Raw genomic sequence first — 57,671 nt, 5'->3', positions numbered from 1 at the left:
GGAACGCCGTGGGGTCGGAGTTGCCGCCGACCTGGGCGAGGTAGTCGCTGTACGTGACCGTGAACGCGGTGTTGTCCTCGGAGACGGCGACCGCCGCCGTGCCTGCCGGACAGCCGGAGCCGTTCACCGTGGCGACCTTGATGACGATCTTGTCCGGGGGCGGGTCGACGAACCCGGTGGACGGGTTGTGCGCGGGTACCGCGGCGGTGACGAGAGCGGCGACCGCGCCGCCCAGGAGCAGCCCACTTGCCATGGTCTCTCCCCTTCGTTCGGATCGGTGGGGGGTGGATGCGCCCGCGCGACCCCACAGCAACTCTGTGAAGAATGAATGAAGTTGCTGTGAAGGAGCGAGGCGATCGAATCGTAGGGAGACCCCCGTGAACCGGCCAGGTCGAACTCCGGCCATTCACCCCGGCCCGTTCACACACCCACCCGCGCCGTACGGTTCCGCCCTACGGGTTCTCCCAGGCCGCCGGCTCCTCCGCCAGCCGCTGGACCGGCTCCGGCAGGGCGTCCGCCGCGATGTCGGCGATCGTGACGCCCTCCAGGATGCGCCGCACATTGGCCCTCAGCGCGATCCACAGGGGGAGGAGGGGCTCGGCCGTGCCCGTGTAGGTCAGGCCGGTCGGGCGTTCACCGCGTACGGAGACGATCGGGCCGTCGACCGTCCTGATCACGTCCGCGACGGTGATCGTCGCGGGGTCGCGGGCGAGCCGGTAGCCGCCGCCCCCGCCGCGCCTGCTCTCGACGAGCCCGCCGCGCCGCAGGTCCCCGAGGATCCCCTCCAGGAACTTGTGCGGGATGTCCTGCGTCTCGGCGATCGACTCCGCCTTCACGGGGTCGCCGCCCTGCCGCACGGCGAGCTCCAGAACCGCCCGTACCGCGTAATCCGCACGTGCCGAGATCCTCATGTCCCCATTGTGGGGTGTCCCGCTGTGCACAATGGCCCCGCACAACGGACCCCGGGCTCGGGAGGCCCCCGTGGAGCTCAGCAGACGTACCTTCAGCGCCCTCGCGGGCACCGCCGCCCTCGGCCTGGCGCTGGGCGGCAGCGGCGGTGCCACCGACGCCCACGCCGCGCACCCCGTGCCCACCGGACCGGCGCCCGCGCCCCCCGACGCCGACGGGAAGCGGCACACGGTCGCCTTCGACCGCTACTCCCTGCTCGTCGACGGCCGCCGGCTGGTCGTGTGGTCCGGCGAGATGCACCCCTTCCGGCTGCCCAGCCCCTCCCTGTGGCGGGACGTGCTCCAGAAGATGCGGGCGCACGGCTACAACGCGGTCAGCGTCTACGTCTCCTGGAACTACCACTCCCCCGCCCCCGGCCGGTACGACTTCACCGGCGTCCGCGATCTCGACCTGTTCCTGCGGACGGCCGCCGAGACCGGGCTCTACGTCATTCTTCGGCCGGGGCCCTACATCAACGCCGAGATCGACGGCGGCGGCTTCCCCGGCTGGCTGACGGTCACCAAGGGCACGGCCCGGACCGCCGACCCCACCTACCTCTCCCACGTCGACCAGTGGCTGACCGCGGTGAACCGGATCGCCTCCCGGCGCCTGTACAGCGACGGCGGCGGCACGATCCTGCTCTACCAGATCGAGAACGAGTACGACTCCCACGTCACCGAGCCGGCCGGGCGCGACTACATGGCCCATCTGTACCAAAAGGTGCGCGCCGACGGCATCGACGTGCCCCTCTTCCACAACGACAAGGGCCGCAATGGCCATTGGGTGCCGGGGTCGTTCGACACCGGTGGGGAGCGGGGGCGTTGGCTGTACGGGTTCGACGGGTATCCGTCGCCGTCCCAGGCGCCGCCGGACTGGGGGCACTTCGGGAGCGGTGGGCTGACGGGCGGGGCCACCGCCAGTCCCGAGACGCCCGGGTTCGTACCCGAGTTCGGGGGCGGGTGGTTCGATCCGTGGGGCGGGGTGTGGTTCAAGGGGAAGGGGTACGCGGAGTCCCGGCGGACCCGGGACGCGGCGTACGAGCGGCGCTTCTACCTGACCAACCTCGCCAACGGGATCACGCTCCACAACGTCTACATGACCTTCGGCGGGACGTCGTGGGGCTGGCTGCCCGCGCCGGTCGTCTACACGTCGTACGACTACGGGGCGGCGTTCGACGAGGGGCGCAACCCGACGGCCAAGCTGGTGCCGATGCACCAGTTCGGGCATCTGCTCCAGCACGTGCCGGACTTCGCCAAGCTGGACCGGGCGGCGGACGTCCAGGCGGACGGGCTGCGCGTGTACCACCTCACCAACGCCGACACCGGCGCGCACGTCTACGTCCTGCGCAACGACGGGACCGACTCCGTCACCTCGGCGCTGAAGGCCGCCGGGACCGACCTCAGGGTCACCGTCCCCGGCCGTGACGCCCGCCTCCTCGCCACCGGGCTCACCCTCGGGCACCGCACCCTGCGCTACTCCACCGCCCAGCCCATGCTGGCCCTCACCGTCGGACAGCAGGACATCGCCGTGTTCACCGGGCGGGCGGGTGAGACGACGCGGACCGTGCTGGAGTGCGCGAGCGAGCCGGCGGTGACCGTGCTGGAAGGCAAGGCCACGTACACGTACACCTCGGGCGCCCTGCGCGTCGACGCCGAACTCGGCGGTCTGACACGGGTGTCGGTGGTGGGCGGCGAGGTCGGCACGCCCCTTCTGCTGCTGTTCGCCGACGACGACACCTCCGTACGACTGTGGCCCCGGGACACACCGGCCGGGCCGGTCCTGGTGTACGGCCCGGCCCTGCTGCGCACCGCCGGATCGAGCGGCACCACCCTGCGCCTCACCGGGGACACGGCCGGGGCCGTCGACCTGGAGGTCTGGGCGCCGGGCGGGCTGAGGCAGGTCTCGTGGAACGGCGCCGACCTGGCGATGCGGGCCACGCCGACGGGCAGCCTGCTCGGCGAGCGGCGGCTGGCCGGTGTGGGGGCGGTGACGCTGCCCGTGCTCGGCGGGTGGCGGTTCCGGGCCGAGAACCCCGAGTCCGCGCCCGGCTTCGACGACTCCCGCTGGCAGGTCGCCGACCGGACGGCCTCGTACAGCACGACCCCCGTACCCGACGGGCAGCCCGTCCTCTTCGCGGACGACTACGGCTTCCACTACGGCGACGTCTGGTACCGGGGGCACTTCACGGGCGCCACCGGCGTCGAGGAGGTGTCGCTCGCGTACAGCACCGGCACCCAGGGGATGCTGCTGGCCTGGATGGACGGGGAGCCGCTGGGCGGGCACCGGATGCCGGTCCCGGACAACGACACGGTTCGGCAGGGAAGTTGGTCGGACACGGTGGTGTTGCCCGTACCGGAGAAGCCGCGTACGGGCGGGGCGCATGTGCTGTCCGTGCTCGTGCGGCGGATGCAGCACGACCAGGACGGAAAGGCGCTGGACACGCACAAGGTGGCGCGTGGACTGACGGAGGTCACCTTCAAGGGCGGCTCCCCGCAGGTCACTTGGCGGATGCAGGGTGAGGCGGGGGTCGACCCCGTGCGGGGGCCGCAGAACAACGGCGGGCTGTACGGGGAGCGCGCGGGATGGCATCTGCCGGGGTACGCGGACCGGGAGTGGCGGCAGACCGCGCTGCCGCGGGCGGAACGGCGGCAGGGGGTGACCTGGTACCGGACGGAGTTCCGGCTCGCCGTCGACCCCGGTATCGACGCCTCGGTCGGGCTGGTCCTCGACGACGACCCGAGCCGCTCGTACCGCGTCCAGATCTTCCTCAACGGCTGGAACATGGGCCAGTACATCAACGACGTGGGCCCGCAGCACACCTTCGTCCTGCCGAACGGCGTCCTGCGCACCCGGGACACCAACACCCTGGCCCTCGCGGTGCTGTCCGACGGGACCACCCCGGCGGGGCCGGGCCGGGTACGGCTCACCCTGCTGGGCTCGGCGGCGGGCGGGGTGCCGGTGACGCCGGTGGGGTAGTCAGGCCGCCTGGTCGTAGTCGGCCGGTACGTCCTCGTCGGTGGGCCTGCCGTGGCCGCGGCCCCGCTTCTCCCAGGCGCGGAGCGCGGCCCAGAGCAGCGTCCACGCGGGGACGAGGTACCAGGGCACCGGCCAGGCGGCCCGCCACCAGCCGGCGGCCGGGGAGAGGACCTCCTCGGTCGCCGCCGCGAGCATGGCGACGCCGAGGGTCCAGCACAGGAGGCGTCCCGCGCATCTGACGGCCGGACCCGGACGGATCATAGGGGGATCTCCCGCATTAAAGGGTGATAGTCATACAAGCGTGCCTCCCGTGGCGGGAGGCACACAACCCTTCGTCTGCGGCCAACAGGGACCGCTTACTTCGCCGTCACGCCAGCCGGATCACGTTCCACGACAGCGGCTCCAGCACCGCGCTCAGCCGGCTGTCCTGGAGCGTCGTGCCCTCCGCCGCGTGCGGGGCGACCCGCTCGGGCTCGGCGAGCGTGTTGCGGGCGTCCGGGTCGGCGTCGGCGAGGACGCTGTGCTCGACGACGCTCGTCAAGTCGAGTCCGCTCAGGGCGACTTCGAGCGGCAGCGTCTCGGTACGGCTGCGGTTGACCGCGAACACGGTGACCGAACCGTCCTCCGCGCGGACCGCCGTGGCGTGCAGGAGGTCCGCCTCGCCGTACTTCTTCGTCTCGTACGTCGGCGAGTCCACGCGGACGTCCAGGACCTCGCCCCGGCCGTACTTCGACGCCTGGGCGAACGGGAAGAACGTCGTCTGGCGCCAGGCCGGGCCGCCCGGCTCGGTCATGATCGGGGCGATGACGTTGACGAGCTGGGCGAGGCAGGCGACGGTGACCCGGTCCGCGTGCCGCAGCAGGGCGATGAGCAGCGAGCCGAAGACGACCGCGTCCATGACGCTGTAGTTGTCCTCCAGGAGACGCGGGGCCTCCGCCCAGTCCCGCGCGCCGGAGTTCTCGATCTCGTGCCACTCCGAGATGTACCAGACGTTCCACTCGTCGAAGGAGAGGTTGATCTTCTTCTTCGACTTCAGCTTCGCGCCGATGTGGTCGGCGGTGGCGACCACGTTCTCGATGAAGGACTCCATGTCGACGGCGGAGGCCAGGAAGGAGTCGAGGTCACCGTCCTCGGGCTGGTAGTAGGCGTGCAGGGAGATGTGGTCGACGAGGTCGTACGTCTCCTCCAGGACCGTCGCCTCCCAGGCGGCGAAGGTCGGCATGGACTGGCTGGAGGAGCCGCAGGCGACGAGTTCGACGCCCGGGTCGATCTGGCGCATCGCGCGGGCGGTCTCGGCGGCTATCCGGCCGTACTCCTGGGCGGTCTTGTGCCCGGTCTGCCAGGGGCCGTCCATCTCGTTGCCGAGACACCAGAGTTTGATGCCGAAGGGGTCCTTGTCGCCGTGCGCGGCACGGAGGTCGGACAGGGCCGTGCCGGCGGGGTGGTTGGCGTACTCCTGGAGTTCGAGGGCTTCGGCGACGCCCCGGGTCCCGAGGTTGAGGGCCATCATGGGCTCGGCCTGGGGGCCGACCTTCTTCAGGAAGGCGATGTACTCGGAGAGGCCGAAGCGGTTGGTCTCGGTGGAGCGCCAGGCGAGGTCGAGGCGGCGGGGGCGGTCCTCGACGGGGCCGACGGAGTCCTCCCACTTGTATCCGGAGACGAAGTTGCCGCCTGGGTAGCGGACGGCGGTGACGCCGAGTTCCCGGACGAGGTCCAGGACGTCGGTGCGGATGCCGTCCTCGTCGGCGGTGGGATGGTCCGGTTCGAAGATGCCGGTGTAGACGCAGCGGCCGAGGTGTTCCACGAAGGAGCCGAAGACGCGGGGGTTGACCTGACCGATGCTGAAGGCGGGGTCCAACGTGAAGCGGGCGGCGGTGCTCATGGGTGCCTTTCGGTTCAATTTCGTCTACAGGTGATTCGTGGCTTGTCGCGCGGTTCCCCGCGCCCCTAAAGGACGATCGGCCAGCCGTTTCTTGTCCAGCCGAGGTGGTTGATCCCAAGCTTTGGCGTGCCTGAGTCCTGTGCGTCGTAGTAGTGGTAGGCCAGCCAGTCCTGGCCCCCGGCGCGGAAGACCGACTCGCCCCCCGTGCCGACGTACCTCCCGTGACCCGCCAGCAGCAGGTCGCCGCCGCCCTCCAGGAGCGGTGTGCCCTTGCTGTCGGTGTACGGGCCGGTGATCGCCGTTGATCTGCCCACCCTGATCTTGTACGTGGAGTTCACTCCCGCACAACAGGCGTCGTACGACGCGAAGAGGTAGTAGTAGCGGCCGTGCCGCACGATGGACGGGCCCTCGACCGCGTACGGGGCATCCGGACGGGTGGCCAGGTGGTGGACGGTGGCGTCGGGCCGGGCCTTGCCGGTCCTCGAGTCCAGTTCGACCATGCGGATGCCCGTCCAGTACGAGCCGAACGACATCCACAGCCTGCCGTCCGCCCGGACGATCGCCGGGTCGATGGCGTTCCAGGAATCGCTGGTCTCGGAGCTGAGCACCTTGCCGTGGTCGGTCCAGGTGCCGGGGAGGCCGGAGGGGGACGTGGCCACGCCGATCGCGGAGTGGTTGGTGCCCCAGGAGGAGACCGCGTAGTAGAGCCAGTACCGGCCCGCGCGGTACGACACGTCCGGCGCCCAGGGATCACCGGTGCCGTTGTACTCGTACCACCAACTCGGCGGCTCGGCGAAGGCGTTGCCCGCGTCGGTCCAGTTCCGCAGGTCCTTCGAGAGCCGGGCGCCGATCACACCGCCGGTCGAGTACGCCACGTACTGGCCGGACTTCAGCCTCAGCACGGTCGGATCGTGAATGATCTGCTGGCCGGTGATCGGGAGCGGGTCGGGGTAACTCGCCTTTGCCTGGGCGGGAGTGGGGAGTAAGGCGAACAGGACCGCCGCCGCCACGGCCGTCATCGCTCTGCGCGCTCTCACTGTCCCGCCAGTCCCGTGTGGGCCACGCCCGCCACGATCTGGCGCTGGAAGAAGACGAAGACGACGATCAGGGGCAGGCCCGCCATGAGGCCGCCGGCCATGAGCTGGGCCCACTGGATGCCGTAGGAGTTCATGACGGTCGCGATGCCGTTCGGCATGGTCATCAGGTCGGGGTTGTTGGTCACCATGTAGGGCCACAGGAAGTTGTTCCAGGAGGCGATGAAGGTGAAGATGCCGACCGCCGCCAGGGAGGGGCGGGCCAACGGGACGACGATGGTGAAGAAGATCCGCCAGCGGCCGGCGCCGTCGATGAAGGCGGCCTCCTCCAGTTCGCGTGGGATGCCCTGGAAGAACTTGTAGAGGATGTAGACCATCGCGGCGGGCGCGCACTGCGGCAGGATCATGCCCCAGTAGGTGTCGACCATCCCCATCTGCTGGACCGTGGTGAACAGGGGGACGCCGAGGACCGCCGGGGAGATCATCAGGCCCGACATGACGATGCCCATGAGCACGCTCTTGCCGCGGAACTCGGTGCGGGCGAAGCCGTATCCGGCGAGGGCGCTGACCGTCAGCACGACGGTGGTGACGCAGACCGACACCACCAGGGAGTTGATGAACCAGTTGGTGATGTTGCCGGTCTCCCACAGCGCCTTCCACGCCTGGGCCGTCCAGACCTCGGGCAGCCAGTGCGGCGGGATCTCGGCCGCCTCCGCCTCGGACTTGAGCGAGGTGAGCAGGGCCGCGGCGATCGGTGCCACGAAGACGGCGGAGACTGCGACGCCGATCAGCGTGAGGACGATCTGGCTGGGCGTCCACGGCTTGCGGGACTTGGTGCGTGCGGTGCGTGCGGTCGTCTCGGCGGTGGTCATCGGCCGCCCTCCTCACGGGTGCGCAGCAGCCACATCCGCGACAGGGCGACGACTGCGATGATCACGAAGAAGATGATGGACATCGCGGAGGCGTAGCCCACGCGGTAGCTGGTGAAGCCCTGTTCGAGGGTGTACTGGACGAAGGAGCGGGTGCTGAGCTCCGGTCCGGGCGAGAAGTCCATCATCACGACGGCCTGGTCGAAGAGCTGGAGCGAGGCGAGGATCTGGAGTGCGATCACCAGGCCGGTGATGTTGCGCAGCATCGGCAGCGTGATGTGGACCATGCGGTGCCAGGCGTTCGCGCCGTCCAGTTTCGCGGCCTCGTACAGGTGGTCGGGGATGCCCTGGAGCGCGGCGAGGTAGAGCAGGAAGCTGAAGCCGACCGTCCACCACAGGGTCTCGATGACGATGGCGAGCATCGCGTACGACTTGTCGGTCAGCCAGGGTGTGTCGAATCCGAAGACGTGGTTGATCAGGCCGATGCCCTGGGTGAACAGCCACTGGAACAGGTTGCCCGCGACCGTCGAGGGCAGCAGGAACGGCACGAAGAAGCACAGCCGCCACAGCCATTTGCCGCGCTCGATGTGGTGGGCGAGCATCGCGAGCAGGAAGGCGAGGACCGTGATGCAGGGGACGACCAGCAGCGTGAAGTACGCGCTGTGGCCGAGCGCGTCCCACATCGCCGAGTCGCGCAGGGCCTCGCGGTAGTTGTCCAGGCCGACGAAGCTCGCGCCTTCGCCGGAGATGTTGGCGTCCGTGAAGCTGAGGTAGACGCCGCGCAGCAGCGGCCAGATGACGAACAGCACGAAGAGTGCCAGGAACGGGGCGACGAACCAGCCCCCGTGCTGGAAGCCCTGCCTGCGGCGGACGGTCGCCGTCGCGGTCGCGGTCCTGGCGCGTGCCGGTGCGACGACGGTCTGAGCGCTGGTCGTCATGCGACCGCACCTCCCTGCGCGGCGGTCCTGCCGTCCATCGGGTTCTTCGAGGCGAGAAGCTTGGTGAGGTGTTTCTTCATCGTCTGGGCCACCGACGCCGGCTTGGCGGAGCCCATCGTCGAGGAGACGACGACCGGGCCGAGGTCCTGGGCGAGCACGCCCGTGGAGCCCGCGAACCACACCTTCGGTTCGGTGGCCTGGTGGTCCATGGCGCTCGCGTACTCGTTCTGCGGGGTGAGCTTCTTGTACGCGGCCGTGGAGAGCGTCGGCGTGTACGCGGGGATGTGACCGCCGGCCGCCCACTGGAGGGCGTGCTTGACGACGTAGGCGGCGAGTTGGTGCGCGCCCTCGTTGGCGGCGCCGCCGCGTCCGGACTGGTGGGGCAGGACGAAGGCGTGCGACTCGGCGTGGGTGGCCTGCTTGCCGAAGACGGGCGGCAGCGGGGTCGCGCCGTAGTCCAGCTTCGCGCCGGAGAAGACCGGCACGGACCAGTTGCCCTCCCAGGTGAAGGGTGCGCCGTTGATGAACTGTTCGCCGGTGGGGGCGCCGGGGATGACGTACCCGTCGGTGACGTGCTTGCGGAGGAACTCCAGGACCTGGGTGGCCTTGTCGGTGTCGAAGAGGACCTCGGTGTTGGCGTCGTCGAACCACCGGCCGCCGAGCTGGGTGTAGAAGGCGACGAAGAACCACCACTGGAAGTTCTGGTCGTTGGTCCACAGACCGATCGTCTGGAGCCCCTTCTTCTGGACCGCCTTGGCCTTCTTCAGGACGTCGAACCACTCGTCGGTGGAGGTGACCGGGATCATCCTGCCGTCGTCGCCGAGCAGGCCCGCCTTCCTCAGTACGTCCTTGCGGTAGAAGCAGAGTTGGACGTGGATGTCGAGCGGGAGGGCGTAGAGCTTGCCGTCGATGACGGCGCGCTTCCACAGCGCGGGGTTGAAGTCCTCTTCGCGTACGCCGTACTTGGCGAGCAGGTCGGCGTCCCAGGGGTCCAGGAGGCGGCCGGGTGAGAAGCCGGTGACCCGGCCGAGGTGCATGACGCCGAGGTCGGGGGCGCGGTTGCCGGCGGCTGCCATGGCGAGCTTGGTGTAGAAGGGGTTGCCCCACTGGAGGGTGGAGTCCTTGACGTCGATGGCGGGGTTCGCCTTTCGGAAGGCGTCCAGCATCGCGATCATGTTGGCGCCGTCGCCACCGCTGAAGAGGTTCCAGTAGCGAACGCGGGTGTCCGCGCTGGAGGCGAGTGCGTCGGCGCCGGTGCCGAGAGCGGCGAAACCGAAGCTGCCCGCGACCGCCAAGCCGCCGGTGGCGGCGAGTAGTTGCCTGCGAGTGAGGCCGGGTCGTTCCATTCCCTGCCCTTACTGTTCGACATTTCGGAAAGTGCTCGTAACTTCGAACGGACCGTAAAATCGAAGGGCGTTCGAGTCAATGGTTTTGACAGGACTTATGAGAGCGCTTTCTATAGGCAGCTGTCGTGAACTTCGTTCACCGAGCGATGGTTTCCGGCTGAACTATGGCCATCGGATCGCATGACGCGGACAGTTCAGGACGCGTAACCTCGGATCGGCTGCCGCGCGGCCGAAGGACGGCGAGGAGGGGGGAGCGACGCCCGTGACCCTGGCGCTGGAGATCAGCGAGTCCTCCGTCTCCTTCTGGATCCCGACCGGGGTCCTCGCCGTCGCGCTGGCGATCAAACTGCCCACGATCATCCGGCTGTGGAAGGAACCCCTGCTGCGCGCGGTCGGCGGACTGCTGCTCCTCGCCTGCTGTGTCTTCGTCTTCGTGACGCCCTCGACGATCGCCTGGACCAACCGGGTCACCGGCGTGCCCAACATCTCGGCGCCCTGGGTCTATTCGCTGCTCACCGCCTTCTGCGGCTCCTGCCTGCTGCTGATCATCGCCTGGCGCAACGGCCTGTCCGACCGCTCCGGCGCCACCCGCCGGGCCATGCGGTGGGTGATCTCCGTGTACTCGGGCGTGATCGTCGCCCTGTGGGTACTGTTCGCGCTCGCCGACACCCCCGTGGAGCGGCTGCGGGACCTGGACACCTACTACGCCGACACCCCGTTCATGCGCGAGGAGATCCTGCTCTATCTGCTCGCGCACACCCTGGCCACGGTGATCACCTCGAGGCTGCTGTGGAACTGGGTGCGCACCGACGGCCTCGACGCCTGGCTGCGCTGGGGGCTGAAGTTCCTGGGCCTGGGCTACGCGACCCAGTTGGTCTTCGACGCCGCCAAACTCACCGCGGTGGTGGCCCGTTGGACCGGTCACGACCTGGACCGGCTGAGCACCGACGTGGCCCCGCCCGTGGCCTGTCTGTCGGCCGTCCTGATCGCGGTCGGCTTCATCCTGCCGCACGCCGGCCAGTACCTGCACGACCGCCGGCGGGTGCGGCTCGCCCACCGTGAACTGCGGCCGCTCTACCAGCTGATGCGGACCGTCGACGGCCACAACGCGCCCCTTCCGCTGCGCGCCGCGCCCGAACTGCGCCTGATCCGCAGGGAGACGTTCATCCGCGACGTACTGCTCCCACTGGCCCGGCACCTCGACGAGGAGCTGCGCGCACGCTCGTACGCCGCCGCGCTGGACCTCGGACACGGCCCGGCGCGGGCGAAGGCGCTGGCCGCGGCGGTGGCCATCCTGGAAGCCGTCGAAGCGGTCGGCGGCGGAAAGTCACGGGAGCGCGCGGCGGGCGGGGACGAGCCGGGGGGCCCGGACACCACGGAGCTGCTGCGGGAGATCGGGGCGGTCTCCCGGGCCCTGCGCCGGCCCGAGGTCATCGACGCGGTACGCACCCGGGCGGCCGCCGCGGCGGAGGCGGCCGGTTCGCCGCTGCCGCACCGGAGGTGAGGCAACTGAGGCAACGCATGGGCTGGAACATGGAAGCGGTGCGCAGGAAAAAGGAGATGCGCCGGCTCGCCGGCGTGCTCATCGGACCCATGCGGGTGCCGGTGCCGGCGGATCCCGAGGCCCTGTTCGACGCGCTCGTCGACTCCGTCAGCCGGTGGCGGGGCCGTGAGGTCGTCGTGCGCCGGGAAGTGTTCCCGCCGCACACCGCGAGTGGGCTCTGGCTGGAGGGCGAGGCGCACGACATCGTCGTCGTCGACCGGCGGGCCGCCGCGTGGCACCAGATCGTGATCTTCTGCCACGAGGTGTGGCACATGCACCAGCAGGGTGCGGACTCCCCGACGGCGGCGACCCACGACGGCAGCCCCGTACCCGTCGCCGCGCGCACGGACTTCAGCCTCGCCGACGAGCAGGAGGCCGACCGGTTCGGCATGCTCATGAGCGGACGGCTACGGCCCTGGCTGGAGGCGGACGCCACTGCGGGCGACGGCGCCCAGGACATCGCCGGGCGCATCGGAGCCGCCCTCAACTACCGCGGGACACGAAGATGAACGGCTTGATCAACTACGTCAGCTGTGGCGTGCTGTGGCTCGGCCTGGTGGTCAAGGCCCCCGACCTCGTACGGCACCGGCGCGACCCCTACCTCCGGGCCATCTGCGCGGTCCTGGGGCTCGCCGGCGTCTGCTTCTTCCTCGGCGCGGAGCCGACGGTCGCCGCCGTCAACGACCTCAGCGGCATCCCCAACCTGGCCGCGCCGCTGACGTACGCGTCGATCACCGCGTACAGCGCCGCCTCCCAGATCCTCATCGTCTACTGGCGCGGCGGACCGCACGTGCACCGCACCACCCGGCGCTGGGTCGTGGCGTACGCGTTCGTGCTGCTCGGCATCGCCACGATGTTCGCCCTGGGCGACGCGCCCGTGGAGCGCCGTACCGACCTCGACACCTACTACGCGACGACGCCGTACCTCGCCGAGATGATCGTGCTGTACCTGGTCGGCCACCTCGCCGCCGTCAGCGTCACCACGGTGGCGGCGCTGCGCTGGGCCCGCGAGGTGGACGGCTGGCTGCGCGCGGGCCTGGTCACCCTGGGCGTCGGGACGCTGTGCAACTCCGGGTACAGCGTGACCAAGCTGGCCGCCGTGGCCGCCCGCTGGGGCGGCCGGGACTGGTCGGGGCTCGGTACGACCGTCTCGCCGGCCGCCGCCGGACTCGGCGCCCTGATGACGGTCGCGGGCATCCTGATCCCGCTGGCCGGGCCCCGGCTGACGGACCGGCAGCGGACGCGGCGGGACTACGTGCGTCTGGAACCGCTGGAGCGGGAGCTGAACGAGGTCCTCACCCGCCGGGCCCTGCGGCTGCCCCGGCCGCGCCTGGCCTCCCCCACGACCCGCCTCGTATGGCGGCAGACCACCATCCACAACGCGCTGAGCAGCCTGGACACGTTCTTCGACCCAGCCCTGTACGAGCGGACCCTGGAGGCCGAGGCGCAGGCGACCGGGGACACCGAGCGGGCCGAGGCCACCGCGTGGGCCGCGGTCATCGCCGCGGCCGTCGTGGAGGAACGCCACCGGGAAAGACCCCTCGCCCCGCTCGAGGAGGCAGACCGCTTCCGGGACGGGGCCCCCTGCCCGGCCATTCTCGTACACATCGCCGACGCGTTGACCACGTCCCCCCTCGTCGCGGCCGCCCGCGCCCACACCGGCACCACCACGACGGGCACGGCGTGAGCCCCGCACGCGCCACACCCCCGCCCCCACACCCACACCCACACCCCACCCCCACGCCGGCACCACCACGACGGGCACGGCACGGCCCGTCCGCGGCACCTCCCTCCTTCCCCCCACTGCCGCACGATCGTCTGAACGGAGTTCCCGGGCATGAGCCTCGTCGTGTATCTGGCGGCCGGCGTCTCCGCGCTGGCCTGCGCCGTGCTGTTGCGCAACAGGCCGCACACCGCCGCCCCGAGTCCGCTGACCGTGTCCACCTGCGCGGCGATCACCCTCGGCGCCGTGGTGTTCGTCTGCTCCGCGCCGCTGACGCTGTCCGCCGTCAACGACCTGACCGGCATTCCCAACTTCGGTGCGCCGCTGACCTACGGGATGCTCTCCGCGTACAGCTGCTCGCTGCTCATCCTGCTGATCCACTGGCGGGGCGGCTCCCCGGAGCGGATCCGGAGCCTGGTGCTGCGGGCCGTCGCCGCGTACGGCGCGCTGATCCTCGCCATCGTCGTGCTGTTCACGCTGGCCGACGCGCATGTGGAGCGGCTGCGCGACCTCGACACGTACTACGCGAACACGCCGTACATGCGCGAGATGATCGTGCTCTATCTGCTCGGGCACAGCGCGGCCATGCTGGCGATGTGCGTGGTGTGCGTGAAGTGGGGCCGTGAGGTCACCGGCCTGCTGCGGACGGGACTGTGGCTGATCCTGGCCGGCGCGCTGCTCGACGTGGGCGGCTTCCAGCTCACCAAGTACACGGCCGTCGTGGCCCGTTGGTCCGGTCACGACCTCGACGCCCTGTCCACCACCGTCGCCCCGCCGATGGCGTCGCTCGGCGCGCTGGTGTTCTCCGCCGGGTTCGTCCTGCCCCGGCTGCTGCCCGCCGCCCAGGTCCACTGGCACAGCCTCGACGACCACCGCAGACTGGCCCCGCTGTGGGCCGGGGTGCGGTTCGCCTCCACCGCGCCGAAGCCGCCGAGCACCTGGTGGCAGCTTCCGCAGGCGCGTCTGCGCTGGCGTGAAGTGTCCATTCACGACGCCCTGTTGGCGCTCGCCCCGTACTTCGACGACCGGGTCCGCGAACAGGCCCTGGACGCCGCCCTGCGTGCGGGGCACGCCCCGCACGGGGCCCGGGTCGCCGCCGAGGCGGCCATGGTGGCCGACGCCGCGCGCCGCGCCGCAGGCCGGGAGCAACCGCAGGCCACGCCCAGTACGTACCGCCTGTACGCCACCGAAGTCTCCGGTACCGGCGGCCTGGTCGAGCTGGCACAGGCGCTCACGCGGTCGACCCACGCGGGCGCCGTTCGTGAAGGTACGGTGAATGTCACCCCTGGCTGAACACGAGGAGCCCCATGACGCGGAGAGCTGTAGTCATCGGTGCCGGCCTGGCCGGCATGCTGGCCGCGGCCGCGCTGTCCGGCGCCACGGACGAGGTGATCGTCCTGGACCGCGACGACCTGCCCGACAAACCCGAACACCGCAAGGGTCTTCCGCAGGGGCGCCACGCCCACCTGCTGATGGCCGGGGGCCTGGCCGCCATGGAGGGCCTGGTGCCCGGCGTGGACATGCGCCGGCATCTGCTCGACGCGGGCGCGCACGAGCTGTCCCTCGGCTCGGGCATGCTGGCGCTGACGCCCGAGGGCTGGTTCCGGCGGTGGCGGCACGAGAGTCCCCGCATGTTCGCGTGCAGCAGGGCGTTGCTGGACTGGGCCGTGCGGGACGCGGTGCTGACGCACACCAAGGTCGAGGTGCGCAGGGCGACGGTTGTCGAACTCACCGGTGACGCCGGTCGGGTTGACGGTGTACGCGTCTCAAGTGCTGACGGGGATACGTCACTTGAGGCGGACTTCGTCGTCGACGCCAGTGGACGCGGCTCCCGTGTGACGCACTGGCTGGGCGGCCTGGGGGTGACCGGCGTGAAGGAGCGGACCGTCGACTCCGGGCTCGTCAACGCCACTCGCGTGTACCGGACGCCCGAGGGCGCCGAGCGCTTTCCCCTGACGGTACTTCAGGCCGACCCGTACGCGGGGCGTCCGGGACGCAGCGGGATGATCCTGCCGATCGAGGGCGGCCGGTGGATGGTGAGCCTCGCCGGAACCCGGGGCGGGGAGCCGCCCGCCGACCCGGACGGCTTCCTCCGCTACGCCCTCGATCTGCCCGACCCCATCGTGGGACGGCTCGTCTCCGGCGCGCAGCCGTTGACCGACGTGCACATCAGCCGCAGTACCAGCAACTCCCGGCGGTATCTGGAGAAGGCGCGGGAGTGGCCGGAGGGGTTCGTGGCGCTCGGGGACGCGGTGGCCACCTTCAATCCGGCGTACGGGCAGGGGATGGCGGTGGCCGCGCTGGGGGCGCGGGTGCTGGACGACGAGATACGGCGAGGCGGGCTGGGGGCCGACGGGCTGGCGCGGCGGGTGCAGCGGGGGGTGGCGCGGTCCGTCGAGGCGGCCTGGGCGATGGCCGTGGGGCAGGACGTCTGGTACCCGCGGACGCGGGGCGGGCGGCCGAGCGTCGCGGACCGGCTGGTCACCCGGTACTCGCGTCGCCTGACGCGGGCGGCGACCGGGTCCTACGAAGCGGCCGCCGCCCTCTGGGACATCACCAGCCTGACAGCGGGACCGGAGCGGCTGTTCCGCCCGGGGACGCTGCTGGCGGTACTGAACGGACCATTGCTGCCGGCGCTGGAGGGGCCTCCGTTGACGGAAGGGGAGCGAGACGTCTTGCGGGCACTGGACCGCACGCCGTAGGTGTCCGCTTCGACTTGCTGGGGTTCACCCCGGGTGCTGTGCTTGAAAACAGGGGACTGTACTGGCGCAGCGCGCCAGAAAGCGGGGACATCGTGAAGACCAAGCCCAAAGAAGACACCGCCTTCCTCGACGAGGTCGCGAAGGTATTCGCGAAATACCCGGGCCTGAAGCACAAGTACGTGATCGCCAGTCTCGCCCTTCCCATCGAGATGGGGATCGACTTCGAACGGCAGATCGGCGTCTGTCGAAGCGAGGGAGACAAGGTCGTCATCGAATTCCAGGACCGGGAAAAGGACGACGACCTGCGCATGCGGCATTGCGACATTCAGGACATCCACGGCGAATGCCAGGCGTGGAGCGACGAGTTGCCCAAGTAGGTCCGCAACCACGGACGCGCTCTACGTGAATTCGGGCAGAGCCAAGCCCTTCCCCGCGCCCGGCACCACCAGCAGGGAACCCGACAGCGGTGAAGGGGTGGCCAGGCCTACCCGAGCGGTCGTGATGTAGAGGTCGGACAGGTCCGCGCCGCCGAACGCGCAGGCCGTCACCCGGGGGGCCGGGAGTTCGATCACGCGGTCCAGCGTGCCCGCCGGGGTGTAGCGGCGCACCGCGGCGCCCTCCCACAGGGCCACCCATACGCAGCCGTCGGCGTCGACGGTCAGGCCGTCGGGGAAACCGGCGCCCTCCTCGATCTCAACGAGGGGCCGTCGGTTCACGGCACGTCCGTCGGTGAAGTCGAAGACGTCGACGCGCCGGGTCGGGGAGTCGATGTAGTACATGAGGCGGCCGTCGGGGCTCCAGCCCGTGCCGTTGCTGACCGCCACGTCGTCGAGGACCACCTCGACCGTGCCGTCGCCCGTGACACGGGAGAGGGTGCCGCCGCCCGGGGCCTCGTCGTAGCGCATGGTGCCGGCCCAGAGGGAGCCGTCGGGGGCGACGGCGGCGTCGTTGGCGCGGCGGCCGGGAACGGGCTCGTGGTGGAGCCAGCGGAACGTGTCGTCGGGGTCCAGGAGGCCGATGCCGTCCCGCAGGTTGAGGACGAGTCCCCCGCCGGCCCTGGGCTTGACGGCGCCGATGTGCTGCTCGGTCGTGCGGACCGTGCGCCGGCCGGTGGCGGGGTCGAAGGTGTGGATGCGGGAGCCGAGTATGTCGATCCATATCAGGCGGCCGACCGCGGCGTCCCAGGTCGGGCCCTCGCCGAGCGTCGCCTCCGCGCGGACGGCCACCTCGTATGCGTCACTCATGCCACGCTCCGGTAGCCCAGGCGCTCGGACAGGTCGGCGGCGCCCTTGACGGCGAGCTGCTCCAGCTCGCCCCGGCGGTCGTCGCTCCAGCGGATCATCGGGATGGAGATGGAGAGCGCGGCGACGACCTGCCCGGTGCGGTCCCGGACCGGGGCGGCCACGCACGAGATGTCCGGGTTGGATTCGCGGTTCTCCACCGCGATGCCCCGCTGCCGGATCGCCGCCAGGGCCTCCCGCAGAGCGTCCGGCTCGGTGATGCTGTTGGGGGTCATGGCGACCAGGTCGGCGTTGTCCGGGTAGCGCGAGGCGAGTTCCGGCTCGGAGAGGGAGGCCAGCAGCATCTTGCCGACGGAGGTGCAGTGGGCGGGCAGGCGCCGGCCCGCGGCCGACACCATGCGCACCGCGTGCGTGGAGTCGACCTTGGCGATGTAGATGACGTCCGTGCCCTCCAGGATCGCCACGTGTACCGTCTCGTCGCAGGTCTCGGCGACGGTGCGGGCGACCTGCTGGCCCTCGGCCGCGAGGTCGAGCTGCTCGGCGTAACGGCTGCCGAGCTGGTACGGGCGCACGCCGAGCCGGTAGCGTCCGGGCTGGCCCTGCACGGGCACGATGTACTGCCGGGCGGCGAGCGTGGTGACCAGCTCGTGCACGGTGGTGCGCGGCAGCTGGAGCCTGCGCACGATGTCGGGGGCGGAGAGCGTCCCGTCCCCGTCGAGGAAAAGCTCGAGAATATCGAGAGCCCGGGTCACGGCTGGTACGAGGCGTCCCACGACCGTCCCCCTCCCTTGTTGGCCACGTTCGAGATTTCAACTGGCGATCGGCATGACGAACACAGGCTAGTCATAGAGGGTGGAACGGGCAATGGCCGTGAAGGGTTGGGCCACGATGGGTGTCATGCCGCTCACCCCCCTCGACTTCCAGCTGGTCCTGCTGCGCCGCATGGCCGACCACAACCCCGGCCTGGTGGAGGACGCCCGTCATGAGCTGAGCGTCTCGATCGCCGAGATGCGTGAGGCGAACAAGCGCTGGCAGGCGATGGTCCGCTCGCCCCGCACCCGCGGCGCCGCGTCCCGGTACCGTTCGGTTCTCGGTGCCCCCGAGTCCACGGCCTCCCGCCGCATCGGCGACCTGGACTGCGAGGCCTGGTTCTGGCCCCTCCCGCTCTGGCCCGATCTCCGCTTCGAGGTCCTGCTCGCCCCGAACGGCGTGGTCTGGAACGAGTGGCTGGTCCGCGCCCCCGGAGCCGAACCGCCGGCCTTGCGGACTCTCGACGACCTCACCCCCTGGTCCTGCACGGTCGACGAGGCGGCCCGCGCCTTCGCCCCCGCCCGCCCGCTCCAGGGCACCGCCCCCACCCGCTGGGGCCTCGCCTTCACCGCGCCGGACGCCCGGGGAACCCCCCACGAGGTGGCCGCGGAGTTCACGTACGGGCTGCTCCAGCGGACCGCGGTCAGCGGCTAGTCAGTACGCGTCGTTTGCAGCGGCTGATGCGGGCTCGGTGCCGGCGTCGTCGTCGATGCCCTGGCCGGCGGCTCCGGGCGACGCCACCCGCCCGCCCGGGGACCGCGCTCCCGCTTGCTGAGGGCGGTCACTCGGCGGCCCCGCCACGCGTGACGGCGGGGCTCGCCTCGCGCCTCAGATCCGCCCGCCGGCCAGACGGGTGAGCGGCCCGAGCGTGCGGCGCCCCGCACGGCGACCCGCCAGGTACGACGTGGCACCCAGAGCGGACAGGCCCGCACCCACACCCGCGGCGAGGAGCTTTCGGTGGGCGATCACCGTCCATGCCGTCCTGGCGGACGCCACGGCCTGTCCCGAGGCGGCGACGACGGCCTTGCGGCCGGCCTGGACACCCTCGGCCGCCCTGTGCGCGACGGCGCTGCCCGCCCCCGCCGCACGCTCCGCCTTGTCCCGCGTTGCCGACGCCACGCCGGCGGACTTCTCAGCTGCCTTGTCCGCGGCCTTCGACGCGGGAGCAGCCGCCTTCGCCGTGGCCTGCCGGGCCTTGGCAGGCGCACTTCGCTTCGTCGCGGAATCCTGATTCGTGCCGCTGTTCGATTGAGTCATGGACTTCGCGTTACCGCTCGCGTCAACGCCAAACACGTCCACCAGGACGGCGCCCGCCGCCCCCGCCCCGTCAGGACCAGGCCGCTCCGAACCAGAACCCACGATCCTGCCCATCTGCGGTTACCAGGAGCGGTACCAGATGACCATGGAGTACTACGGCTCGCTCTACGGCCCGGTACCCGCGCGTTACAGTCCCATCCGGCGCGCGTCCCGCACCAATTCGCACTGTCCTTCCACTTCCACTAGGCCGGGAAGTTCGACCTGTCAGGGGCCGCTCGCGGTGCTGCCGTCACGGCAGCGCCCCGGGTGGCCCCACCCCCCCAACCCCACCATCCAGACCATCGACGGGTGCACATTGAGAACCAGACAGTTCGGATTCATCCTCGCGTTTGCTGTCACACTTCTCGCCGCGTTCATCGGCTACCGGCTCAACGGCGGTCACCCCAGCGTTCCCTGGGCGCTGTCAGGAGCCGTCGTGGGAACGGCGACAGCCGTCGCGATTCGCTTGATACGAGGCAAATGACATCGGCTTGCCCATGGCAACGCTGATGCGCTCGGGGTGCTGCCATCGCGGCGGCACCCCGAGCAGCGTTTTCAGGGGGCGGCTGCGGCCAGGACCGCTTCGACCACCCGCGCCACCGACTCCGTGTGCAGGGACAGGAACAGGTTCGGCTCGACCAGTTCCAGCTCCATCACGCGGGGTTCGCCGTCCTCGCCGTCGACGAGGTCGACGCGGGCGTAGAGGAGGTCAGGGGCGCCGGGCATGGCGGAGAGGGCGTGTTCGGCGACGGCAAGTTCGGCGGGGGTGGGCTGCCACGGTTCGAGGCCGGGGTGGGCGACCTTGCGCTCGTCGTAGGGGGTGCCGGGCGACAGGACCGCGCCCTTGCGGCTGGCGTGCAGGAGGCGGCCACCGAAGAACTGCAGGGCTCGCTCGCCGCTGACGTCGATGTTCCGCACGTACGGCTGGATCATCGCGGTAAAGCCCTCGGCGTGCATGCGCGCGAGCTGCCGTACGGCCGTGTCGTGCTCGTCGGGGGTGTAGCGGGCGGCGAAGCGGGCGCCGGCGCCGGAGGTCGGCTTGATGACGTACTCGTGGTCGTCGGGGAGGCCGGCCGTCTCACCGGGGGCGAGGTAGCGGGTCGAGACGGTGGGCACGCCGGCCGCAGCGAGGTCGCCGAGGTAGCGCTTGTCGGTGTTCCAGCGGATCACGTCGACCGGGTTCGCGAGGCGGGTCGACTCACCGCACTTCGCCGCCCAGGCGGTGAACTCGTCGGCACGCCAGCTGTAGTCCCAGGTCGAGCGGATCACGGCGAGGTCGAAGGAGGACCAGTCGGCGTCCGGGTCGTCCCAGAACACCGCGCTCGCCTCGGCTCCGGCCTCCCGCAGCGCCCCCACCAGCACCGGCAGGTCCCGGTCGACGCTGACCTCGGGGCCGGGACGGCAGGTGACGAGTGCGATGCGGGGCACGGCGGGCTCCCTCTCCGTAAGGCATGAGGCAGGCATACGAGCGGTTGATCGGCTCGCAGGCTAGCAACCGGCTCCGCAACCGGAACAGCCCGCTTGACCTTCCCCTTCGGTGAAGCCACAGCATCGGTGGCGGAACGGGAGAGGGGCGGGGACATGCTGACCATCGGAGCCTTCGCCAAGGCGTGCCGACTGTCGCCCAAGGCGCTGCGGCTCTACGACGAGCTGGGGCTGCTGCCGCCCGCACGGGTCGATCCGGACACCGGCTACCGCTACTACGCGCTCGCTCAACTGGAGCGCGCCCGACTGGTGGCCTGGCTGCGACGGCTCGGCATGCCGCTGGCCCGGATCCGCGAGGTGTGCGAGCTGCACGCCCACGACCCGGCGGCCGCCGGCCGCGAGATCCGCGCCCACTGGGCGCGGGTCGAGGCGGACACGGCGGCACGGCGGGACCTCGCCGCGTTCCTCGTCGACCATCTGACGGCCACACCGAGGAAGGACACCACCATGCTGGAACTCCGTTACTCCGCCCACTCCGACCGGGGCCGGGTACGGCCCGCCAACCAGGACACGGCGTACGCGGGCGCCCGGCTGCTCGCCGTCGCGGACGGCTTCGGCACGGCGGGCGGGCCCGCGAGCAGCGCCGCCGTGGAGGCGCTGAAGTTCCTGGAGACCGAGGAGGTGGCGGCGGGCAGTGTGCTGAACCTGCTGGAGGACGCCGTGCGCGGCGCGACCGAGGCGGTCCACGACATCGCGGAGGGCACCGAGGAGGTCGGCACCACGCTGACCGCGCTGCTGTGGACGGGCTCCCGGCTGGCTCTCGTCCACATCGGCGACTCACGCGCGTACCTGGTGCGCGGTGGTGAGCTGTTCCGGATCACGCACGACCACACGGTGGTGCAGTCGCTGCTCGACGAGGGCCGACTGACGCCGGAGGAGGCCACCAGCCACCCCCAGCCCGCCCTGCTGCTGAAGGCGCTGACGGGCGGCGCCGCCGCCGGCCCCGACCTGCGCCTGCACGACGCCCATCCCGGTGACCGGTACCTGCTGTGCTCCGACGGCCTGTCCGCCGTCGTCCCCGACGACCGCATCCGCGACCTCCTCACGGCGTCCCCGGACCCGGACCAGGCGGTACGGTCCCTGATCGGCGCCGCGAACGACGCCGGCGGGCCGGACAACGTCAGCTGTGTGGTGGCGGACCTGGTGGAGGCGGCGGGCGCCTGACGTTTCTCTTCCGGCAGCCGTTGGTGTACGGAGGGATCGTGGTGGTGGTGCCCTCGGGGGCGTGGCTGGTGATGGTCGTCCCCGGCTTCGGGTAGTACCCCGCAGGCGGTCGCCCCTCGACAACAGGCGGCGGCGGACAACGACAGGCAGTGACAGTTGGGAGCAAGACGCGTGTCCTCTCTTTTCCCGGCCCTCACGGGCGGTTCGACGGGGCGGGTCGCCCTGCGGTTCGGTGCCCGGTCCCTGACGTACACGGAACTCGCCGCCGCGGCCGGCGCACTGGCCGGCCGGATCGCGGGCGGCGGCCGGGTCGCCGTGTGGGCGACGCCGACCCTGGAGACCGCCGTCGCGGTGGTGGCCGCGCTGGAGGCGGGTGTGGCCGCCGTGCCGCTCAACCCGAAGTCCGGGGAGAAGGAGCTCGGGCACATCCTGTCCGACAGCGCGCCGAGCGTGGTGCTGGCCGAGCCGGGTGTGGAACTTCCGACGCCGGTACGGGACTTGGCCCGCGTCGACATCGACGTGCACGGCACCGGGGCACCCCTGCCGGAGCCGTCGGCCGGGGACGAGGACCCCGCCCTCATCGTGTACACCTCCGGGACCACCGGCCCGCCCAAGGGTGCCGTGATCCCGCGCCGTGCCGTCGCCACGACCCTGGACGCGCTCGCCGACGCCTGGCAGTGGACCGGTGAGGACGTGCTGGTGCACGGGCTGCCGCTGTTCCACGTGCACGGGCTGGTGCTCGGCATCCTGGGCCCGCTGCGGCGTGGCGGATCCGTGCGGCACCTGGGCCGGTTCACCACGGAGGGCGTGGCCCGGGAGCTGAACGAGGGCGCGACCATGCTGTTCGGGGTGCCGACGATGTACCACCGCGTCGCGGAGTCCCTGACCGCCGAGCCCGAGCTGGTCAAGGCGCTCTCCGGGGCCCGGCTGCTGGTCTCCGGCTCCGCCGCGCTGCCCGTGCACGACCACGAGCGGATCGCGGCCGCGACCGGGCGACGGGTGATCGAGCGGTACGGCATGACGGAGACGCTGATGAACACCAGCGTGCGCGCCGACGGGGAGGCACGTGCGGGCACGGTCGGCGTTCCGTTGCCGGGCGTGGAGCTGCGGCTGGTGGAGGAGGACGGATCGGCGGTGGCGTCGTACGACGGTGAGACGGTCGGCGAGATCCAGGTGCGCGGGCCCAACCTGTTCACCGAGTACCTCAACCGGCCGGACGCCACCGCAGGTGCCTTCACCGCGGACGGCTGGTTCCGCACCGGTGACATGGCGGTGCGCGATCCGGACGGCTATGTGCGGATCGTCGGCCGCAAGGCCACCGATCTGATCAAGAGCGGCGGTTACAAGATCGGGGCCGGGGAGATCGAGAACGCGCTCCTCGAACACGCGGGGGTGCGGGAGGCCGCCGTCACCGGGGAGCCGGACGCGGATCTGGGTGAGCGGATCGTCGCCTGGATCGTCCCGGCGGATCCGCAGTCGCCGCCGGACGCCGAGGAGTTGGCCGCGCATGTGGCGGGCCGGCTGGCACCGCACAAGCGGCCGCGCGTGGTCCGGTACCTGGACGCGCTCCCGCGCAACGACATGGGGAAGATCATGAAGCGGGCGCTGGGGTCATGAGCGTCCGCCTGACGGCGCGCGAGGCGATCGCCCTGGTCGCCGACCGCTTCGAGGAACTCCCGTACCCCGAGCGGCTGTCCGGGCCCGACGGCCCGCTCGGCTGGCAGGGATACGACGCCGCCCGCGCCCGGGCCGCCGAGCGCACCGGCGAGGAGGAGTCCGTCGTCTGCGGCACCGCGAGCGTCGAGGGCGTGCGGGCGGTGCTGATCGCGTTCGAGTTCGGCTTCCTGGGCGGCTCGTTGGGCGAGCGCACCGGCGACCGGCTGGAGGCGGCTTACACCCACGCCCGCACCCACCGGCTCCCGGTCGTCCCGCTGGTGGCCACGGGCGGCAGCCGGATGCAGGAGGGCATGCTCGCCCTCACCCAACTCCAGCGCGTGGCCCGGCAGTCGGCGCTCACCCGGGAGGCCGGGCTGCCCCAGGTCGCGGTCCTGCGGGACCCGACGACGGGCGGCGGCTGGGCCACCCTGGGTGCGGGCGCCGACGTCATCCTCGCCCTCCCCGCCGCCCAGGTCGGCTTCGCCGGCTCCCGCGTCCGCCCTCCGGCCGCCGATCCGACCGCGTACACGGCGGAGTCCCAGGTGGCAGCGGGCTCGGCGGACACGGTCGTCCGCCCGAAGGAGCTGCGGGGGGTGCTGGGGCGGTGGCTGCGCCTGCTGACGACGAGGCCGACGACAGGAACCGGACCACCGCACGAGCCCCCGCCGGTGTCCGGCGCGACCGCGACTCCGCCGGCGTCCGGACCGACCGAGACCCCACCGACGCCCGACCCCAGCGAGACCCCACCGACGCCCGGCCGGACCATGAACCCGCCGACGCCCGGACCGACCGAGACCCCACCGATGTCCGGCGCGACCGCGAACCCACTGACGCCCGGACCCAGCGAGACCCCGCCGACGCCCGGACCCAGCGAGACCCCACCGACGCCCGGACCGACCGAGACCCCACCGACGCCCGGACCGACCATGAACCCGCCGGCGTCCGGACCGACCGAGACCCCGCCGATGTCCGGCGCGACCGCGAACCCACTGACGCCCGGCCCGACCGTGAACCCGCCGACGCCCGGACCCAGCGAGACCCCACCGACGCCCGGACCCAGCGAGACCCCACCGACGCCCGGCCCGACCGAGACCCCACCGATGTCCGGCGCGACCGCGAACCCACTGACGCCCGGACCCAGCGAGACCCCACCGACGCCCGGACCGACCGAGACCCCGCCGACGCCCGGACCGACCGAGACCCCACCGACGCCCGGACCGACCGTCACCCCGCCCGGCCCCGAGCCCGCTCCGCTCCCCCAGGCTCTGGGTGCCAGGGATTTGCCCCGCTCCGGCTGGGACGCCGTCCAGCGTGCCCGGGATGCGGAACGGCCCCGTGCCGAGCGGTACTTGGACGCCTACTTCTCCCATCGTGTGGCCCTCTCAGGTGACCGCTGCGGGGGCTGTGACCCCGAGGGCATGCTGTGCGGTTTCGGTGAGCACTCTGGGCGGACCGTGGCGTACGCGGCGCAGACCGGGGCGGCGACGCGCCCGGCGGGCTACCGCACGGCCGCCCGGCTGATCCGGCTCGCCGACCGGCTCGGGATTCCGGTGCTCACGCTGGTGGACACACCGGGCGCGGCCAACGACGCGGAGGCGGAGCGGCAGGGGGCCGGTGCGGCGATCGCGGACCTGTTCGGCGCGGTGGCCGCCGCGCGGACGCCGGTCACCACGCTGGTGATCGGCGAGGGCGGCTCCGGCGGCGCCCTCGCACTGGCCGCCCCCGGCAACACCTGGGCCACGCCCGACAGTTACTTCTCGGTGATCGCACCGGAGCTCGCGGCCGCGATCCTGAAGCGCGGCCCGGAGGAGGTGGAGCCGACAGCCGGTCAACTTCGGCTCACACCACAGGACTTGGTCGAGCTGGGCATGGTCAGGGGAATCGTGATGCCGACCGGAGCGGTTATCGGTCGGGGAAACGGGGACAACCTCGAGTACCTTCCGTAACAATGAAGGTGCACACTGCAGCCGCACGACGGGGGACCCATGGAAGGTGTGGTGGAGTTCAAGACGGGCGACGGTGCCGTGATCGCCGTCGAGGCCGTCGAGGAGCAGTACGGCTCCCGTCTGGTCGCCCGAGGTGACGGTACGGTCCAGGCGGCACGCACCTTCGAGGGCGCCCTGGACGGCGTGCGCGCGGCGGCCGAGTCGGCACTGCGGGTCTTCCGGGACGGCTCGCTGCGACCCGACGGCGTCGAGATCGAGTTCGGGGTGAAGCTGGCCGCCGAGACGGGCGCGATCATTGCCAAAGGCACCGCGGAGGGCCACCTCGTCGTCCGGCTGACCTGGTCCCCGTCCGGGCAGCAGCCGCCGGCCGCGCCCCCGTCCACCCCGGAGGCCGGCCCGTCCGCATGAACAGCGCCGAGTGGCACGCCCGGATCGAGTGCGGGGGCAAGGTGGCCGGGGCGGGTTTCCTGGTGACCCCGGGCAAGGTGCTGACGTGCGCCCATGTCGTGCGGGACGGCGCCCGGGACGGGCTGACGGTGACGTTCACCGAGCGCCCGGACCTGCCTTCCGTACCGGCCAAGGTGGTCGCCGACGGCGGCTGGGCCGGAGGTCCTGTCGACCTCGGCGACCTGGCCGTCCTGGAGCTGGAGCGGGAGGTCGCGATCGCCCCGGCCGCGCTGGCCCCCGCGGACGCGGCCCACGGCGCGGCGCCCCGCAAGCTCGTCGTGTACGGCTTCCCGACCGGCTTCGACGAGGGCACCCTCGCCGAGTACCGCGTCACCGCACCGCAGTTGATCAGCCGGGAGTGGCTCCAGCTGGAGGCCTGGCAGCCGGACGGGCAGCCGCTCGCCCCCGGGTTCAGCGGCGCGGCGGTCACCCTGGTCGACACCGGTGAGGTCGTCGGCATGGTCACGGCGGCGGCCGGTGCCCGGGGTGTGCGCAACGGGCGGATGATGCCGACGCAGGTGATGGCCCAGTACTGGCCCGACCTCAAGGGCCTGGTTCCCACCTCCGACCATCGCACCGCCGACCGGACCCGGCTGCGCGCGCTGGTCGAGCGGGCGGTGCGCGCGGGCGTGGACTGCGATCCGGTGCGGCTCTACACGGCCGCGGCCGGCCCGTTCGATCCCGATCCTCCCGAGGAGGGGTTCGACTCGCTGTGGTCGGCGGCGCTGTTCGTGCTGTGCGAACTCGACGGACCGGACGCCGCGGAGACGCTGGCCCGGCTCACCGACCGGTTGGAGTCACTGCTGGTGACCCGGGAGCCGGAGACGCCCGCGCCGGACTGGGCGCCGATCCTCGTCGAGCTCAAGCACAGCGGTGCCGGTGACGGTCTGGTGCGCGTCGAGGTGTCGGCGTACAGCCAGGGACGCAGACACCCGGTCGACTCGGACACCGTTCCGCAGGGGCGGCTGCGTGCGTACGTCCAGGACCGTATCGAGGCCGCGTTCCGGTATCTGACGCCCGGCGCGGACGAGTTGATCGCGTTCGCGCTGCCCCGCGACTGGCTGGACTGGCCGGTCGACCGCTGGGAGAGCGCACCCGACGACGACACCCCGCTGGGCTGTGTGTACCCGCTCGTCGTCACCGACCACGCCCGGCGCAAGGCCAGCACCCGGCACGTCCTGACCCGGGCCTGGAACCGGCTGGACTCCTTCCCCGGTGCCCGGCTGCATCGCGTCGACTGCGGCAGCGCCGAGCAGCCGGGCAGGCTGCGGGTGCGGCTGCGCAAGCCGGACGCCTGTCTCGCGGGCTTCGCCACCGCCCCGGCGGCGGCCCGGACGCGCCCCCACTTCGACACCTCGCTCACCGCGCCGGCGCCGGTGATCGTGTGGTCGCGCACCGGCTGTCTCTCCGGCGAGGAGGGCTGCGGGGGCGCCGACGACTGCACCGGCAAGGCGTTCCTGGACGAACTGGACGCCTGCCTCTCCGAGGTGCCGCCCGCCGAGCTGCCCCGGCACATCCTCGCGTTGCGGGAGGAGGCCGACGCGGAGGACGGCCACTGGGCCCGGGACATCCAGCTGCTGTGGGACGACCCGCGCGTCTTCACCGACCCGCACGCCACCGCGTCCGCCCACGCCCAGTCGCCCGTGGCCTGACCACGCGCGCCGCCGAGACGGCGCCACCAGCCGCCAAGACGCCCTTGGCCCCGCCGAGATGCGAGAAAGTACGGAGACCGGAGACCACCCATGCCCCACTGGTCCGTCTACACCGGGAAGAACGAGCCGCACGACGGCATCGAACGGCTGCCCGCCCCGCCCCCGTGGCGCGCCTTCGACGGCGAGCCCGTCGTGCCCCCGCCCCGCGACACCGACGACGAGGCGGCGATCTCCCCGGACCGGACGCACCGCGCCAGGACGTACGTCGCCACCCCGGAGAGCGTCCAGCTGGTCAACGCCGCGCTCTGCCTGCGCCGCCCCCTCCTCGTCACCGGCCCGCCCGGCACCGGCAAGTCGTCCCTGGCGTACGCGGTGGCACGAGAGCTGCGCCTCGGCCCGGTCCTGCGCTGGAACATCACCAGCCGCAGCACCCTCGCCGACGGCCTCTACCAGTACGACCCGCTGTCCCGCCTCTACGCGGCCCGGCAGGCGGCGGCCCGGTACGACGGACGGCCCACGGCCGGCGAAGGCGTCGAGGACCATCTGCGTCTCGGCCCCCTCGGCACCGCCCTGCTCCCCTACGACCGGCCCCGCGCCCTCCTCGTCGACGAGATCGACAAGAGCGACCTCGACCTGCCCAACGACCTGCTGAACGTGCTGGAGGAGGGCCAGTACGAGATCCCTGAGCTGGTCCGCGCGGCCCGCCACACCACCGGTGGCGGTGGCGGCACGGCGGAGGTCCTGGCCGACGGCACCGACATGCCCGTGCCGATCAGCCGCGGCCGGGTGCGCTGCCGTGCCTTCCCCTTCGTCGTCCTCACCAGCAACGGCGAACGCGAGTTCCCGCCCGCGTTCCTGCGCCGCTGCGTCCGGCTCCGGCTGCGCCGCCCCGACCGCGACCAGCTCACCGAGATCGTCCGCGCCCACCTCGGCACGCCGGAGGGCCACGCCGATCACCTCATCACCCGCTTCCTGGAACGCGCCGGCACGGGCGAACTCGCCACCGACCAGCTCCTCAACGCCATCTACCTGACCGGCGTCGCCGGCCTCGACACCACCTCCCTCGACGAACTCGCCGAACAGCTCATGCCGTACCTGAACACCACGGCGGACGGCGATGGCTTCTGAGGGTCGTGACGGGGCGTCCGTCGCGTGGCTGGCGTCCGTGCTGCGCGCTGCCGCTTCGGGAGGTGACGCGGGCCCGGCAGGGGGCCCGACGCCGCTGGAGATCGCGGAAGTGCTGTGGCTCGCACAGCAGGTGGGGCCGGAGGAGGTCTCCGGTGAGGACGGGTCCGCCGCATCATCGGGCGACGACGACTCCACGGGCGACGGCACCGCGGAGGTCGCGAGCTTGGACGACGGCGTCTCCGGCAGCGACGACGCCCCCGTCGACGTCGAGACACCCCGCCCCGAACCCCCCGACACGGCCCCGCACCCCGACGGTCGTGTCCCGCTCCACCTGCCCGTGCCCGGGCAGCGGTCGGAGGGGAACGGCGGCGGGCCCTCGCTGCTCGCGCCGGCGCCGCCGATGCTGCCGCATCCACTGGCGTTGCAGCGGGCGCTGCGGCCGCTGAAGCGGAAGGTGCCCGCGCCGCGCGCGCGGGTGCTGGACGAGAAGGCGACGGCCGACCGCATCGCCCGCCTCGGCGCCCACCCCGATGTCTGGCTGCCCGTGCTGCGCCCGGCGCCCGACCGCTGGCTGCGCCTCAACCTCGTGCACGACACGGGCCCCACCATGCCGGTGTGGCGCCCCCTGGTCCGCGAACTGCACACCGTCCTCGCCCAGTCGGGCATCTTCCGTACGGTCACCCTGCACCCCGCGGGCCCCGACGGCCGGGCCCGGCACGTCCCCGCCTCCGACGACGGCCGTACCGTCACCCTCCTCGTCAGCGACTGCATGGGCCCGCAGTGGCGCCCCGGCCCGGCGGGCGAGCTCTGGTACGCCACCCTGCGCCACTGGGCGGACCGCATGCCCGTGGCCGTGCTCCAGCCGCTGCCGGAGCACCTGTGGCCGACGACGGCCCTGCCCGCCGAGCCCGGCCTGCTCACGCCCGCGGCCGCGGCGGCGCCCTCCGCCGCCCTCGCCTTCACGCCGTACGACCCGGACACCCCGCCCCCGCCCCCGTACGCCGTGCCCCTGCCCGTCCTGGAGGTGGGCGCCCGCTGGCTGGCCAACTGGGCCGCGCTGTTGGCGGATCCGGGCGGCCGGCGGATGCCGGGCGCGGTGGCGTGGCTGCCGGTGGCCCCCGCCGTGCCAGCCGAACCGGCCCCCGCCGTCACCACCGCCGGCCCGGAGGACCTGGTCCTGCGCTTCCGCGCGACCGCGTCCCCCGAGGCGTTCCGGCTCGCCGGCCACCTCGCGCTGGCCGTGCCCTCCGTGCCGGTGATGCGTCTGGTGCAGCGCACGGTGGACCGCGAACCGCGCCCGCAGCACCTCGCCGAGGTGATCCTCAGCGGCATGCTGACGACCGCCCCCGGACCGCCGGGCTCGTACGACTTCCGCCCCGGCGTGCGCGACCTGCTCCTGCGCACCCTCCCCCGCTCGGCCCGCGGCCGCACCCGCGAGTTCCTGGCGGAGGTGGGCGCGCTGATCGACGACCGGGCGGGGCTCGCGGCGGGTGAGTTCCGGGCGGAGAGGGGCAAGGAGGGCGCTCAGGGCGGCGCCGCGTTCGCGACGGTCAGCGAGGAGACGGTACGGCGGCTGGGCGGGGAGGGGTCCGACGAACCGGGCAGCCCCGACGACGACGGGCGTCCCACGATCCTCTTCGAGGCCGACGACCTGACCGGCCGGCCCGAGGCCCGCATCACGCTCGAGTACGCGGTGCACGAGATGCTCTCGCGCGGGGCGCTGGCCTCCCAGCAGTACGAGGTCCGGGTGAGCCCCGACGGCTATGCCGTCCGCACCGAACCCGCCGCCTACCTGCTGCCGGTTCTCGTAGCCGCCCTGCGCCACCTCCCCGGGGCCATGACCGGGCTCACGGACCCGCCCCGTCTCAAGGTGACGTTCTGGAACGGCTCCGCCACGCCGACGGAGGCGCGGGAGCTCCACGAGCGCGTCCCGGCCGACCTCCTGGTCGTCATCCCACCGGGCCTCTACGAGGAGTTCGGCGGCAGCTCCGCCGCCCAGGGCGCCCAGCGCTTCATGCCCTTGTACCGGGGCAGTGACCCCGACACCCCACCCCTCGCGTGGTACTGCGCGCTCTCCCCGACCCAGCCGCCGCCCGGCACCGAGAGCCGGGACCTCGTGAAGGGGCCTTTCATCACCCCCGACCTCCGTCAGCTCGGTGTCCCCGCCCCCGGCCGCACGGCCATCGTGCACACGCGGCCCGACGGTCCGCTGACGCTGCTCGATCCGGCGCGGCCGTACGGGGGGCGTCCGCCGCGGGTGACGACGTACTACGAGGTCGACCTGACGACGCACCAGGCCCACTACCGGGTGTCCCTGCCGAGCTCCGGCAAGGGCGCCTTCGTGGCCGCGGTCGAGCTGTCGTGGCATGTCGAGGACCCGGTCGCGTTCGTGCGCGCGGAGGCCACGGGTGTGGCGGAGCGGCTGCTGGAGCACGTGCTGGAGTCGGCGCCCCGTGTCACCCGCCGCCATCCCCAGCGCCGGGCGGGCGCGGCCCAGCGGGCGCTGAACTCGGGGCTGCACGGATGGCCGGTGCCGGGGCTCTCGGTGGCGTGTGCGGTGCAGCTCGCCCCGGAGGGCACGCCGCTGCCCGAGCCGCGGCTCACGGCGCCGCCGCGGCGCCCGTTGTCCGGTGTGCTCGCGGACGCGGAGACGGTGCTGCTCGGCTTCGACGGTCCCGTCACCCGCCTGTACTCCGCGCAGACCGCGCGCGAGGCCGTACTCGACCTGCTGGCCCTCGTCGCCGAGCACCGCTCCCCGCAGGACGCGCTCGCGGGCCGCTCCCTGCCCCGGGTGCACGCGGCGGGCCGGGAGATGTTCACGCATCCGCTGGACCTGCTGCGTGCCTTCGCGCGGGACAGGCTCGGGCCGCTGCTGCGCGAGCGCCTCGACGCGCTCGAACTGGCGGCCGTCCCCGACGCGCCGACCACGCACAACTCCGTGCCGCTGGTGCGCGCCCTGCACGACTCGGGCCGCCCGGTGCACGTCGTCACGGACGTCTGCCCGCAGGCCGTCCACCGCTACCTGGAGCCCTACAACCTCCCTCTCGCCGGCGTCCACGGCCGCGGCGAGGACCTCGGGCTGCTCACGCCGCACCCCGACTGTCTGCTGCGTGCCCTGCGCTCCCCCGGCCGGCCCGACCCCACGGGCGTCGTGATCGGCTCGACCGTCGCCGAACTGACCGCCGCCCAGCAAGCCGGCCTGAGTTTCGTCGGCCTCGCCCGCAATCCCACGGCGGAGCAGAGGTTGCGCGAGGCCGGCTGCGAGATCACCGTGCCCTCCCTCGCCCCCGTACTGGGGGCCGCCCGCTCGCTCTGAACACGTGCCCGGCCGACGAAACCCCCCACCCGTCCGACGGTCGCGTCAAAACCCCCCATTCAGCGGCGCCCCGCCCGGCCCCCTCCAGAAGGCGGCCCCCACGCCGTCCCGCGCACCATGCGAGGGAGGCCCGCCGCCGGGCGGTCCGACGTCCGCGAGGCCCGCCACCGGGCGGCCCTCACGGCCCGCGCACTCGGGAGGACCAGGAATGAGCGCCAGTCTGGAGCAGCTGCGCCGCTGCCACTTCGCCGTCGACCTGGGTGCGGCGCGGACGCGGGTGTATGTGAAGGGGGCGGGGCTCGTCGTGGACCAGCCGTCCGCCGCCGCCGTGAACACCCGCACGGGCGCGCTGATCGCGGTCGGGGAGTTCGCGGAGAAGATGACGGGCCGCACCCCCCACTACATCCGCGTGGCCCGCCCCGTCTCGGGCGGGACGGTCGTCGACATCGAGATGGCTCAGCGCATGCTGCGCCATCTGCTCGGCGACAAGGTCCGCCGTTCCCTGCGCCGCAAGCCGTTCCTGCGGGCCGCGGCGTGCACCCCGCACGACGCCGACCCGCTGGCCCAGCGGGCGGCGATCGAGACGCTGGTCGGGCTCGGCGCGCGCCGGGTGGAACTCGTGGACACCCTGATCGCCGCCGCCGTCGGCTGCGGGCTGCCCGTGGAGCAGCCCGAGGCCACCATGATCATGGTGTGCGGGGCCGCGGCCACCCAGGTGGCCGTGCTGTCCCTCGGCTCGATCGTGACCGCCGAACGCGTCCCCGTCGGCGGCGAGGCCGTGGACCACGCGATCGTGCAGCACCTGCGGCACGAACACGAGCTGATGCTTCCCAGCCAGTCGGTACGTCCGCTCCAGCTGGCCCTATCCGGGAACGGACTCACCCCGCACGGCCCGGCCTCGACGGAGATCCACGGACGGGACGTCGCGACCGGCCTGGCCCGTTCCGTGCAGGTGGACACCGCCGCCGTTCGGGGCGCGATCGAGACGCCGCTGACGGCGGTGCTCGACGGCATCGGAAGGGTGCTACGGGACTGCCCGCCCGACCTGGTGGCCGACCTCGCCGACCGCGGGATCATGATGGTCGGCGGCAGCGCGCTGCTCCCCGGCCTCGACCAGATGCTGCGGCAGGCCACCGGCATGCCGGTGCACATCGCCGAACGCCCCGACGTGTGCGCGGCGATGGGCCTGGGCGCGATGCTGGAGGGCAAGATCCAGCCGCTGGCCCTGGACCCTCTGGCCGGCTGAGCGGCCGGCGGCTCCACGGCGGCTCAGGGGGCCAGGAACACGCGGATCGTCGTGCCCTCGTGGTCCGTGTGCACCCGGACGAGGTCGGCGATGAGGTTGACCAGCAGCAGCCCGCGGCCGCCGCGCTGCTCGTGCGGGGCGGGGCGCCGGCCGGCGAGCGGGTCCTCCAGCCGTCCGCTGTCGCGGACCTCGCACACCACGTACCCGTCCTCGGCCCATACCCGCAGCTCGCCCACGCCGCCGCCGTGCACCACGCTGTTGGTGGTCAGCTCGGCCGTGATGAGCGACAGGTCGTCGAGCCGGGTGCCGGTGAGGCCGAGCCGCATCCCCTCGGCGGTGGCGTGGTACCGGGCGCCGGGCAGCGTCACGTCGTCGAAGACCAGGCCCTGCACGTCCGGCACGTGGGACAGCGGCCGGTTGTAGCCGGCGACGACGGCCTCGGGGTCGTAGGCGCCACTGGCCCGGGGCAGCGGGGAGCCGGAGGTGATGAGGGTGGGGTGGGTGGCCAGGGCGTCGGTGAGGACCTGCTCGTCGAGGCGCTTGACGTCGTAGGGACAGAGGATGGTGACCTCACGGCCCTGGAAGGCCGCGTTGATCAGCGCCTCGTGCTGGACGCAGGCGGGGTACTCGTTCGCCGTGCGGCCCGCCCAGATCGGCTCGCCGATGATCCGCACGCGGCGGCCGGACGGCTGGGCGTCGGCGAAGGCGCGCAGCACACCGGGGATGATCCGGCCGGGGTTGCGTCCCGCCTGGCGCATGTCGAGGAACCGTACGCCCGCGGCGGCGTCCCCGAGGCCGTCCTGGATGAGCCGCAGGTTCTCGCCGGGCACCGCGACCGCCACCGGCTCCCCGGCCTCGACGGCCTCGCGCACGAAGGGGACCGTGCCCGCGAGGTACTCCTGCTCGTCGCGGTAGAAGAGCGCTGGGTGTACGAAGGGGTCTGCCACAGCGGTCATGAGGTCGGCACCTCGATCCCGTCGAGCCCCGGCCAGAGCAGCTCCAGCGACCGGCGCAGGACGGATGGCGGCGCGTGCAGCACGATCCGCCGGTCGGGCCCCAGACGCCGCACGGCGTCCGCGAGCGCACCGGCGCCGGCGACGTCGATGAACGTCACGGCCGACAGTTCCAGTTCGTACACGTCCTCGTCCCCGCGTAGCGCCTCTTCCAGCGCGCGCTCCCAGATCACGCGCGTGGCCAGGCCTACTTCCCCCGCCGCCCGAAGGCCCCGCCGCCCGGACAACGGGGACACCGTCAATCCCGGTTCCGCGTCTACGGCCGCGGACGGTGTCCCGTACCGGATACCCACACCAGTCTCCCCGATGCTCTCGAACGAGAAGCCCTTACCCCCTTGCAGACCCCTCCATGCACCGGACGGGTGTAACGAGCGGCACGTGGGGCAGACGAAGTCGCAGGTGCGGCGTGCCCGACCGCCCGGCCCCGGACCACCAGACCACCGGATCACCGGAGGGGCGCGTCATGAGGACTGTCGGCGACCGACGAGGCAGGGGGACATGACTTCTGTGACACCACCATCACTCGCGGGAGGAATGCTGGGCACCCTGGTCATCGACGGGTACGCGGACCAGGGCCGCGCGCAGCTCGCGGCGCACGGGGAGCTCGTCCACGGCTGCGCGGACGTTTTGGACAAGGCGCTGGCCGAGCTGTCGGCCGACGCCCGCCGGGTGGAGCTCGACATGAGCGGGGTGACGTTCATGGACACGGCCGGGCTGCAGTTCCTGGAGCTGCTGGAGGACTACGGCAGGCGCACGGGGGTCGCGGTGGCGACGGCCGGCTGGAGCGGGCAGCCGCGCCGGATCCTGGAGCTCATGGGCATGGAGCCGGTGCTGGGGCGGATCGAGGCGGATGAGCCGTTGCCCGTGTCGTCCGTGGTGGCACTGGAACGGGCGGAGCGGCTGACGGTGCTGCAGGAGGAGATCGAGCAGCTCCGTCATGCGATCAGCTCGCGACCGGTGATCGACCAGGCCCGCGGCATCCTGATGGCCGTCCACGCGTGCACCTCCGGTCAGGCGTGGCACATCCTGCGCGAGACCTCGCAGCACACCAACACCAAGCTGCGCACGGTCGCCGAGGCGATCACCAGCAGCGTCGACGGTCCGGCGCCCCCGGAGGAACTGCGCGAGGCCCTGCGGGCGGCGATCGCGCGCCACACGGACCGGGTCCCCTCGTAGGCGCCGTGTTCCCCGCCGCTTGTGACGGAAGTGATTGAAACGCTGACCGTGCGCCACGGCTGAGTTAGCCTCGTCTTCCCGCCGGAATGCGAACGGACGTACGGCGAACATCACTTCGGGGGATCCGTGTCACAACAGCGGCCGCTGCCACCGGGCCCGGCGACGAGCGAGGCAGCCGCGCTGCGCCGGACCGGCGCCTCGCCCCTGCGCCCCGGCGATCCGGGCCAGGTCGGCCCCTATGTGCCGCTGGCCCTGCTCGGCAGTGGTGGCATGGGGCGGGTGTATCTGGCGCGGCCCGTGGACGGCCGTCCCGGACTGGTCGCGGTGAAGGTGATCAGGCCGGAGTACGCGGACGACCCGAGGTTCCGGCGCCGGTTCGAGCGGGAGGCGTCGGTGCACGCCCGGCTCCGTACGCCGTACACGCCGGGGCTGTGCGGCACGGGCTTCCGGGACGAACTGCTGTGGATGGCCACCGAGTACCTTCCGGGGCTGGATCTGGCGGAAGCGGTACGGGACGGCGGTGCCCTGGAGACGGGCACGGTCTGGCGGCTCACCGCCGAGCTGGGGCGGGCGCTCGTCGGCCTCGCCGCCGCGGAGATCGTGCACCGGGACCTCAAGCCGTCCAACGTGCTGCTGTCCGTCCGCGGTGCGCACGTGATCGACTTCGGCATCTCCAGGGCTGTCGACGCGAGCGCGATCACCGGCACGGGCAACCGGGTGGGCACGCCCGCCTACATGTCCCCGGAGCATCTCAGGACCGGCCACTCCGACACCGCGTCCGACGTGTTCTCCCTCGCCGGGACGCTCGTCTACGCGGCGACCGGCCGTGCCCCCTTCGGTGACGGCACCGGGGTCGACGTGATGCACCGGGTGGCCTTCGAGGAGCCCAATCCCGCGCTGCTCACCCGGATCTCGGCGGCGGACCCGGCCCTCGGCTCCCTCCTCTCCGCCTGCCTGTCCAAGGACCCCGGCAGCCGCCCCACCCCCGAGGACCTCGTCACCGCGGCGGAGCCCCACACCGGGACGGCCCCCGGCTGGCCCGAACCGCTGGGCGCCGCGGTGCGGGCCCGGCAGCAGGCGTACGACGTACTCTTCCGGCTGCCTGTCGAACGGAGGGCACGCTTAGGGGACCCGGCCGGGGCCCCGGGGGACCCGGCCCGATCGGTGGACGCGGCGGAAGCGACGGACCTCCCGGGCGCCGGACGGGCGTCCGAAGCGCGGGGTCCTTTGGGCGCCGCAGCGCTGGGTCCTTCCGGCGCCGAAGCGCGGGTGCCTTCCGGCGCCGAAGCGCGGGTGCCTTCCGCCGCCGAGGCCCACGCCCCTTCCGGCGGCGCAACGGACAACCGCTCCGGCGGCGCCACGAACAACCCCTCCAGCGGCGGAACAGACGCCCCCTCCGCCGTCGTGCCGTCGACGCCGTTACGGGCGTCGGCCGTGCGGGGCTGGGCGCGGAGGAAGCCCGTGCTGGCCGGTGCAGCGGCCGTCGTCGTCTGTGTGGTGGCCGCGGGGGTGTTCGTGCTGACGCGCCCGGACGGCCCCGCCAAGGCCTACGCCCCGGGCTCCGGTGCGGCGTCCTCCGCCGGAGCCCGTCCCAGCGACGCGCCCTCGGCGTCCGGAGCCCCGGACGGTCCATCCGCCGAGGGGGCGTCCGGCAGGAAGGCGGGCGACGCGGAGGGGGCGGCCGCGCGTCCCGGCGTCTCCGAGTCCGCCTCCGGGGATGCCGAGGACGAGGAGACCGAGGAAGACGCCGCCGACGTCGGCCCGCGAAGCCCGTCCCCTTCCTCCCCCACAGGCGAGGCCGACGCCCCGCCCGTCGGCCCCGCTCCGGACCCGAGTACGCAGGACCCCGGATCCGCGACCCCGCCCTGGATCTCCGACTGCACGCACTACTCCGGCAACGGCCGCGCCCGCCGGGGCGACAGCGGCAAGCGCGTCCTCCAGGTGCAGTGCATGCTGACGGAACGCGGGTATGCCGTCGGCGACGTGGACGGCGACTTCGGGGCCGCTACGGAGTCGGCGGTACGCGGCTTCCAGGGCGACAAGGGGCTGTCCGCCGACGGCATCGTGGGCCACGACACCTGGAGCGCGCTGCGCGGCACGGAGTGACCCCGCCCGGGCTCAGCCCTGGACCAGGGTCGCGACTCCGCCCGCCACCAGGAACGCCCCGCCCGCGATGGCGATGGCGGCGAGCACCGCTAGGAACGCCGGCCGGAGGATCAGCGGCGAGGAGGACGCGGCCGCGCTCAGCCGCCGGCGGCGGAGCATGAGGACCCGGATGCCGGCGAGCAGGCCGATGAGTCCCAGGATCAGGTAGGGCACGGTGTCGGTCCTCCGGACTGTCGAAGAGGTGCGCGCGTTCTTGACATCAGGCGTCGGCGGCGATGTTCATCACCGAGTCGGCATCCATTCCGATTTCGATGAAGCCGCTGAAGCTGTAGCTGTCATCACAGAAAACCAATTCGACATCCGGCGGCACCAGCCCCCGGAACCAGAGGGCGAATCTCGCAGCCAGGTCGAGGGGCGAGTCAAGATAAATGCAGGTCCCGTCCGCGTGCGAATACCCCTCGAGCTCCCCGTCTCCCTCCACATAAACCCAGACCACATCCCGGGATTCTTGCGTTCCGCGCCTTTCGCGAATCTCGGCGGACGGCCAGTCCCGTTCCAGGGCGGCGATCAGGGCCGAGCGCTCAACTCCCCGGCTCTGATCCTCGAAGACGGCCAAGTACGTCATCTACCTGCTCCTTTCCTAGGGGTCCACGACCACAATGCCAGGGATGCCATGCTGCCGCATCAGGTCCGTGAAGTACGGTACAGCGCCTGGATCATTGGTGATGACGCGCAATCCGGTGAGCGGGTTATCCGGGTCGTTGATGACGGCGGCGTACCGCGAGAACTCGTCGTTCAGCTTCTTGTCGATTTTCGCCTGGATGAAATCGGGCACTTTCCCGCCCGGCACGAACGGACTGCGCCCGGGGGTGTTGACGTGCTTCGCGTCGAGGAGCTCGACGGTGTCGGCATCGAAACCGTCCGCCCAGACCTGCGCGCCGCCGCCGGTGGCGTGGTATTCCGTGGAGCCCACCTTCGCAATCTGGTAGGCCTGGTTCGCACCGCTCCCCTTGGCTGGGCCGGTCTCGAGCGACAACTTGTACGCCGTCGGGCACATGTTGTGCACGAGGACCGGCACCCCGCCCGCGACGACGTAGTACGTGTGCAGCTCGCGGACCGTCAGGTTGTAGCGGTCGGCCTCACCGGGCGTCACCCGGACCCCGGCGACCTGGACGGTGTGACCGTCCTCCGTGGTGAGCGCGTGCCCCGGAGTGAGCTTGCCCGCGGGCACCCACGTGTGGGCGGTCGCGTCCCAGAAGGGGTGCTTCGAGGTCGTGTGCAGGGTCGCGGTGTGGCGGCGGTCGGTGCGGACCGTGACGTCGACCAGGTCCTTGTCGTGGTTGACCAGCGTCGCGACGACCTGGCGGGGGCCGGAGTGCTTGCCGGTGCCGGCGTCGGCGGCCTCGACCTTGTCACCGGTCCTGATCTTGCCGATCGCCTTGGTCTTCCCGCCGGCCATGAGGACGGGCGTGTCCGGCGAGAAACTGCACTGGCCCGTCTCGCCGCCGGACGCCTCCTCGGCACCCGAGCCCTTCTCCGTTCCGGAGTTGCCGGTGGCGGGGTCGTCCGAGGCAGCCGCTGCCTTGCGGGCGGCCGCCGCCTCGTGCTGGGCGTCGGACGTCTTGGGCCGGGCAGCGTTCGTACCGGTCGCGTCGCTCGTGGACTCCTTGCCCGCGCCGGACGCGGCAGCGGCGTCACCGGCACCGCCGGAGCTGCCCGTGGCGTCGTGGGGTGCCGGTTCCGCGGCGCCCTTCGGGGCCGTGTCGGTGCCGCCGCCCGCAGGGGGCGACTCGCCCTCGTCCGGAGCGATTCCGCCACCGCCGGCGCAGCCCATGGCCACGCAGTCGCCGCCGAACATGCCGGTGACGGCTCCCGCTCCCTCTCCCGCGGCGAGAAGGCACGCGGGAGCGGCGACCACGGTTTCGGCGCAGACGCCGACGACCGCCACGACGACGACCGCGACGACGACCACGGTGACCACGGTCGCCACCACCGGCAGCGCCTTCTTGAAGTAGTGCCCGGCGCAGCCGAAGAAGCCATGGCAGCCGCCGTGGTGCTGCTTCTTCTTGCCGCTGGAGGTGCTGGTGTCGGGCTTGCTCGCGGCGGCCATGCACGAGGAGTCGCAGCCGCCCCCGCCGCCGTCCATCATCAGCATCAGGCCGCTCGGATCCGACCCGCTCGACGGGTTGTCGGCGGCGTAGGTGTAGCCGCCCATCTGGTTGGGGTCGCCGGCCTCGAAGACGGGGTCGGGGGTGAGGAAGCGGCCGAGGACGGGGTCGTAGTCGCGGGCGCCGAGCAGGTCGAGACCTGAGACGGGGTCCGTGGGCCGGCCGAGGAAGCCGTGGTTCTCGTCCGTGGCCACCCAGGACGTGGGCTTGGTGCCGCGCGGGTTGCCCCAGGGGTCGTAGGAGCGGCGGGTGACCGACAGGGAGGAGGCGTCGACGGCGGTGACGGACGTGCCCTGGTCGTCGGCGATCTGGTAGGTGACGGAGCCACTGCTGGAGCGGGTGACCGTGGTGCCGTCCGGGCCGGTGATGTTGCGCAGGCCGGTCCACGTCTTGGCGGAGACGTTGAGGGTGATCTGCTCCGCGCCGTCGAAGAGGTAGAGGACGCGGGTCTTGTCCGTGCCGTCGACGGCGGCGGTCTGCTCCAGCAGGTTGCCCTGGGCGTCGTAGAGGTACTTGCTGGTGTCGGTGTGCGTGCCGGAGGTCGTGGCGACCGTCGCCGTGCGGCCCTCGGCGTCATAGGTGAAGGTCTGGCTCTGACCGGCCGGTACGGCGCCGGTGGCGGCGGAGGCCCAGGTCTGGCCGCTGCCGCCGCAGGTGGCGATGGTCAGCTGGGTGGCGTTGGTGGCGGAGGCGCCGGGGTCGGTCAGGCAGACCGCGCTGTTGGCGTTGTTGACCAGGGTGCCGGTGGTGGTGACCTTCCACTTCTGGGTGGCGTCGGTCTTGCAGGTGTCGATCACCACGAGGGTGCCGGAGGTGGTGGCGTTGCCGGAGGTGTCCAGGCACATGCCGAGGACCTTCACCGTGCCGTCGGTGCCGACGGTCCACTTCTGGCTGGTGCCGCCGCTGCACGTGTTGATCTGCACCTTGGCGCCGGCGGTGGTCGAACCGCCCGCGTCCTCGACGCACTTCTTGCCGCCGCCGGAGATCGTGAACGCGGTGGACAGCGGACCGACGCTGGTCACCTTGCGGCTGATGGTGTCGCCGGCGTTGACGTTGGCGTAGGCGGGGTCGGTGTACGTGGCAGTGGTGGTCGCCGTGCCGGTGCCGGGGTTGGCGGTGGTGGCGGTGCCCGCCTGGTCGGGCAGGGTGGCGGCGACGGTGCCGTCCGTACCGGGGTAACCGATGCTCTGCGTGGTGTCGTTGAGGGCGTTGCCGGTGGTGTCGTGGGCCACCATGCCGGTGCGGTCGCCGAGTTGGTCGTAGGTGTAGGTCTGCCAGTAAGGCGCGGGGCCGCCGACGGTGGTGGTCTTGATCGGGGACGTGGTGGTGGTCTGCACCCGTGCGGTGGTGCAGCCGCCGACGGCGCCGACCGTGGCGGCGGAGGGGTTGGTGATGCCGGCGGTGTCGGTCCAGGCGGCGGTCAGCCGCTGGAGGGAGTCGTAGGTGAAGCACTGGGTGTCGTGCGTGGTGTTGTTCCGCAGGTCGTCGATCGCGGTGAGTTCGCCGGCCTGGTCGTAGCGGTAGTTGACGACGTCCATGGCGGTGCTGGACGTCTGGAGCATGCTGCTGTTCTGGGTGACGCGCCCGGTGGTGGCGTCGTACTGCGCGAAGGTCGCCAGCTCCTTGCCGGTGGGCCCGTAGTTGGCCTGCAGCACCCGCCCGAACGCGTCGTGGACGGCGGTGTCCAGGTAGGCGGGCGTGTTGGCGGAGTTGATGAAGCCGCCGATGCCGTCGAGGTTGCCCTGCTGGGTGTAGCCGTAGTCGATGTCCTCGGCCGGCAGGTTGCCGTCCGCCTGGTAGTGCGTGGTGGACAGCAGGCCGACGTTCGCGGTGTAGCGGGCCGTGGAGGTGTAGGTGACGGTGCCCGAGGTGGGCGCGCTGCTCTGGCCGGCGGCGGCGAATCCCTCGGCGGCGGGGATGGTGAGCGTGGTGCCCGTCGGCTGGTAGGAGGTGGTGTAGCCGGTGACGGCCTGCTTGTAGGCCTTGCCGGTGGCGCCGCCGACGTAGCGGGTGGCGGAGGTCTGGTAGCCCTTCTCCAGGGTGTCGTACGTGTAGGACGTGAGCAGCTTGGTCTGGTCGGGAGTGGCGGACCAGGCGGCGGCGTACTCGGCGGTGGGGCGGTTGTCCCAGTCGTAGGTGAAGGAGAGCACCTGACCGCGCGGGTCGGTGAGCTGCAGCAGGTTGCCGGCCACGTCGTACCTGTCGAACGTGGTGGTGCCGGCGTTCGGATCGGTCTGGGAGGTCTTCTGGCCGAGCAGGTTGTAGTGGTACGACCAGCTGTTGCCCGCGCTGTCCTTGAGGGAGTCGATCTGACCGGCGGGGGTGTAGGTGTAGCGGGTGGTGGCGTCGGCCGGGGGGATCGCGTTCGCCGTGCCCTGCTTCCACAGCACCGAGCCGCCGGAGGAGACGACGGCCGCTGTGGAGTCGTTGCGGACCTGGAAGGTGGCGCCGGTGGTGGCCGTCAGGGCGGTGCTCCACAGCTGTGCGACCGCCGTGGTGTAGACGACCAGGTTGCCGTCGGTGCCGAACTTCGCCCAGGCGCCGGGGTTGCCGCCGGTACCGGAGGACCAGATGGTCTTGCCGGTCGCCAGGGCGGAGAGCACCAGGTTGCCGTCGGCCTGCATCGTCAGGCGGACGCTCGCCGACGTCAGCGAGGTCCCCGAGGGAATCACCGAGCCGCCCGTGAGGGTGACCGTGGAGCCGGTGTTCTTCACCACCGTGCGGGTGGTCTGCCCCACGGCGTTCGTGAAGGAGGCGGTGGAACGGCCGCCGGCCGGTGCGGTGGTGTCGACCTCGTCGGCGCCCGGGTAGGCGGTGGACGCGTGCCACTGCTCGACGGCCTGGTGCCACAGGGTCTGCTTCAGCGGCCGGCCCTGACCGTCGTACGCGGTGGTGGTCTCCGACGGGATCTGGTTCTCGTTCGCCGCGTACAGCGTGGTCGAGGGGGGGTTGTTCGGCTCGGAGTAGGCGGCGTAGGACGCGGCCTGCCAGCCGTGCGAGTCGTAGAAGGTGTCGGAGATGACGCGCCCGGAGTCGGAGTCGCCCATCGCGGTGGACTGGGTCTGCCGTGGTTGCAGCATGCCGTCGTAGATGGTGATCGAGGTGGCATACGTGCCGTCCTCGCGCAGTGTCCTCGTGGTGACCGTGGACGGCGCGCCCGGCTGGGTGATGGTGGCGCCGGGTGCGGGGACGGCACCCGGGTCGATCGAGTAGGCGAAGGTCTCGTCGGCGCTCTGCCCTGCCGACTTGTCCCGGCCGGGCAGCCACACGGCGGTGCGCCGGCCGAGGGCGTCGTACGTCATGTCCGTCGTGCGGCCGTTGACGTCGACGCTCTGCAGGGGTAGCCCGCGCAACGCGTCGAGGGTGGACTCGACCTGCCAGCCCTGGCTGTTGGTGGACGTCTCGGAGGTGGCGTCCGTGTTGCCGCCAGAACTGCTCCACGGCGGGTCGAAGTCGGTGTGGGTCTTCTGGCCGGTGGCGTCGTAGGCGTCGGTGATCCGGCCGCCGCCGTCATAGCGCGTGGCGGACGTCGTCTGCCAGTTCTCGGTGGTGCCCGTGTAGCCGGTGGCGGTCTGGGTGCCGGTGGCCTGGCCGGCGGCGGTGACCTGGCCGAAGGTGCCCAGGCCCGACGGGGTGCCGTCGCCCGCGTAGTAGATCTTCTGGTCCGTCAGCAGGCTGCTCGGGCCGGGGGTGGTGGCGCAGGTGCCGACGACGCTCGTGACCCGGTCCGCGTAGGACAGCATCATCGTGTTCGACGCGGGCGGGTCGGCGTAGGTGGTGGTGGCGCACTTCTCCTGGTTCGGGTCGATGCCGTCGCCGTGCGCGTTGACGGTGGAGAGGCGGCCCTGGCTGTCGTACGCCGTGTCCGTGCTGGTGTGCCGCCAGCTTCCGTCGGCCAGGTGCTGGTACTCGAGGGAGCTGCTGGACTTGATCCGGTGCGCGGTGAGGTCGGGCAGCGTGGACAGGGCCGGCTCGGTGTCGCCGGGGTTGTCCTCCTGCGTCCAGTCCGTCCACGGCGTCCGGTTCGCGGAGGCGGTGGTGGTGAACGTGAAGGGGCCGTTCACGCTGACGGCGTCGACCGTGCCGCCGGCCTTGGTGTAGGTGTCGTCCTCCAGCGTGGTGCCGGCCAGTTGGTCGGCGTCCGTCACGCTGAGCACCGTGCTCCCGCCGACCTTGGCGTCGACGGTGACGGAGCGTCGGGTGCCGTCGGCCTGGTAGTCACCGTCCATGCCCTGGAGGTAGGTGGTGGTCTGCTGGGTGACGGGCTCGGGCGCCTGTCCGGTCTGCACGGTGACGGTGCGGAAGCCGCGGAACTGGTCCCAGGTGCGGTACTGGTCGTCGGTCCGGTCCGAGTCGTCGCGGTGCCAGGCCGGGCCGGAGTAGCTGTAGCGGGAGATCTGGGTCTCCGAGCCCGCCGGGATGTTCTGGGCGTCCGGCTCGTACTGGCCGGCGACCGTCAGGTCGGACACGGCCACGCTGTTGACGGTGACCTTGTTGAACCAGTCCGCGATCGGCTTGGAGGCGCCGGGGACGGTCCAGTAGACGGGGTAGCAGGAATGCGTGTTGCTGTCCGCCTGGGAGATCGACAGTGACGTTCCCGCGCAGGGTGCCGAGTTGTACTCGACGGCGATGGACTCGCCGGTCTCTGTCTGCACGGACGAGATGCGCGGCCGGTACAGCGGCGGGGCGGACGGCGCGTCGTCGTTCACCCGGTTGTCGATCTCGGTGCCGGTGAAGGAGACCTGGTTCAGGGCGATGTCGCTGTTGCCGTTGTCGTAGGTGTCCTTGCCGGTGTGCTGCACGGATTGCAGCCACATCACGGCCTGGAGCATCCCGGCGTCCTTCGGGTCGACCGTGGTGCCGGTGACCGGGTCGACGGTGCCGCCCGCGTCGGAGTAGATCTGGCCCAGCTTGTAGGAGTCGACCGCGGTGAGCTGGTCGGTCGCCTTCACATGGACCTTGGTGGTGATGGAGTCCAGCCGGGTGGTGGTCCAGAAGCTGGGGCCGGTGGTGACGCACACGTCGGCGGGGACGCTGGTGGCGCCGTCCGGCAGCTTGGTGGAGTCCGTGGAGTCGCAGTGCAGGTCCCAGGGCACGTCCGGCCAGTGCGTGGCGGTGGAGTCCTTGAGGTTCGAGGCCGAGCAGTCGGTGAACGTGGAGGTGGTCTGGCAGCGCTGGGCCAGCCCGAAGTCCACCTCGGCCGCCGGGGTTTTCCCGGCCTGCTCGTCGGCCAGCGTGTAGCCGTACGAGATCAGCGTCAGCGCGCCGCCGCTCGTGTACGAAGTGAGGGTGCCGGTGTCGTCCGGGTCGTCGGTCGCGCCGGCCTGACCGCCGCCGAGGTCGTAGTAGTTGGACTCGGTCGTGTAGTCGTAGCGCTGGACGAACCCGGTCGGCGAGACGACGAAGTCGAGGTTCCAGCGCCAGCCCTCCGGCTTGTCGCACTGGGAGGCCTTGCCCTTGGCGCTGTCGTGACACGGGTCCGAGGTGCGCGGGTGCAGCACCGGGACGCCCCAGGCGGAGTGCGTGGAGGGGTCGTCGGGGCTCGAGGGCATGGTGGCCTCGGTGCCCGCGCCACTGGGTGCGTGGTCGGCGCCGAAGTAGGCCGCGGTGCCGTCTGTGGTCAGGACCCGGTAGTAGACACCGTCGTGCAGGCCGTTGGCGGCACCGGACAGCTCCTGTACGAGGGTGCCGTCGTCGCCCTGGAGCCGCCACTGCTTGATCTCGCCGGTCACACCGGCGTCGACCCCGTCGGGGACGAGCACACCGGAGTGCGAGCCGAAGGAGAGGGTGGCGTTGTCGCCGCCCCAGCACTCGTCGCCGGAGCCCTTGAGGATCTTGTCGCCGTCGGAGTCGAGGAGCGAGCCGCAACCGCGGTAGCCGCGCTCCACATAGCCCACCTGGTAGCTCCAGCCGTCGCCGGCCCAGGACGCCTGGGAGTTGCGGGCGGTGGTCTCGCCGTCGACCGACTGGGAGTCGTAACTCAGGCCTACGGAGGGCGCGTTGCCGCCGATCGCGGCGGGGACGGAGATCGGGTACGCGTAGGTGAAGGAGCCGGTGGCGGAGGCCTGCCAGGTGCCGGCCGCGGAGAGGGTGGTCGCGCCGTAGTCGCCCTGGGAGCCGGAGGTGCCGGAGGTGACGGCGAGGGCGGTGGTGCCGGTGGCGGTGGTTGCGGTGAGGGGAGCGGTGCGCAGGGACATCGTGCGGGGGCCGTCGGTGTCCTGTGCGGGGGACGGGGACGGGGCCTGGGACGGGGAAGCGGCTGACGGGGACGCCGCCGGTGACGGGGATGTGTCGTGGGACGGGGACGCCGAAGGAGAAGGCGAGGGCGACTCCGGTGCCGGCTCGTCAGTGGACGCCGCCCCCAGGGTGACCGTCGCCGTCAGCTGTCTCGCGGTGGGGCGGTTGGTGAAGTGCAGCGGGGTGCGCTTCTGGCACTCGGGCCGCTCCGGGGTGGTGAGGGCGCAGCCCGGGAGCTGTACGAGCTGGAGCCGGGAGCCGTAACCTCCGCCGTACGCCTCGGCTATCGCGGAGTAGTCGACCACGACACGCACCCGGCCGCGGTCGGACGCCGTGGTGGACGGGGTGATGCCGAGCAGCATGCCGTTGGCGCCGGTCCTGAGCGTCTGGGCGTGGGAGGCGGTCTGTACGCGTACCTGGTCGACGGGGTGTGCGGGGTCCGCGGGTGCCACCCAGACCGGCAGCGCGCCCGCCTTGGTGGGCTTCGCCCTGCCGTGGGCGTCCAGGGCGACGGTGGCGGTGCCCGCCTTCGGCCACCGCGGTGCCTGGGCCCGGTAAGTCCCCAGCGGCTTGTACCCCTTGGGATGCGCGGGGGTCTTCTTCGGCGGCAGGGCGTGGTGGTCCACGGCCGGGGTGGCGGGGAGCTTCTTGGGGTTCCACACATCGCCGGCGAACTTGAATCCGCCGTGGTGGCCGAAGCCGTCGTCCGTGTGGCCGGGCAGGAATCCGGGCGTGCCGAAGCCGGTGGCGATCGCCACCGGCAGGAGCAGTGCGAGGAGGGCGACGGGGACCGTCCACAGCCCCGGCCCGCCCAGGAATCTTCGGTGCCACACGCCCGCGAACCAGCGCCGTCTGCCACTCACGCGTACCCCCAGGGACCGGCCTCGACAGGCCGTCAGTTAGCCAGACCACACGTGTGAGTGATCGACGGGAGGCTAGATACGGCCATGATCGCGACTCAAGACCCTTTGCCATTTCAGTGAAAAGACCGTGCTTCGCCTTGGCGGATCGTGAGTAGTTTCTGTGCGGAAATGATCACAGCCCCATGGCAACCGGGCTTCCCCCCACCCCGCTGCCCGCGACCGAAGGAAGCCTGCCACGTGCTGAAACGACCTGTACGCAGCCGCCACAGACGCACCGTCCCGGCACGTCGGCTGCCCCTGTTCGCCGCCGCCCTCGCCCTGTTGGCGGTCCTCCCGGCGCTGCCCGCCGCCGCCGACGACTTCTCGCCAACTCCCGCCGATCCGCTGCTGGCCGCACAGGCCCAGGCCATGTCCTCCGGAAAGGCCGTCCCGGTGGACGCGTTGACCACGGAGGTCTCGACCACGCAGGCGCTGCCGGACGGCACGTTCTCCAACACCACCAGTGTGCTGCCGGCCCGGGTCCTCAAGGACGGCGACTGGACACCGGTGGACGCCACGCTGGTCGCCGACGGCAACGGCGGCTACACACCCACGGCCACGCCGAACGGGGTCACGCTCTCCGGGGGCGGCGACGGCCCGTTGGTCACCCTGACCCACTCCGACGGGCCCAGCATGGCCCTCACCCTGCCGTTCACGCTGCCGAAGCCGACCGTCAGCGGCGACACCGCCCTGTACTCCTCGGTGCTGCCGGGCGTCGACCTGTCGGTGTCCGTCACCGACCAGGGCGGCTTCAGTGACGTCCTGGTCGTCCATGACGCGGACGCGGCCGCCGACCCCGAGCTGAAGAAGCTCACCCTGGCCACCTCCACCGACGGCCTCACCCTGAGCACCACCGCCGCCGACAGCATGAGCGCCACCGCGACCGACGGTGACCTGGCCTACACCAGCCCCCAGCCGTTGATGTGGGACTCCTCGACCACGCCCGTGACGACCCCGGAGGCCGGGCCGGCCGCCGGCCCGGCGTCCTCCGTGGACGGCCCCGGCCCCGGCGCCGACACCGAACCGGTCGCCATGACCGCCACGAGCAAGGCCCTCACGCTGACCCCGGACGCGGGCATGCTCAGCGACCCGGACACCACCTACCCGGTGTACATCGACCCGTACACGAACCCGGTCTCCTCCACCGCCGGCCACTACACCGAGGTCTACTCCAGCTCGACCTGCGACGACTCGCCGCAGTACGACAAGGCGCAGACCAACGGCCAGGGCGTGGGCTACCAGCGTTGGGGCGGCCCCTGCGGTGTCGGTCTGGAACGCTCGTACTGGGCGATCAACACCAGCGGACTGCACCCGGCGTTCGTCGTCTACGACGCCTACGTGAAGATCTCCACCACCTACGCGGCCAGTTGGGACTGCAGCCAGGACCAGCTGCTGACCCTGCACACCACGAACGCGATCAGCGCCGGCACCGACTGGAACTCACGGCCCGGCACCCACGACGTCGCCTTCCCGCCGGCGACCGACACGGTCCCGAGCGGCGCCAACTCCAGCAGCTCGTGCAGCAACAGCACCGCCACCTTCCACGTCACCGACCAGGCCCAGAAGATCGCCCAGCAGGACGGCGACGGCTACGACGGGGACGGCACCGCGGGCGCCGGCACCAACACCTGGACCGTCGGTCTGTACGGCAACGAGTCGCAGACCTCCGGCAACGACGACTACCTGCGCATGTCGACCACGCTGACGCTGACCACGAAGTTCGACATCCCGCCGGCCGTGCCGACCGACCTGCACACGACCCCCGCGGCCACCGGCGCCTCAGCCCCGTGTACCACCAGCGGGGTGGGCTGGATCGGTGCCACCACCTACTCGGACGCCGGCAGCAACATCAAGCTGCACTCGACCGTCACCACCCAGATGTCGGGTGAGAACGTCAAGGCGCACTACCACGTCTGGGACCGCACGGTAGATCCGGACGGCGACGGCAGCGGCGCCAACGTCTCGACCCCGGCGAGCGGGTTCCTCGCCTCCGGCACCGACGCGGTCGTGAACATCGGAGCCACGCTGAAGGACGGTCACCAGTACGGCTGGGACGTCTACGCCGAGGACGACTCCTCCTCCGACCTGCAGTCCGCGATATCGGACCACTGCTGGTTCACCGCCGACTTCACGGCGCCTCCGACCCCGGAGGTGACCGGCAACGCCGCGTTCCCGCCGGTCGGTTCGGAGCGCACCGTCCAGCCGGTGTTCGCCGGCCCGGGCAGGACCACCGACTTCACCGTGGCCGGCGCCGACAGCCCGGCCACGGACGACACCTGTGTCCCCGGCCCCTGCAAGTCCAGCGGGATGGGGTCCTTCCTGTGGCAGCTCGACTCGCCGCCCACCGCCGCCGACGGCCAGAGCGCCTCGGTCACCGGCACCGACAGCCAGGGCAGGTCCACCGCCACGATCCCCGTCCCGATCAGCGACTGGGGCGTGCACACGCTGTACGTGGCCGGCGTCGACAAGGCGGGCAACATCTCCACCGCGCCCTTCGGCTACACCTTCACCGTCCCCTGGAACCCGGCCACCACGGTCAAGCCCGGTGACATCTCCGGCGACGGCGTCCCCGACCTGCTCGCCACCACCAAGACCGGCGACCTCGACCTGATCCCCGGCAACCTCGACCCCGCCCAGCCCGCCGACCCGGTCCAGAGCGGCCCGGTCACCGGCACCGCGCCCACGGTCACCGGCCCGGTCACCGTGGCCTCCGCCGGCGACTCGCCCGACGGCACCGGCTGGGACACCTACCTCATCGCCCACCGCGGCAACCTGCACGGCGCGGACGTCGACGACCTGTTCGCCTACAAGAACGGCCAGCTCTACGTCGTCAAGAACGACCAGGACCCGGTCGACGACGCGTCCTTCCAGAGAACGCCGTACTCCACGGTCGGCGGCTTCATCGGCAGACGCTTCGATGTCATCCCCAAGGACCCGTGCGCGCAGGCCGACGTCGTCGCGGACGACAGCCGCTGCCGCGGCACCGACTACAACAGCACGAGCTGGAACATCAGCCAGCTCATCACGCCGGGCAACGTCTTCGGCAACACCTACAACTACCCCGCCGTGATCACCGTCGAGAACAAGGAGCTGTGGATCTACCAGTCCGACGGCGGCTACCACCTGAAGAACCCGCTCCGGCTCGGCGACGGCGACTGGACCGGCCAGACCCTCCTCGCCGCGGGCACCTTCAAGGGCGGTCCCGTGCTGTGGACCCGGGACAAGACCTCCGGTGAGCTCTACAGCTACCCGATCGCCGTGGACAGCACCACCCTGGTGCCGGCCCTGCTCCACCCCACCGTCCACACCGACCTGCGGCTCGCGCTGCCGCCGGCGTCCTACCCGGTCGTCGCCTCTCCCGGTGACATCAACAGCCCCACCAGGTTCGGCACGGTCGACGGCGGAGGCCCCGACGGGAACCCCGACCTGTACACCGTCGACACCGCAGGTCAGCTCATCGAGTACAACTACCGGCAGAGCCCGGTCCTGACCTCCCCGCCCACCTACGACTTCGCTCCCCCGGTCTCCCTGGGCTCGGTCACTGACACCGCCACCCACTGGTGGAAGCTGGCCGAGGGCACCGGTACGAGCACCGCCGACAGCACCGGCACGCTGAACGCCAACCTGTCCGGGGCCTACGGCTGGCGCACCGACTCCGCCCGCGGCGCGGTCCTCGACCTGACCGGCACCACCGGCTACGCCGCGGCCGGCGGCCCCGCCGTGGACACGTCCAAGAGCTTCACCGTCTCGGCCTGGGTCAAGCTCAACTCGCTCGCGGCGAACAGCACGTTCCTCTCGCAGAGCGGCACCACCAACAACGGCTTCCAGCTGTACTACTCCTCCGGCGCCGGGTCCTGGGCCTTCGGCCGCCACAGCACCGACGCCACCGGTTCCGTCTGGGCAGCCGCCTACGGTGCCAAGGCGACCACCGGCCAGTGGACCCACCTGGTCGGCGTCTACGACGCCACCGCCAAGGAACTCCGCCTGTACGTCAACGGCAAGCTCACCGCCACCCGCGCCTGGACCTACACCCCCTGGAACGCGACCGGCCCCCTCCAGGTCGGCCGCAAGCTGTCCTCCGGCACCTACGGCGAATACACCAACGCCTCCCTGAGCGACATCCGCGTCTACCCGACGGCCCTCCCCCCGGCGGACGCCGCCGCCGGCGGTGACTTCCCGAAGACGGTCCAACTCGACTGACGGAACGAGCCGACCCTCACGGGCCCGCCCGGGCATCAGCCGGGGCGGGCCTGTCCGTGTCCCCGGGCGGACCTGCGACGCCCTGTGGGTCCTCGCCCCTACCGATTAGCATCGGAGTCCGGCCTGGCTCCCAGCAGAGGGCGACGATCATGGAATCGGCCGCGGTGTCCCCGCCCCCAGCCGGCATCGGCCTGCGGCAGTTGCTGATGGCGTTGGGCGACTCGCTGGTGGAGGTGCAGGCCGCTCCGCTCGGGCTGGACGTGGTGATCCGGGATGTCGCCCTGCTCGACCCCGAGGACCCTCCGACGGCCCGGGCCGGCGAGCTGGTCCTCGTCATCGGTGCGCGGGGCCGGGCCGCACTGCCCGCGCTGCGGGCCGCCGCCCGCGACGGTGCCGCCGCCGTCGTGGTGAAGCTGGACGGTCCCGGCCAGGCCGGGGTCCTCGGCGAGACCGCCACCGAAGCCGGCGTCGCCCTGCTGTCGCTGCGCGGCGACGCACGCTGGGAGCAGGTGAACGCGCTGGCCCGCGCCGCCCTCGACGACGCGTCCCCCGGCCACCCCGGCGAAGGGGCCGAGGGCGGAGACCTGTTCTCGCTCGCCCAGACCACCGCCATCCTCACGGGCGGCATCGTCAGCATCGAGGACGCCGCCAACCGGGTGCTGGCCTACTCCCGCTCCACCGACTCCGACGAGATCGACGACCTGCGCCGGCGTTCCATCCTGGGCTGGCAGGGCCCGGAGGCGTACCTGGCGAAGCTGCGCGAGTGGGGGGTGTTCCAGCACCTGCACTCCAGCGACCAGGTGATCGGCATCGACAGCCACCCGGAGCTGGGCATCCGCCCCCGGCTCGCGGTGGCCGTGCGGTCGGGGGACCGGCAGCTGGGGACCATCTGGGTGCAGGAGGGCTCGACTCCGCTGTCCGACCACTCGGAGCAGGCGCTGCTGGGTGCCGCCCGGGTCGCAGCGCACCACCTGGTACGCCGTCGCAGGGAACTCTCCGAGGACCTGACGCTCACCCGGACCCTGCTGGCCGGGCTGCTGGAGGGCAGCACCGGGCCGCAGCCGCTCGCCACCCACCTGGGCTTCGACGCCACCCGCCCGGCCGCCGTCCTGGGTTTCTCGTACGGGACCGCGGGCGCCGTCGCCGTACCGGGGACGGGCCCGGCCGGTGCGTCACCGGAGCTGACCCACTCCGAGGTCACCAACCTGATCTCCGTGCACATCGCCGCCCGGCACCGCAGCGCGCTGGTCACCCAGCTCGATCCGCGCATCTATGTGCTGCTGCCCCAGCTGGGACGCGGTATCGACACGGACACGCTGCGCGGCTGGGCCCAGGAGATCACCGACGCCTCGCGCCGCCACCTCGGCCTGCCGCTGCGCGGCTCCGTCGGCTGTGTGGTGTCCGGGCTCGCGGACGCCTCCGAGTCGCGCCGGGAGGCCGACCGCATCCTCGACGCCATGATGGGCGCCGGTCTGCCCGCCGCGGTCGCCGCGCTGCCGGACATCCAGGCGGAGGTCCTGGTCAGCGAGATGCTGACGCTGCTCGCCGCCCATCCCGAGATACGGGATCCACGGCTGACCGCGCTGGTCGCGCACGACAGCCGGCACCAGGGCCGGCTGGCGGAGTCCCTGCTGGCGTACCTGAACTGCTTCGGTGACGTCCGGGAGGCCGCGGCCCAGCTGCATGTGCACCCCAACACGCTGCGCTACCGCATGCGCAGGGCCGAGGAGCTGACCGGTCTCGATCTGAGCCGCCCCGACCAGCGGCTGCTGGCGATGCTCCAGCTGCGGCTGCCACCCAGCGGCTGACCCCGCTCCGCATTGGCGGACCGTACAACCATCGAGGGCGAGTTTGTCCCCGGGGACAAACACCTCACCCCCCGGCCACTCATACGCTTGCGCAAATCCATTTCCGCGAGTGATGCGGTTCACCTCCCACAAGGAGACGGAGCGAGGCACGGACCCGCGGTGACGACCAGGTCACCGGCGGCCTCCGGATACCGCTCCGGACCGTGCACGCCCGCGGGAATCGTCAGGACCATGACCGCTCCTGCCCCGCCCCCGCATGCACGCCCGCTCGTCCCCCACCGAAGCGATCCGGCGAACCAGCCCTTCGGCGATCCGGGCAGCCGCTCCCCGATGGCCCTCCCAACCACCCCATGGATGTCGACATGACTACACGTCCCCCCGGGCCTCCGGCCCAAGACACCGCTCCGCCCACCGGCGTTCAGCCTGCACAGCAGGCGGGCCTGCGGGCCGGCCTGAAGAACCGTCACCTGTCGATGATCGCCATCGGCGGGGTGATCGGCGCCGGTCTCTTCGTCGGCTCCGCCTCCGGCATCGCCGCCGCCGGGCCCGGCATCCTGCTGTCGTACGCGCTGGTCGGCGCGCTGGTCGTGTTCGTGATGCGGATGCTCGGCGAGATGGCCGCGGCGAACCCGAGCTCCGGCTCGTTCTCCGCGTACGCGGACCGGGCCCTGGGCCGCTGGGCCGGGTTCTCGATCGGCTGGCTGTACTGGTTCTTCTGGGTCGTGGTGCTGGCCGTGGAGGCGACCGCGGGTGCGGTGATCCTGGAGGGATGGGTGCCGGCCGTACCGCAGTGGGCCTGGGCGCTGATCGTGATGGTGGTCCTCACGGCCGCGAACCTGGCCTCCGTCGGCTCCTTCGGCGAGTTCGAGTTCTGGTTCGCCGGCATCAAGGTCGTCGCCATCACCGGCTTCATCGTCCTCGGTGGTCTGGCCATCTTCGGTGTACTGCCCGGCTCCGACCACGCCGCGCCGGGTTTCGACAACCTCACCGGGCACGGCGGCTTCCTGCCCCACGGTCCCGGCGCGATCCTCACCGGCATCCTGCTGGTCGTCTTCTCCTTCATGGGCAGCGAGATCGTCACCCTCGCCGCCGGAGAGTCCCCCGACGCCCGGCGCGCGGTCGCCAAGGCCACCCGGAGCGTGATCTGGCGCGTCGGCGTCTTCTACGTCGGCTCGATCCTCGTCGTGGTGGCGCTGCTGCCGTGGAACGACCCATCGATCGCCGAGAAAGGCTCCTACGTCGCCGCACTCGACTCGATCGGCATCCCGCACGCCGGCGAGATCATGAACTTCATCGTGCTGACCGCCGTACTGTCCTGTCTCAACTCCGGCCTCTACACCGCCTCACGCATGGCCTTCTCCCTCGGACAGCGCGGCGACGCCCCTCACTCCTTCGTCGGCACGAACAGCCGCGGTGTCCCGCAGACGGCGATCCTCGCCTCGGTGGCGTTCGGATTCGTCGCGGTCGCCTTCAACTACCTGTGGCCGGACACGGTCTTCCAGTTCCTGCTGAACTCCTCGGGCGCGGTCGCGCTCTTCGTGTGGCTGGTCATCTGCTTCTCGCAGCTGCGGATGCGGGGGATCATCCTGCGCGAGAGCCCGGAGAAGCTCGTCGTCCGCATGTGGCTCTTCCCGTATCTGACCTGGGCGACGATCGGGATGATCTCGTTCGTGCTCGTCTACATGCTCACCGACGACAGCGAGGGCGGCGGCCGTGTGCAGGTACTGCTGTCCCTGCTGGTCGCCGCCCTGGTGATCGCGGTCTCACTGGTCCGGGAGCGTGTCCGCCGGGGCAGGCCCGGCACCCTCACCTGACGTCGACGAAGTCGCCGGCGGCCGTGGACGGGCCGGTGGTGCCGGTGCCGGCGAAGACGAAGCGGAAGTAGCCGTCGGTCCTGGCCCTGGTGGTGGTCTTCAGCGCGCCGCCGGCGCCGCTGGTGATGGTCTTCAGGGTGGTGTAGGTGTTGCTGCCCTTCATGCGGAACTGCAACTGGACGGACTGGCCCCGGTAGCCGGTGTAGGTGCGGCTCGCCCAGTCGGCGCGGGTCAGCTTGCCGGCGACCGTGACGGTCCGGCCCGTGCGCACCGGCTCGGGCGAGGCGTTCACCGTCACCACGGCGTTCCGCTTGATCCGCGCCGTGCCGGCCACGTCGATCGCCGTCCAGTCGTCGTGAGTGTCCTGTGCTTCCGCGAGCACGTTCCAGGTGCCGGCGAGAGCGTTCTCGCGGACGTCCCGCTCGGCGTCGACGGTGAAGGTCGTCTCGCAGGTGGAGGTGGTGGGGTCGGTGGGCGACACGGCGCAGGTGCCCGCCGGCGGGTAGGCCGGCAGGTGACCGTCCATGTCGTCCACGTTCGGCCCGTGCCACAGGTAGGCCCACGACCGGACGACACCGTCCGGGTCCTTCGCGGTCCAGGTGATGGTGACGGTCTTCTTCGTGTTCAGGCCGAGCACGATGTCCTTGCCGCCGTCGACGGAGACCTTGAACGTCGTGTCACTGGCCGCGGCCCCGCCCGCCGCGTGCGCGGCTGCCGGGAACACCGAGGCGGAGAGGGCGGCCGCGCAGAAGACAGCGGCGAGGGCGGGGCGGGTGCGCATGGGGTCCCCCTTCGGGGTGGCGGAGCCTCGCCGTCTCATCCCGGCGAGGCCTGATGAGGTGTCACACGGGCTAGTGCTGTGACCGGAAAGGTTTGCCGGGAAGCTCGCGGCGTCCGGTGCGGTGCCTCGCAAGGCGGAGCATTACCCGCGTACTGGATGTACTCGGGTGATGCGACAACGCGGCGAGGGGCCGTGCCGGGCGTCGCGAGCCGGTGAACCTTTCCGGTCACAGCACTAGACGATTCCCAGGGGTCGGCGCGGGTTCGACATCGTGCGAGATCTCAAGTCGAGTGGCGCAAAAGCGTAAACATCGAAACCGTCGCTCGAATGGGTGATCCGTTTCACGCTCGGCGAGAGGCGGTCAGTCGCGCGTGCTGGGCTCGGTAGCATCAAGCACCGGCCCGGACGGGGGAATCATTGCCACCCCCTGAGCCGTGTCCGCCATGGGGCACCCCGTCCGCCGGTCCACGCAGCCGGAGGTGCCCATGAGTGCGGAGGCCACGAATTCCGTGAGCCCAGGCCCGGTGGCGGGCGCGATGACGCCGGCCGTGCCCCGGCGCAAGGCCCGCGCCAGGATCGACCTGCGCCGCCTGGGCCGGGTCGCGCTGCTGGGCTCCGCCTCCCGCGACCGGCTGCCCGACGCGATCAGCCACGTCGTCGAGGCCCACCGCGCCCACCACCCCGACGCCGACCTCGAACCGCTGCGCCGCGCCTACGTCCTGGCCGAGTCCTCGCACCGCGGCCAGATGCGCAAGAGCGGCGAACCGTACATCACCCACCCGCTCGCGGTGACCCTGATCCTCGCCGAACTCGGCGCCGAGACGACCACCTTGACGGCGTCCCTGCTCCACGACACCGTCGAGGACACCGACGTGACGCTCGATCAGGTGCGCGAGCAGTTCGGCGAGGAGGTCCGCTACCTCGTCGACGGCGTCACGAAGCTGGAGAAGGTCGACTACGGCGCGGCCGCCGAGCCCGAGACCTTCCGCAAGATGCTCGTGGCCACCGGCAGCGACGTCCGCGTGATGTCGATCAAACTCGCCGACCGGCTGCACAACATGCGCACCCTCGGCGTGATGCGCCCCGAGAAACAGGCCCGCATCGCCAAGGTGACCCGGGACGTCCTCATCCCGCTCGCCGAACGGCTCGGCGTCCAGGCGCTCAAGACCGAACTGGAAGACCTCGTCTTCGCGATCCTGCGCCCCGAGGAGTACGAGCACACGCGCGCGTTGATCGCCGAGAACGACTCGCGCGCCGACGACCCGCTCGCCGAGTTCGCTGAGGCCATGCGCGCGGTGCTGCGCGACGCCGACATCCCGGCCGAGGTCCTCATCCGGCCGCGCCACTTCGTCTCCGTCCACCGGGTCTCCCGCAAGCGCGGCCGACTGCGCGGCGCGGACTTCGGTCGGATCCTGGTGCTGGTGAACGAGGACGCCGACTGTTACGCCGTCCTCGGAGAGCTCCACACCTGTATGACGCCGGTCGTCTCGGAGTTCAAGGACTTCATCGCCGTCCCCAAGTTCAACCTCTACCAGTCGCTGCACACCGCCGTCGCCCGCGAGGACGGCCAGGTCGCCGAGGTCCTCATCCGTACGCACCAGATGCACAAGGTCGCCGAGGCCGGCGTCATCGCGCTGGGCAACCCGTACGCCCCTTCCGCCGAGGAGCAGACCGCGTCGAGCGACGGCGAGCGCGTCGACCCCACCCGCCCCGGCTGGCTCTCCCGGCTCCTGGACTGGCAGAAGGCCGCCCCCGACGCCGACACCTTCTGGTCCACCCTCCGCGAGGACCTCGCCCAGGACCGCGAGATCACCGTCTACCGGCCCGACGGCGGCACCCTGGGCCTGCCCGACGGCGCGACCTGCGTGGACGCCGCCTACGCGCAGTACGGCGAGGACGCGCACGCCTGCATCGGGGCGCGCGTCAATGGCCGCCTGGCGACGCTGAGCACCGTCCTGAGGGACGGCGACACCGTGCAGCTCCTCATGGGCCAGGACCCCGCCTCCGAGCCCTCCAGGGAGTGGCTGGAGCACGCCCACACCCCCGCGGCGCGGATCGCCATCCAGCGGTGGCTGGCGACCCATCCGGCGCCGGCGGATACGGACGCGGCGCAGACGG

General features: G+C 71.9%; 39 protein-coding genes and 2 pseudogenes (2 of these 41 only partly in view). 23 read left to right on the top strand and 18 right to left on the bottom strand.

Annotated features, from left to right (window positions below; translation table 11 throughout):
* Positions 1 to 253 carry the start of a DUF4360 domain-containing protein gene (locus IG99_RS10855; protein WP_037672183.1) on the bottom strand. It extends 398 nt beyond the left edge of the window, so 253 of the gene's 651 nt are visible here — the first part of the coding sequence; it begins with the start codon at positions 251 to 253; its stop codon lies beyond the left edge, outside the window.
* Between the two features lie 199 nt (positions 254 to 452).
* On the bottom strand, positions 453 to 911 hold the full coding sequence (locus tag IG99_RS10850; protein ID WP_037672181.1) for an RrF2 family transcriptional regulator: 459 nt from the start codon (positions 909 to 911) through the stop codon (positions 453 to 455).
* A 70-nt stretch (positions 912 to 981) separates the two neighbouring features.
* On the opposite strand from IG99_RS10850, the gene IG99_RS10845 reads away from it, so the two are divergent.
* Entirely contained in the window at positions 982 to 3,924 is a 2,943-nt protein-coding gene (locus IG99_RS10845; RefSeq protein WP_037672180.1) for a glycoside hydrolase family 35 protein, read from the top strand.
* Here the strand turns inward: IG99_RS10845 and IG99_RS10840 are convergent, their stop codons facing one another.
* From IG99_RS10840 to IG99_RS10815, 6 genes are all read right to left on the bottom strand, one after another.
* Complete coding sequence (locus tag IG99_RS10840) at positions 3,925 to 4,185, bottom strand: hypothetical protein (protein ID WP_037672178.1); 261 nt, start codon at positions 4,183 to 4,185, stop codon at positions 3,925 to 3,927.
* A gap of 106 nt (positions 4,186 to 4,291) precedes the next feature.
* Positions 4,292 to 5,806 (bottom strand): arabinosylfuranosidase ArfA, encoded by a 1,515-nt coding sequence (gene arfA / locus IG99_RS10835; RefSeq protein ID WP_037672177.1) that lies wholly within the window; start codon positions 5,804 to 5,806, stop codon positions 4,292 to 4,294.
* A 65-nt stretch (positions 5,807 to 5,871) separates the two neighbouring features.
* Entirely contained in the window at positions 5,872 to 6,825 is a 954-nt protein-coding gene (locus IG99_RS10830; RefSeq protein WP_037672175.1) for an arabinan endo-1,5-alpha-L-arabinosidase, read from the bottom strand.
* 14 nt (positions 6,826 to 6,839) lie between these two features.
* Positions 6,840 to 7,712: a carbohydrate ABC transporter permease gene (locus IG99_RS10825; RefSeq protein ID WP_037672173.1), complete on the bottom strand. Its 873-nt coding sequence runs from the start codon at positions 7,710 to 7,712 to the stop codon at positions 6,840 to 6,842.
* The gene (locus IG99_RS10820) at positions 7,709 to 8,647 is read right to left on the bottom strand and encodes a carbohydrate ABC transporter permease (RefSeq protein WP_037672171.1); all 939 of its coding nucleotides are present in this window, start codon (positions 8,645 to 8,647) and stop codon (positions 7,709 to 7,711) included. The genes IG99_RS10825 and IG99_RS10820 overlap by 4 nt, the downstream gene beginning before the upstream one ends.
* Positions 8,644 to 9,993, bottom strand: a complete 1,350-nt coding sequence (locus tag IG99_RS10815; protein ID WP_037672170.1) for an extracellular solute-binding protein — start codon at positions 9,991 to 9,993, stop codon at positions 8,644 to 8,646. The genes IG99_RS10820 and IG99_RS10815 overlap by 4 nt, the downstream gene beginning before the upstream one ends.
* A 262-nt stretch (positions 9,994 to 10,255) precedes the next feature.
* Between IG99_RS10815 and IG99_RS10810 the strand changes: the two genes are divergently transcribed.
* From IG99_RS10810 to IG99_RS10785, 6 genes are all read left to right on the top strand, one after another.
* Complete coding sequence (locus tag IG99_RS10810; protein WP_037672168.1) at positions 10,256 to 11,497, top strand: MAB_1171c family putative transporter; 1,242 nt, start codon at positions 10,256 to 10,258, stop codon at positions 11,495 to 11,497.
* Between the two features lie 17 nt (positions 11,498 to 11,514).
* A complete protein-coding gene (locus IG99_RS10805; RefSeq protein WP_394297999.1) occupies positions 11,515 to 12,045 on the top strand; it encodes a toxin in 531 nt (176 codons plus the stop codon).
* Complete coding sequence (locus IG99_RS10800; protein ID WP_037672167.1) at positions 12,042 to 13,223, top strand: MAB_1171c family putative transporter; 1,182 nt, start codon at positions 12,042 to 12,044, stop codon at positions 13,221 to 13,223. Before IG99_RS10805 ends, IG99_RS10800 begins: the two co-directional genes overlap by 4 nt.
* Positions 13,224 to 13,373: 150 nt before the next feature.
* Positions 13,374 to 14,552 carry an MAB_1171c family putative transporter gene (locus tag IG99_RS10795; protein WP_037672165.1) on the top strand — a complete coding sequence of 393 codons (1,179 nt, stop codon included), beginning with the start codon at positions 13,374 to 13,376 and terminating at the stop codon, positions 14,550 to 14,552.
* A gap of 14 nt (positions 14,553 to 14,566) precedes the next feature.
* Positions 14,567 to 15,961, top strand: coding sequence for an NAD(P)/FAD-dependent oxidoreductase (locus IG99_RS10790; RefSeq protein ID WP_037672164.1), 1,395 nt, complete (start codon positions 14,567 to 14,569; stop codon positions 15,959 to 15,961).
* Between the two features lie 14 nt (positions 15,962 to 15,975).
* A complete protein-coding gene (locus tag IG99_RS10785) occupies positions 15,976 to 16,338 on the top strand; it encodes a hypothetical protein (RefSeq protein WP_158973170.1) in 363 nt (120 codons plus the stop codon).
* Positions 16,339 to 16,359: 21 nt separating this feature from the next.
* On the opposite strand, the gene IG99_RS10780 is transcribed toward IG99_RS10785, so the two are convergent.
* Both IG99_RS10780 and IG99_RS10775 read right to left on the bottom strand, forming a co-directional pair.
* Entirely contained in the window at positions 16,360 to 17,205 is an 846-nt protein-coding gene (locus tag IG99_RS10780) for an SMP-30/gluconolactonase/LRE family protein (RefSeq protein ID WP_037672163.1), read from the bottom strand.
* The gene (locus IG99_RS10775) at positions 17,202 to 17,975 is read right to left on the bottom strand and encodes an IclR family transcriptional regulator (RefSeq protein WP_037672162.1); all 774 of its coding nucleotides are present in this window, start codon (positions 17,973 to 17,975) and stop codon (positions 17,202 to 17,204) included. The genes IG99_RS10780 and IG99_RS10775 overlap by 4 nt, the downstream gene beginning before the upstream one ends.
* Positions 17,976 to 18,099: 124 nt before the next feature.
* Here IG99_RS10775 and IG99_RS10770 point away from each other — a divergent pair, with 124 nt between their 5' ends.
* Complete coding sequence (locus IG99_RS10770) at positions 18,100 to 18,666, top strand: hypothetical protein (protein WP_234311796.1); 567 nt, start codon at positions 18,100 to 18,102, stop codon at positions 18,664 to 18,666.
* Positions 18,667 to 18,840: 174 nt separating this feature from the next.
* Here the strand turns inward: IG99_RS10770 and IG99_RS10765 are convergent, their stop codons facing one another.
* Both IG99_RS10765 and IG99_RS10760 read right to left on the bottom strand, forming a co-directional pair.
* Entirely contained in the window at positions 18,841 to 19,269 is a 429-nt protein-coding gene (locus IG99_RS10765) for a hypothetical protein (RefSeq protein WP_037672161.1), read from the bottom strand.
* Between the two features lie 594 nt (positions 19,270 to 19,863).
* Positions 19,864 to 20,736: an ATP-grasp domain-containing protein gene (locus tag IG99_RS10760; protein ID WP_037672160.1), complete on the bottom strand. Its 873-nt coding sequence runs from the start codon at positions 20,734 to 20,736 to the stop codon at positions 19,864 to 19,866.
* A gap of 153 nt (positions 20,737 to 20,889) precedes the next feature.
* Here IG99_RS10760 and IG99_RS10755 point away from each other — a divergent pair, with 153 nt between their 5' ends.
* The 9 genes and pseudogenes from IG99_RS10755 to IG99_RS10715 all read left to right on the top strand — a co-directional run bounded on the left by IG99_RS10755 (position 20,890) and on the right by IG99_RS10715 (position 33,348).
* On the top strand, positions 20,890 to 21,957 hold the full coding sequence (locus tag IG99_RS10755) for a MerR family transcriptional regulator (RefSeq protein ID WP_037672158.1): 1,068 nt from the start codon (positions 20,890 to 20,892) through the stop codon (positions 21,955 to 21,957).
* A gap of 171 nt (positions 21,958 to 22,128) precedes the next feature.
* Positions 22,129 to 23,574, top strand: coding sequence for an acyl-CoA synthetase (locus IG99_RS10750; RefSeq protein ID WP_037672156.1), 1,446 nt, complete (start codon positions 22,129 to 22,131; stop codon positions 23,572 to 23,574).
* Positions 23,571 to 24,317 (top strand): annotated as a pseudogene (locus IG99_RS51970) (carboxyl transferase domain-containing protein); the annotation flags it as partial. The gene IG99_RS10750 and the pseudogene IG99_RS51970, both read left to right, overlap by 4 nt.
* Positions 24,318 to 24,845: 528 nt before the next feature.
* A pseudogene (locus IG99_RS51965) lies at positions 24,846 to 25,559 on the top strand (carboxyl transferase domain-containing protein); the annotation flags it as partial.
* 39 nt (positions 25,560 to 25,598) lie between these two features.
* Positions 25,599 to 25,967 (top strand): CU044_2847 family protein, encoded by a 369-nt coding sequence (locus IG99_RS10735; protein WP_037672154.1) that lies wholly within the window; start codon positions 25,599 to 25,601, stop codon positions 25,965 to 25,967.
* The gene (locus tag IG99_RS10730) at positions 25,964 to 27,658 is read left to right on the top strand and encodes a VMAP-C domain-containing protein (protein WP_037672152.1); all 1,695 of its coding nucleotides are present in this window, start codon (positions 25,964 to 25,966) and stop codon (positions 27,656 to 27,658) included. Before IG99_RS10735 ends, IG99_RS10730 begins: the two co-directional genes overlap by 4 nt.
* A gap of 90 nt (positions 27,659 to 27,748) precedes the next feature.
* Positions 27,749 to 28,786, top strand: coding sequence for an AAA family ATPase (locus IG99_RS10725; RefSeq protein WP_037672150.1), 1,038 nt, complete (start codon positions 27,749 to 27,751; stop codon positions 28,784 to 28,786).
* Positions 28,776 to 32,102: an SAV_2336 N-terminal domain-related protein gene (locus IG99_RS10720; protein ID WP_037672148.1), complete on the top strand. Its 3,327-nt coding sequence runs from the start codon at positions 28,776 to 28,778 to the stop codon at positions 32,100 to 32,102. Before IG99_RS10725 ends, IG99_RS10720 begins: the two co-directional genes overlap by 11 nt.
* 208 nt (positions 32,103 to 32,310) lie before the next feature.
* Positions 32,311 to 33,348: a rod shape-determining protein gene (locus IG99_RS10715; RefSeq protein WP_037672147.1), complete on the top strand. Its 1,038-nt coding sequence runs from the start codon at positions 32,311 to 32,313 to the stop codon at positions 33,346 to 33,348.
* A gap of 23 nt (positions 33,349 to 33,371) precedes the next feature.
* Here the strand turns inward: IG99_RS10715 and IG99_RS10710 are convergent, their stop codons facing one another.
* Positions 33,372 to 34,304: an anti-sigma factor RsbA family regulatory protein gene (locus tag IG99_RS10710; protein WP_037672146.1), complete on the bottom strand. Its 933-nt coding sequence runs from the start codon at positions 34,302 to 34,304 to the stop codon at positions 33,372 to 33,374.
* Entirely contained in the window at positions 34,301 to 34,597 is a 297-nt protein-coding gene (locus IG99_RS45210) for an STAS domain-containing protein (protein WP_078947640.1), read from the bottom strand. Before IG99_RS45210 ends, IG99_RS10710 begins: the two co-directional genes overlap by 4 nt.
* Positions 34,598 to 34,859: 262 nt before the next feature.
* Between IG99_RS45210 and IG99_RS10700 the strand changes: the two genes are divergently transcribed.
* Together IG99_RS10700 and IG99_RS10695 are read left to right on the top strand one after the other, a co-directional pair.
* Positions 34,860 to 35,537, top strand: a complete 678-nt coding sequence (locus IG99_RS10700; protein ID WP_037672144.1) for an ANTAR domain-containing response regulator — start codon at positions 34,860 to 34,862, stop codon at positions 35,535 to 35,537.
* A 126-nt stretch (positions 35,538 to 35,663) separates the two neighbouring features.
* Positions 35,664 to 37,643: a serine/threonine-protein kinase gene (locus IG99_RS10695; RefSeq protein ID WP_037672142.1), complete on the top strand. Its 1,980-nt coding sequence runs from the start codon at positions 35,664 to 35,666 to the stop codon at positions 37,641 to 37,643.
* A gap of 12 nt (positions 37,644 to 37,655) precedes the next feature.
* Here IG99_RS10695 and IG99_RS10690 read toward each other — a convergent pair whose 3' ends face one another.
* The 3 genes from IG99_RS10690 to IG99_RS51385 are packed head-to-tail and all read right to left on the bottom strand — an operon-like array spanning position 37,656 to position 46,911.
* Positions 37,656 to 37,856: a hypothetical protein gene (locus tag IG99_RS10690; protein WP_037672140.1), complete on the bottom strand. Its 201-nt coding sequence runs from the start codon at positions 37,854 to 37,856 to the stop codon at positions 37,656 to 37,658.
* 46 nt (positions 37,857 to 37,902) lie between these two features.
* A complete protein-coding gene (locus tag IG99_RS44115) occupies positions 37,903 to 38,268 on the bottom strand; it encodes a hypothetical protein (RefSeq protein ID WP_051865148.1) in 366 nt (121 codons plus the stop codon).
* 15 nt (positions 38,269 to 38,283) lie between these two features.
* Complete coding sequence (locus tag IG99_RS51385) at positions 38,284 to 46,911, bottom strand: ricin-type beta-trefoil lectin domain protein (RefSeq protein ID WP_158973169.1); 8,628 nt, start codon at positions 46,909 to 46,911, stop codon at positions 38,284 to 38,286.
* A 237-nt stretch (positions 46,912 to 47,148) separates the two neighbouring features.
* Here IG99_RS51385 and IG99_RS10675 point away from each other — a divergent pair, with 237 nt between their 5' ends.
* The 3 genes from IG99_RS10675 to IG99_RS10665 all read left to right on the top strand — a co-directional run bounded on the left by IG99_RS10675 (position 47,149) and on the right by IG99_RS10665 (position 54,772).
* Positions 47,149 to 51,150 carry a LamG domain-containing protein gene (locus tag IG99_RS10675; protein WP_037672139.1) on the top strand — a complete coding sequence of 1,334 codons (4,002 nt, stop codon included), beginning with the start codon at positions 47,149 to 47,151 and terminating at the stop codon, positions 51,148 to 51,150.
* Positions 51,151 to 51,314: 164 nt separating this feature from the next.
* Positions 51,315 to 52,958: a PucR family transcriptional regulator gene (locus IG99_RS10670; protein WP_234311793.1), complete on the top strand. Its 1,644-nt coding sequence runs from the start codon at positions 51,315 to 51,317 to the stop codon at positions 52,956 to 52,958.
* A gap of 362 nt (positions 52,959 to 53,320) precedes the next feature.
* Positions 53,321 to 54,772, top strand: a complete 1,452-nt coding sequence (locus IG99_RS10665) for an amino acid permease (protein ID WP_037672135.1) — start codon at positions 53,321 to 53,323, stop codon at positions 54,770 to 54,772.
* On the opposite strand, the gene IG99_RS10660 is transcribed toward IG99_RS10665, so the two are convergent.
* Entirely contained in the window at positions 54,765 to 55,553 is a 789-nt protein-coding gene (locus IG99_RS10660) for a hypothetical protein (RefSeq protein WP_037672133.1), read from the bottom strand. The genes IG99_RS10665 and IG99_RS10660 overlap by 8 nt on opposite strands.
* A gap of 485 nt (positions 55,554 to 56,038) precedes the next feature.
* On the opposite strand from IG99_RS10660, the gene IG99_RS10655 reads away from it, so the two are divergent.
* Positions 56,039 to 57,671 carry the 5' portion of a RelA/SpoT family protein gene (locus tag IG99_RS10655; protein ID WP_037672132.1) on the top strand. The gene runs 572 nt beyond the window's last position, so 1,633 of the gene's 2,205 nt are visible here — the first part of the coding sequence; its start codon is at positions 56,039 to 56,041; its stop codon lies off the right edge, out of view.

This window comes from Streptomyces griseus subsp. griseus (assembly GCF_000720255.1).
Taxonomy (GTDB): domain Bacteria; phylum Actinomycetota; class Actinomycetes; order Streptomycetales; family Streptomycetaceae; genus Streptomyces; species Streptomyces griseus_I.
This window is presented reverse-complemented; position numbering and strand designations above follow the sequence as displayed.

Excerpts from the sequence above, each read along its gene's own strand:
- IG99_RS10825 (WP_037672173.1), bottom strand. The coding sequence starts at position 7,712 with ATGACCACCGCCGAGACGACCGCACGCACCGCACGCACCAAGTCCCGC.
- IG99_RS10780 (WP_037672163.1), bottom strand. The coding sequence starts at position 17,205 with ATGAGTGACGCATACGAGGTGGCCGTCCGCGCGGAGGCGACGCTCGGC.
- IG99_RS10665 (WP_037672135.1), top strand. The coding sequence starts at position 53,321 with ATGACTACACGTCCCCCCGGGCCTCCGGCCCAAGACACCGCTCCGCCC.
- IG99_RS10770 (WP_234311796.1), top strand. The coding sequence starts at position 18,100 with ATGCCGCTCACCCCCCTCGACTTCCAGCTGGTCCTGCTGCGCCGCATG.
- IG99_RS10715 (WP_037672147.1), top strand. The coding sequence starts at position 32,311 with ATGAGCGCCAGTCTGGAGCAGCTGCGCCGCTGCCACTTCGCCGTCGAC.
- IG99_RS10755 (WP_037672158.1), top strand. The coding sequence starts at position 20,890 with ATGCTGACCATCGGAGCCTTCGCCAAGGCGTGCCGACTGTCGCCCAAG.
- IG99_RS10805 (WP_394297999.1), top strand. The coding sequence starts at position 11,515 with ATGGGCTGGAACATGGAAGCGGTGCGCAGGAAAAAGGAGATGCGCCGG.
- IG99_RS10815 (WP_037672170.1), bottom strand. The coding sequence starts at position 9,993 with ATGGAACGACCCGGCCTCACTCGCAGGCAACTACTCGCCGCCACCGGC.
- IG99_RS10830 (WP_037672175.1), bottom strand. The coding sequence starts at position 6,825 with ATGACGGCCGTGGCGGCGGCGGTCCTGTTCGCCTTACTCCCCACTCCC.
- IG99_RS10700 (WP_037672144.1), top strand. The coding sequence starts at position 34,860 with ATGACTTCTGTGACACCACCATCACTCGCGGGAGGAATGCTGGGCACC.
- IG99_RS10710 (WP_037672146.1), bottom strand. The coding sequence starts at position 34,304 with ATGACCGCTGTGGCAGACCCCTTCGTACACCCAGCGCTCTTCTACCGC.
- IG99_RS44115 (WP_051865148.1), bottom strand. The coding sequence starts at position 38,268 with ATGACGTACTTGGCCGTCTTCGAGGATCAGAGCCGGGGAGTTGAGCGC.
- IG99_RS10820 (WP_037672171.1), bottom strand. The coding sequence starts at position 8,647 with ATGACGACCAGCGCTCAGACCGTCGTCGCACCGGCACGCGCCAGGACC.
- IG99_RS10725 (WP_037672150.1), top strand. The coding sequence starts at position 27,749 with ATGCCCCACTGGTCCGTCTACACCGGGAAGAACGAGCCGCACGACGGC.
- IG99_RS10730 (WP_037672152.1), top strand. The coding sequence starts at position 25,964 with ATGAACAGCGCCGAGTGGCACGCCCGGATCGAGTGCGGGGGCAAGGTG.
- IG99_RS10795 (WP_037672165.1), top strand. The coding sequence starts at position 13,374 with ATGAGCCTCGTCGTGTATCTGGCGGCCGGCGTCTCCGCGCTGGCCTGC.
- IG99_RS10720 (WP_037672148.1), top strand. The coding sequence starts at position 28,776 with ATGGCTTCTGAGGGTCGTGACGGGGCGTCCGTCGCGTGGCTGGCGTCC.
- arfA (WP_037672177.1), bottom strand. The coding sequence starts at position 5,806 with ATGAGCACCGCCGCCCGCTTCACGTTGGACCCCGCCTTCAGCATCGGT.
- IG99_RS10850 (WP_037672181.1), bottom strand. The coding sequence starts at position 911 with ATGAGGATCTCGGCACGTGCGGATTACGCGGTACGGGCGGTTCTGGAG.
- IG99_RS10735 (WP_037672154.1), top strand. The coding sequence starts at position 25,599 with ATGGAAGGTGTGGTGGAGTTCAAGACGGGCGACGGTGCCGTGATCGCC.
- IG99_RS10800 (WP_037672167.1), top strand. The coding sequence starts at position 12,042 with ATGAACGGCTTGATCAACTACGTCAGCTGTGGCGTGCTGTGGCTCGGC.
- IG99_RS10840 (WP_037672178.1), bottom strand. The coding sequence starts at position 4,185 with ATGATCCGTCCGGGTCCGGCCGTCAGATGCGCGGGACGCCTCCTGTGC.
- IG99_RS10765 (WP_037672161.1), bottom strand. The coding sequence starts at position 19,269 with ATGACTCAATCGAACAGCGGCACGAATCAGGATTCCGCGACGAAGCGA.
- IG99_RS10660 (WP_037672133.1), bottom strand. The coding sequence starts at position 55,553 with ATGCGCACCCGCCCCGCCCTCGCCGCTGTCTTCTGCGCGGCCGCCCTC.
- IG99_RS10790 (WP_037672164.1), top strand. The coding sequence starts at position 14,567 with ATGACGCGGAGAGCTGTAGTCATCGGTGCCGGCCTGGCCGGCATGCTG.